51 protein-coding genes and 1 pseudogene (2 of these 52 only partly in view) are annotated in these 57,671 nt (G+C 46.1%); 18 read left to right on the forward strand and 34 right to left on the reverse strand.

Annotation, left to right across the window (positions count from 1 at the left end; translation table 11 throughout):
* From B9Y93_RS08400 to B9Y93_RS08410, 3 genes are all read right to left on the reverse strand, one after another.
* On the reverse strand, window positions 1-495 hold the 5' portion of the coding sequence (locus B9Y93_RS08400) for an extracellular solute-binding protein (RefSeq protein ID WP_085493829.1). Its footprint begins 1,167 nt before the window's first position; 495 of the gene's 1,662 nt are visible here — the first part of the coding sequence; its start codon is at window positions 493-495; its stop codon lies off the left edge, out of view.
* A gap of 121 nt (window positions 496-616) precedes the next feature.
* Window positions 617-1,513 (reverse strand): carbohydrate ABC transporter permease, encoded by an 897-nt coding sequence (locus tag B9Y93_RS08405; protein ID WP_085493830.1) that lies wholly within the window; start codon window positions 1,511-1,513, stop codon window positions 617-619.
* Between the two features lie 31 nt (window positions 1,514-1,544).
* Complete coding sequence (locus B9Y93_RS08410; RefSeq protein ID WP_085493831.1) at window positions 1,545-2,501, reverse strand: ABC transporter permease; 957 nt, start codon at window positions 2,499-2,501, stop codon at window positions 1,545-1,547.
* 382 nt (window positions 2,502-2,883) lie between these two features.
* Between B9Y93_RS08410 and deoD the strand changes: the two genes are divergently transcribed.
* Window positions 2,884-3,591 (forward strand): purine-nucleoside phosphorylase, encoded by a 708-nt coding sequence (gene deoD, locus B9Y93_RS08415; protein ID WP_085493832.1) that lies wholly within the window; start codon window positions 2,884-2,886, stop codon window positions 3,589-3,591.
* 111 nt (window positions 3,592-3,702) lie between these two features.
* Here deoD and B9Y93_RS08420 read toward each other — a convergent pair whose 3' ends face one another.
* Window positions 3,703-4,536, reverse strand: coding sequence for a VanW family protein (locus B9Y93_RS08420; RefSeq protein WP_085493833.1), 834 nt, complete (start codon window positions 4,534-4,536; stop codon window positions 3,703-3,705).
* 178 nt (window positions 4,537-4,714) lie between these two features.
* Here B9Y93_RS08420 and B9Y93_RS08425 point away from each other — a divergent pair, with 178 nt between their 5' ends.
* On the forward strand, window positions 4,715-6,898 hold the full coding sequence (locus B9Y93_RS08425) for a HelD family protein (RefSeq protein ID WP_085493834.1): 2,184 nt from the start codon (window positions 4,715-4,717) through the stop codon (window positions 6,896-6,898).
* Between the two features lie 70 nt (window positions 6,899-6,968).
* Here B9Y93_RS08425 and B9Y93_RS08430 read toward each other — a convergent pair whose 3' ends face one another.
* On the reverse strand, window positions 6,969-8,228 hold the full coding sequence (locus B9Y93_RS08430) for an ATP-binding protein (protein WP_085493835.1): 1,260 nt from the start codon (window positions 8,226-8,228) through the stop codon (window positions 6,969-6,971).
* A 224-nt stretch (window positions 8,229-8,452) separates the two neighbouring features.
* On the opposite strand from B9Y93_RS08430, the gene B9Y93_RS08435 reads away from it, so the two are divergent.
* A complete protein-coding gene (locus tag B9Y93_RS08435) occupies window positions 8,453-8,938 on the forward strand; it encodes a copper amine oxidase N-terminal domain-containing protein (RefSeq protein WP_085493836.1) in 486 nt (161 codons plus the stop codon).
* Window positions 8,939-9,265: 327 nt separating this feature from the next.
* On the opposite strand, the gene pruA is transcribed toward B9Y93_RS08435, so the two are convergent.
* Entirely contained in the window at window positions 9,266-10,810 is a 1,545-nt protein-coding gene (pruA, locus tag B9Y93_RS08440) for an L-glutamate gamma-semialdehyde dehydrogenase (RefSeq protein WP_085493837.1), read from the reverse strand.
* Between the two features lie 56 nt (window positions 10,811-10,866).
* Window positions 10,867-11,787 carry a proline dehydrogenase family protein gene (locus tag B9Y93_RS08445; protein ID WP_085493838.1) on the reverse strand — a complete coding sequence of 307 codons (921 nt, stop codon included), beginning with the start codon at window positions 11,785-11,787 and terminating at the stop codon, window positions 10,867-10,869.
* 231 nt (window positions 11,788-12,018) lie between these two features.
* Between B9Y93_RS08445 and B9Y93_RS08450 the strand changes: the two genes are divergently transcribed.
* Window positions 12,019-13,350, forward strand: coding sequence for a sigma 54-interacting transcriptional regulator (locus B9Y93_RS08450; RefSeq protein WP_085493839.1), 1,332 nt, complete (start codon window positions 12,019-12,021; stop codon window positions 13,348-13,350).
* Window positions 13,351-13,485: 135 nt separating this feature from the next.
* Here the strand turns inward: B9Y93_RS08450 and B9Y93_RS08455 are convergent, their stop codons facing one another.
* The 3 genes from B9Y93_RS08455 to B9Y93_RS08465 are packed head-to-tail and all read right to left on the reverse strand — an operon-like array spanning window position 13,486 to window position 15,654.
* Window positions 13,486-13,950 (reverse strand): GNAT family N-acetyltransferase, encoded by a 465-nt coding sequence (locus B9Y93_RS08455; protein ID WP_085493840.1) that lies wholly within the window; start codon window positions 13,948-13,950, stop codon window positions 13,486-13,488.
* Entirely contained in the window at window positions 13,947-14,393 is a 447-nt protein-coding gene (locus tag B9Y93_RS08460) for a hypothetical protein (protein WP_085493841.1), read from the reverse strand. Before B9Y93_RS08460 ends, B9Y93_RS08455 begins: the two co-directional genes overlap by 4 nt.
* Before the next feature lie 34 nt (window positions 14,394-14,427).
* Window positions 14,428-15,654 (reverse strand): PucR family transcriptional regulator, encoded by a 1,227-nt coding sequence (locus B9Y93_RS08465; protein WP_085493842.1) that lies wholly within the window; start codon window positions 15,652-15,654, stop codon window positions 14,428-14,430.
* A 279-nt stretch (window positions 15,655-15,933) separates the two neighbouring features.
* On the opposite strand from B9Y93_RS08465, the gene B9Y93_RS08470 reads away from it, so the two are divergent.
* Both B9Y93_RS08470 and B9Y93_RS08475 read left to right on the forward strand, forming a co-directional pair.
* Complete coding sequence (locus B9Y93_RS08470; protein WP_244903319.1) at window positions 15,934-16,155, forward strand: (4Fe-4S)-binding protein; 222 nt, start codon at window positions 15,934-15,936, stop codon at window positions 16,153-16,155.
* An 84-nt stretch (window positions 16,156-16,239) separates the two neighbouring features.
* The gene (locus B9Y93_RS08475; protein ID WP_088548287.1) at window positions 16,240-16,518 is read left to right on the forward strand and encodes a GNAT family N-acetyltransferase; all 279 of its coding nucleotides are present in this window, start codon (window positions 16,240-16,242) and stop codon (window positions 16,516-16,518) included.
* Window positions 16,519-16,605: 87 nt separating this feature from the next.
* Here B9Y93_RS08475 and B9Y93_RS08480 read toward each other — a convergent pair whose 3' ends face one another.
* The 3 genes from B9Y93_RS08480 to B9Y93_RS08490 form a co-directional block, all read right to left on the reverse strand.
* A complete protein-coding gene (locus tag B9Y93_RS08480; RefSeq protein WP_170936524.1) occupies window positions 16,606-17,238 on the reverse strand; it encodes a DUF4269 domain-containing protein in 633 nt (210 codons plus the stop codon).
* A 317-nt stretch (window positions 17,239-17,555) separates the two neighbouring features.
* A complete protein-coding gene (locus B9Y93_RS08485; RefSeq protein ID WP_085493846.1) occupies window positions 17,556-18,095 on the reverse strand; it encodes a hypothetical protein in 540 nt (179 codons plus the stop codon).
* A 160-nt stretch (window positions 18,096-18,255) separates the two neighbouring features.
* Window positions 18,256-19,596 (reverse strand): hemolysin family protein, encoded by a 1,341-nt coding sequence (locus B9Y93_RS08490; RefSeq protein WP_085493847.1) that lies wholly within the window; start codon window positions 19,594-19,596, stop codon window positions 18,256-18,258.
* 254 nt (window positions 19,597-19,850) lie between these two features.
* Between B9Y93_RS08490 and B9Y93_RS08495 the strand changes: the two genes are divergently transcribed.
* Together B9Y93_RS08495 and B9Y93_RS08505 are read left to right on the forward strand one after the other, a co-directional pair.
* Window positions 19,851-20,654 carry a DUF1836 domain-containing protein gene (locus B9Y93_RS08495; RefSeq protein ID WP_085493848.1) on the forward strand — a complete coding sequence of 268 codons (804 nt, stop codon included), beginning with the start codon at window positions 19,851-19,853 and terminating at the stop codon, window positions 20,652-20,654.
* Window positions 20,655-21,274: 620 nt separating this feature from the next.
* The gene (locus B9Y93_RS08505) at window positions 21,275-22,726 is read left to right on the forward strand and encodes an IS1182 family transposase (RefSeq protein WP_085493850.1); all 1,452 of its coding nucleotides are present in this window, start codon (window positions 21,275-21,277) and stop codon (window positions 22,724-22,726) included.
* A gap of 323 nt (window positions 22,727-23,049) precedes the next feature.
* Here the strand turns inward: B9Y93_RS08505 and B9Y93_RS08510 are convergent, their stop codons facing one another.
* Window positions 23,050-23,466, reverse strand: coding sequence for a hypothetical protein (locus B9Y93_RS08510; protein WP_085493851.1), 417 nt, complete (start codon window positions 23,464-23,466; stop codon window positions 23,050-23,052).
* 454 nt (window positions 23,467-23,920) lie between these two features.
* Here B9Y93_RS08510 and B9Y93_RS08515 point away from each other — a divergent pair, with 454 nt between their 5' ends.
* Window positions 23,921-25,276 (forward strand): IS4 family transposase, encoded by a 1,356-nt coding sequence (locus tag B9Y93_RS08515; RefSeq protein ID WP_085493852.1) that lies wholly within the window; start codon window positions 23,921-23,923, stop codon window positions 25,274-25,276.
* 242 nt (window positions 25,277-25,518) lie between these two features.
* On the opposite strand, the gene B9Y93_RS25115 is transcribed toward B9Y93_RS08515, so the two are convergent.
* From B9Y93_RS25115 to B9Y93_RS08545, 6 genes are all read right to left on the reverse strand, one after another.
* Window positions 25,519-25,821, reverse strand: coding sequence for a group II intron maturase-specific domain-containing protein (locus B9Y93_RS25115; RefSeq protein ID WP_085493853.1), 303 nt, complete (start codon window positions 25,819-25,821; stop codon window positions 25,519-25,521).
* A 203-nt stretch (window positions 25,822-26,024) separates the two neighbouring features.
* Complete coding sequence (locus B9Y93_RS08525) at window positions 26,025-26,858, reverse strand: alkaline phosphatase family protein (protein ID WP_085493854.1); 834 nt, start codon at window positions 26,856-26,858, stop codon at window positions 26,025-26,027.
* Window positions 26,859-26,969: 111 nt separating this feature from the next.
* Entirely contained in the window at window positions 26,970-28,154 is a 1,185-nt protein-coding gene (locus tag B9Y93_RS08530) for a NupC/NupG family nucleoside CNT transporter (RefSeq protein WP_085493855.1), read from the reverse strand.
* Between the two features lie 114 nt (window positions 28,155-28,268).
* Window positions 28,269-28,532: a YqkE family protein gene (locus B9Y93_RS08535; RefSeq protein WP_085493856.1), complete on the reverse strand. Its 264-nt coding sequence runs from the start codon at window positions 28,530-28,532 to the stop codon at window positions 28,269-28,271.
* An 85-nt stretch (window positions 28,533-28,617) separates the two neighbouring features.
* Entirely contained in the window at window positions 28,618-29,490 is an 873-nt protein-coding gene (locus B9Y93_RS08540) for a sugar phosphate isomerase/epimerase family protein (protein ID WP_085493857.1), read from the reverse strand.
* 12 nt (window positions 29,491-29,502) lie between these two features.
* Window positions 29,503-31,584: a hypothetical protein gene (locus B9Y93_RS08545; protein ID WP_085493858.1), complete on the reverse strand. Its 2,082-nt coding sequence runs from the start codon at window positions 31,582-31,584 to the stop codon at window positions 29,503-29,505.
* A 125-nt stretch (window positions 31,585-31,709) separates the two neighbouring features.
* Here B9Y93_RS08545 and B9Y93_RS08550 point away from each other — a divergent pair, with 125 nt between their 5' ends.
* Window positions 31,710-31,913: a DUF6199 family natural product biosynthesis protein gene (locus B9Y93_RS08550; RefSeq protein ID WP_085493859.1), complete on the forward strand. Its 204-nt coding sequence runs from the start codon at window positions 31,710-31,712 to the stop codon at window positions 31,911-31,913.
* A gap of 57 nt (window positions 31,914-31,970) precedes the next feature.
* Entirely contained in the window at window positions 31,971-32,657 is a 687-nt protein-coding gene (locus B9Y93_RS08555) for a succinylglutamate desuccinylase/aspartoacylase family protein (RefSeq protein WP_085493860.1), read from the forward strand.
* Between the two features lie 59 nt (window positions 32,658-32,716).
* On the opposite strand, the gene B9Y93_RS24540 is transcribed toward B9Y93_RS08555, so the two are convergent.
* The 7 genes and pseudogenes from B9Y93_RS24540 to B9Y93_RS08585 form a co-directional block, all read right to left on the reverse strand.
* Window positions 32,717-32,854, reverse strand: a complete 138-nt coding sequence (locus tag B9Y93_RS24540) for a hypothetical protein (RefSeq protein ID WP_169028202.1) — start codon at window positions 32,852-32,854, stop codon at window positions 32,717-32,719.
* 217 nt (window positions 32,855-33,071) lie between these two features.
* Entirely contained in the window at window positions 33,072-36,773 is a 3,702-nt protein-coding gene (locus B9Y93_RS08560) for a CBM96 family carbohydrate-binding protein (protein ID WP_085493861.1), read from the reverse strand.
* A gap of 550 nt (window positions 36,774-37,323) precedes the next feature.
* Window positions 37,324-38,472 (reverse strand): glycoside hydrolase family 18 protein, encoded by a 1,149-nt coding sequence (locus B9Y93_RS08565; RefSeq protein WP_085493862.1) that lies wholly within the window; start codon window positions 38,470-38,472, stop codon window positions 37,324-37,326.
* A gap of 4 nt (window positions 38,473-38,476) precedes the next feature.
* A complete protein-coding gene (locus tag B9Y93_RS08570; protein ID WP_085493863.1) occupies window positions 38,477-39,577 on the reverse strand; it encodes an acyltransferase in 1,101 nt (366 codons plus the stop codon).
* Between the two features lie 19 nt (window positions 39,578-39,596).
* Window positions 39,597-40,949, reverse strand: a complete 1,353-nt coding sequence (locus B9Y93_RS08575; RefSeq protein WP_085493864.1) for a glycosyltransferase family 2 protein — start codon at window positions 40,947-40,949, stop codon at window positions 39,597-39,599.
* A 499-nt stretch (window positions 40,950-41,448) separates the two neighbouring features.
* Window positions 41,449-42,041, reverse strand: a pseudogene (locus B9Y93_RS08580) (SDR family NAD(P)-dependent oxidoreductase); the annotation flags it as partial.
* 135 nt (window positions 42,042-42,176) lie between these two features.
* Window positions 42,177-42,737 carry a GNAT family N-acetyltransferase gene (locus B9Y93_RS08585; RefSeq protein ID WP_085493865.1) on the reverse strand — a complete coding sequence of 187 codons (561 nt, stop codon included), beginning with the start codon at window positions 42,735-42,737 and terminating at the stop codon, window positions 42,177-42,179.
* Window positions 42,738-42,945: 208 nt separating this feature from the next.
* Between B9Y93_RS08585 and B9Y93_RS08590 the strand changes: the two genes are divergently transcribed.
* From B9Y93_RS08590 to B9Y93_RS08600, 3 genes are all read left to right on the forward strand, one after another.
* The gene (locus B9Y93_RS08590) at window positions 42,946-43,527 is read left to right on the forward strand and encodes a TetR/AcrR family transcriptional regulator (RefSeq protein ID WP_085494033.1); all 582 of its coding nucleotides are present in this window, start codon (window positions 42,946-42,948) and stop codon (window positions 43,525-43,527) included.
* A gap of 63 nt (window positions 43,528-43,590) precedes the next feature.
* Window positions 43,591-43,947: a DMT family transporter gene (locus B9Y93_RS08595; RefSeq protein ID WP_085494034.1), complete on the forward strand. Its 357-nt coding sequence runs from the start codon at window positions 43,591-43,593 to the stop codon at window positions 43,945-43,947.
* Window positions 43,947-44,261, forward strand: coding sequence for a DMT family transporter (locus tag B9Y93_RS08600; RefSeq protein WP_085493866.1), 315 nt, complete (start codon window positions 43,947-43,949; stop codon window positions 44,259-44,261). Before B9Y93_RS08595 ends, B9Y93_RS08600 begins: the two co-directional genes overlap by 1 nt.
* A gap of 336 nt (window positions 44,262-44,597) precedes the next feature.
* Here B9Y93_RS08600 and B9Y93_RS08605 read toward each other — a convergent pair whose 3' ends face one another.
* Both B9Y93_RS08605 and B9Y93_RS08610 read right to left on the reverse strand, forming a co-directional pair.
* The gene (locus B9Y93_RS08605; RefSeq protein WP_085493867.1) at window positions 44,598-46,013 is read right to left on the reverse strand and encodes an RsmF rRNA methyltransferase first C-terminal domain-containing protein; all 1,416 of its coding nucleotides are present in this window, start codon (window positions 46,011-46,013) and stop codon (window positions 44,598-44,600) included.
* 92 nt (window positions 46,014-46,105) lie between these two features.
* Window positions 46,106-47,614 (reverse strand): cellulase family glycosylhydrolase, encoded by a 1,509-nt coding sequence (locus B9Y93_RS08610; protein WP_085493868.1) that lies wholly within the window; start codon window positions 47,612-47,614, stop codon window positions 46,106-46,108.
* Window positions 47,615-47,876: 262 nt separating this feature from the next.
* Here B9Y93_RS08610 and B9Y93_RS08615 point away from each other — a divergent pair, with 262 nt between their 5' ends.
* The 3 genes from B9Y93_RS08615 (at window position 47,877) to B9Y93_RS08625 (ending at window position 51,227) form a co-directional block, all read left to right on the forward strand.
* Window positions 47,877-48,500, forward strand: a complete 624-nt coding sequence (locus tag B9Y93_RS08615; RefSeq protein ID WP_085493869.1) for a TetR/AcrR family transcriptional regulator — start codon at window positions 47,877-47,879, stop codon at window positions 48,498-48,500.
* 185 nt (window positions 48,501-48,685) lie between these two features.
* Window positions 48,686-49,903 carry an MFS transporter gene (locus tag B9Y93_RS08620; protein WP_085493870.1) on the forward strand — a complete coding sequence of 406 codons (1,218 nt, stop codon included), beginning with the start codon at window positions 48,686-48,688 and terminating at the stop codon, window positions 49,901-49,903.
* Window positions 49,904-50,201: 298 nt separating this feature from the next.
* Window positions 50,202-51,227, forward strand: coding sequence for a hypothetical protein (locus B9Y93_RS08625; RefSeq protein WP_085493871.1), 1,026 nt, complete (start codon window positions 50,202-50,204; stop codon window positions 51,225-51,227).
* Between the two features lie 284 nt (window positions 51,228-51,511).
* On the opposite strand, the gene B9Y93_RS08630 is transcribed toward B9Y93_RS08625, so the two are convergent.
* The 5 genes from B9Y93_RS08630 to B9Y93_RS08650 all read right to left on the reverse strand — a co-directional run bounded on the left by B9Y93_RS08630 (window position 51,512) and on the right by B9Y93_RS08650 (window position 55,991).
* Window positions 51,512-51,874: a DUF4180 domain-containing protein gene (locus B9Y93_RS08630; protein ID WP_085493872.1), complete on the reverse strand. Its 363-nt coding sequence runs from the start codon at window positions 51,872-51,874 to the stop codon at window positions 51,512-51,514.
* 25 nt (window positions 51,875-51,899) lie between these two features.
* A complete protein-coding gene (locus tag B9Y93_RS08635; protein WP_085493873.1) occupies window positions 51,900-52,442 on the reverse strand; it encodes a GNAT family N-acetyltransferase in 543 nt (180 codons plus the stop codon).
* Window positions 52,443-52,463: 21 nt separating this feature from the next.
* A complete protein-coding gene (locus B9Y93_RS08640) occupies window positions 52,464-53,081 on the reverse strand; it encodes a TetR/AcrR family transcriptional regulator (RefSeq protein WP_085493874.1) in 618 nt (205 codons plus the stop codon).
* Between the two features lie 130 nt (window positions 53,082-53,211).
* A complete protein-coding gene (locus B9Y93_RS08645) occupies window positions 53,212-53,673 on the reverse strand; it encodes an NUDIX domain-containing protein (protein ID WP_244903320.1) in 462 nt (153 codons plus the stop codon).
* 248 nt (window positions 53,674-53,921) lie between these two features.
* The gene (locus B9Y93_RS08650) at window positions 53,922-55,991 is read right to left on the reverse strand and encodes a S8 family serine peptidase (protein WP_085493875.1); all 2,070 of its coding nucleotides are present in this window, start codon (window positions 55,989-55,991) and stop codon (window positions 53,922-53,924) included.
* Window positions 55,992-56,411: 420 nt separating this feature from the next.
* Between B9Y93_RS08650 and B9Y93_RS08655 the strand changes: the two genes are divergently transcribed.
* A protein-coding gene (locus tag B9Y93_RS08655; protein WP_085493876.1) for an NPCBM/NEW2 domain-containing protein crosses the window boundary here: on the forward strand, window positions 56,412-57,671 show its 5' portion. 930 nt of this gene lie beyond the right edge of the window; 1,260 of the gene's 2,190 nt are visible here — the first part of the coding sequence; it begins with the start codon at window positions 56,412-56,414; its stop codon lies beyond the right edge, outside the window.

The raw sequence follows: 57,671 nt of genomic DNA on the forward strand, positions 1-57,671 counted from the left end.
GCCATCTTCTGCACGAAGAATATTCGCTCCCTTGTCCCCGAGCCATTCTTTAAGGTTTGGATACTTGTCAAAATACTCATCAAGCGGAACCAGCATGCCAGCTTGACGCAAACGCTCCAGGTCAGATGCGCGATCGAGCCAGATGACATCCGGCAAATCATTCGTGGAGATCATCGTATTGAGCTTTTGTGCAGCGTTGCCGCCCGAGCTGATCGCCTTAATGTTTACTTTTTTATTGTCTTGAATCCACTTGGACCCTTCATCATCTCCCCATTGAGGCATCGTATACCAGTCATAATGACCGTAGAACGTGAACTCCAATGGCTCTTTTCCTAATTCATACTTGTCTGATGCTGTTGTTTCCGTTTCCGGCTTGCTGCTTGATCCCTCAGGTGCAGACTCTTTAGATGTGTTATTGCTTGAACAAGCGGCCAGGAAGGATACTGACATCAATACCGTGATAATGGTCAGCAGTAAAGATTTTTTAACTCTCATGTAGACAACCCCTCTCTGTTGTTGAAAAATTATATGGTTAAAGCGTATCGCTTTATACCCGTAATGGGTGGCAGGAAACACTGCTGAAGCGTTGCCTGCCAAATCGAGATGCAAGCCGTTCCTACTCTTTCAAGGAACCAACCAATACACCTTTTACGAAGAACTTCTGAACGAATGGATATACACAGATGATCGGCAGAGTTGCAACCATCATCGTCGCCATCGTCAATGAACGGCTCGTTACTGACTTCATCGAGCTCAAACGGCCTTGTGAAGCAGAGTCAAGGTTCGCCAGCTGCTCGGACATAATATTGGAGTCCAGAATCTGCTTCAAGATGGTTTGGATCGGGAGCAAATTCTCATTTGAAATATAAATTGCAGGTCCGAACCAATCGTTCCAGTGCGCGATCGCAGTGAACAAGGACAGTGTTGCAATAACAGGTCCGGATAACGGAATGACGATTCTAAAAAATGTGCTCCAGTTGCCGCAGCCATCAATCTTGGCAGATTCCTCAAGACCAGCCGGAAGTCCGCGGAAGAAGGTGCGGAAGATGATCATATTCCATACGCTTATCAACCCTGGGATAATAAATACCCAGAAAGTGTTTGTCAAGCCAAGGCCGCGAATAACCATAAATGTTGGAATGAGGCCTCCGCTAAAGTACATCGTAATGATACACATGATCATGTAGTATTTCTTACCCATCAATTCTTTCTTCGACATGCCGTATGCGAATACCGAAGTACATAAGATGGCTAATACTGTACCTACGACTGTTCTAAGCACGGAGATCATAAAGCCATTGATAATGCGTTGATCCTTAAACACGATCTCATAGTTCTCAATTGTAAATGCTCGCGGCCAGAATGTAATGCCGCCCATCGATGTATCTGCACCCACGTTGAATGAAATGACTAGCGCATTCCAGAATGGGTAAAAGGTTGCGAAACCTAATAGGATCAAGAATGAATAGATAAAGATATACATTACGCGATCCCCAGCTGAATATCGTTTCATCGGTCATACCCCTTTCTTCATGAAGTCTCGATTACCATAAGCTGTTGCCGGATTTGCGTGCGACAGCGTTCGCAAAGGTGAGAAGCATCACGCTGATAACCGCTTTAAATAATCCGACTGCTGTTGCGTAGGAGTATCGATAATTCTGGAGACCGACCCTATATACATAGGTATCAACGACATCCGACACCGGTCGAAGAATCGGGTTCTTAGCTAAGAGCAAGATATCTTCGAAGCCTGCATTCAACAGGTTGCCGATTGCCAGAATCATGAAGATTGTTACGACTGGCATAATCGAAGGCAAGGTAATCAGGAAGATCTGCTTGAATCGACTAGCGCCGTCCATCGAAGCTGCTTCATATAGATGCGGATCAATTCCCGCAATAGCTGCCAGATATACGATGGAGCCAAATCCGATCTCTTTCCATACATTCGTTGTCACGAGTATCGTCCAGAAGTATTCTGGAATGGACAAGAAGTTAACCGGTTGATCGATCAGGTTAAGCTTCTCAAGCAGGATGTTCACGCTGCCGCTCTCTGTGGAGAGAAGGGAGATGACGAATCCGGATACGATAACCCAAGACAAGAAGTGAGGCAGATAACTGATCGTCTGAATGATTCGCTTGAAGAACATGCGATTGACTTCATTCAGCATCAGTGCAAGCAGGATTGGCGCTGGGAAGCCGATACAGAACTTCAGCAACGCAATCACAATGGTGTTGCGCATAACATTGTAGAACTCAGGTGATGCGAAGAACGTTTCAAAATGCTTAAAACCGGCCCAAGGACTTGCGAAAAACCCTTTGAAAATGTCGAAGTCCTGAAAAGCCATGAGCACGCCGTACATCGGGATGTAGCTGAAGACAAAGATAAGCAACAAGGCTGGAATAACCATTAATTGAATATCGATTTGTTTGATAAAACGCTTCAGTCCACTGGCTTCTTTCCCTTTAGGATTCCACTCTTTTTTTACCGATACTTGTGCCATATCTATCCCCCTTAATCTTGAAGTAATAAGATGACGCGAAGGTCTAGAGGCCGCAACCTACACCATCCACTGTATGGCGCGGTTATGTAGGTGCTTGGCTGCTTGATCGTCTCTCTGTAACTTAATTTTATTTTGATAGCGTTTACAAGGATAGGTGCTTAAACAACGAAAAATGATACTATTCCACGCACTTAAAGAAAAATCGACATTTTCTAACATATATGTCATGTCTTTTTTTATTTTAAGCTGTCATAATTTGTATGTTAATCTTGTTTCTTTCTATTTTCTACTGCCCTTCTTATCGATCAGCTGTTTAAAAAAAGTCAAAAATCGTTTATGCTGATCATGAGTTTTATGTATGACATATAGATGGAGGTAACCAATGAGTGTACATATTGAAGCAAAACAAGGCCAAATTGCAGACAAGATTCTGCTTCCTGGCGATCCTCTGCGCGCTAAGCACATAGCAGAGAATTTCCTAGAGCAGGTGGAATGCTACAATCAGGTGCGTAATATGCTTGGCTATACAGGACTTTATAAAGGAGAGCGTATATCTGTTCAAGGAACGGGCATGGGTATCGCGTCCTTTTCGATCTATGCAACCGAGCTTATGAAGGACTATGAGGTTCAAACCCTCGTTCGCGTGGGCACATGCGGTGCTATCCAAGAGGATGTCAAGGTTCGCGATGTCTTGATTGCCCAGGCGGCAAGCACCGATTCATCCATCATCTCGCATGTCTTCCCTGGGATCGCCTTCACGCCGATTGCTGATCACGATCTGCTTCATGCGTCTTATGTGGCAGCGCAAGAACGCAGCATTCCTGTTCGCGTAGGCAATGTCTTCTCTACGGATTACTTCTATAATGAGCGTCCAGAGATGACGATGAAGCTCGGGCAATACGGAGTGCTCGCTGTAGAGATGGAGACGGCTGGACTGTATACGCTTGCTGCCAAGTACAAGCGCAAGGCGCTGTCCTTGCTTACGGTAAGCGATCATATCGTGACTGGAGAGGAGACAACTCCACAAGAGCGTCAAACGAGCTTTAACCAAATGATTGAGGTTGCTCTTGATACGATTGTGAAGTTCTAGCTAGTACCCTAAAAAGACTCTAATAAAAAGAAGACCACGGACAAGTGACCACAGGAATTCTATTCCTGAATGTGCACGAACGCATGGTCTTCTTCTTTTTCATTCCTAATATTAGTTCTGTGATTCCTTCTCACCCTGAAGCATCGGCTCATACATCATTAGCGCATGATTCTCCGCCACCTGCTCTTCCTGCAGCAATTCCCCATCCATCGAATAGGTCATCTGTATTAATTCGTTATGACGCATATACTTGCCCCATGCCTCTAGCGTAATGCGATGATTGCGCTCCATGATCTTGTATTGGTGGATTGGGCCTGATGTCGAGCGCCACTGTCCGTACAGATTGACATCATCCATATGAAGCACAAGCTGAAATGGCTCGTTGGTTGGATTCATTATCATAAGATCCAAGTAGTTGTAAGCACATGTAGCGCCGCTCCCGAACGGTTGATTGCGGCTGGCGTCTGGAAACACGTCATAGGAATGCCGATACCGCTCGATCACCTTCAATGGCGTATGCAGCGTAATCCAATAGATGAGGTTAGAGAGCTGACATAATCCTCCCCCTACCCCAAGCTGCATGGAACCGTAGAACAGGATCATTCCCTCTTGATAGCCTTTTCTGCGCGTGGGTTTACCAATTCTTCTCCAATAGGATAGAACTTCTTCTGGTTGAATAACGACGCCGTTCAAATGCTGTATAGCCAACTGAAGGTTATGCACCTTCGCCTCTTGAATGGACATATCCACATTGTGAAGCCTGCGATACAGCGGTGTATGATGCTCCGCGTGCAGGTACGGCAGCTTGTCTAATTGCTTAATGGATGCAAATTGCTCTCTCATTCTCCACCATTTGAACCTTCTACGGCATCGATAATAGAGCTTGCCAAGCCACAACCTCAGCTTGGATCTGGTAATCGGTTTATAACGCTTAGTTGCCTGCATATACATCCCCTCTATTTGATTAGTGGTCTGCCGCTTCCATGCTGCGAATACAAGGAAATAGAAATAAACAATGCAGCAGATTGCTATGGTTTGAGCCGTATGGTATAGTGAATTCCTGTTTCATTTTCCATATGCTTGCGATCATCGAGACTGCATGTAATCTTAGGAGGTAACTGAAATGACAGGAGAACGTTTTCAAAGTGCCTATCAAGAAGAAGAAGCCCGACTTGAAGAGACACTTCTAGAAATGAAGCAGCAGTTCGAGCACCTGCAAGCCATTCCGGTCTATCGCGGCTCAGACTTTACCGAGCAAGTGCTTGAAGACAATCGAGAGCTGCGAAGACAGCGATTGAAGCGAGCCGTCAAGGAGCCATACTTCGGCAGAATGGATATTCAAGAGGACACCAGCTCCGCTGCCGTGGCCCTCTATATTGGCAAGCAAGGCATCGATTCAGATGCAATGAGCATCGAAGAAGAAGGCTTCCCAAAGAATCATGTCCACTATCCGATGGTAATTGACTGGCGTGCTCCAGTGGCCAGCATGTTCTATTCCTTCACAGGTGGTGTAGAACCTGCCGCCTATGAAGCACCGGACGGCACCTACTCAGCAGAGGTCCATCTGAAGCGCAACCTTGTGATTCGCAATGAAGAGCTCCAGCGTGTCGTCGATACGTTTAATCGCGAGCAAGGCGAAGAGCATGTCACAGACGAATTTCTTGTCTACCGCCTCGGCGAGAATAAAGATAATCGATTGCGAGATATCGTCTCCACCATTCAAGCAGAACAAGATATTATTATTCGCTCCCATAAGAACAAGGCTCTCTTTATCCAAGGGGTCGCAGGCAGCGGCAAGACCACAGTCGCCCTTCACCGCTTAGCCTTCCTGCTCTATCAATATCAAGAGCAATTGAAAGCGGAACGCATGATCATTTTTGCCCCTAACCGGATGTTCCTTAACTATATTAGCGATGTGCTGCCAGAACTAGGCGTTGGGAATATTCAACAGCGCACATTTTCAGACTGGGCGCTTGAGCTTGCAAAGCTCGATGACAGCATCATCCTTACCTCTTCTTTGGAGGAGATTGAGCGCTGGTATGGCTCTCTAGACGCAAGGCCTGCAGACAGCAGCTCAAGTTCAGGCAGAATCAAGGGCTCCCTACAATGGAAGGAACGACTCGATCGATATGTTCAGCACTGGGTCGAAGAGGCCGTCCCTGAGCAAGACTTCATCCCGTGGGAAGGAGCAGCCCTGTCTCATGACATGATTGCTCATTGGTTCAATGAAGAATACCGTTCCTATGAGCCCGCCAAGCGCATACTGCGTGTTCAAGCGAGAATACAGCGCTGGCTTGAGATGGAGCTTAAAAAAGAAAGAAGCCGGACTCTGCTAAGCGAGAAAAAGAAAAAATCTTCGCAAAAGCTGAAAACATTTATGAAAAAATGGCCGAAATCCGAGGTCATAGAGTTGTATAAGGCCTTTCTGCAAGCAGATGAATACAGCGATCTCCTTCCAGCTAAGCTTCGAAAGAAGACCATTGCCGAACTGAAGAAAGCCGTCGTTCAGCAGGAGGACTTGGCTTCTCTTGTGTACCTCTATATCGGCCTGAATGGTGTAGAGTCCAACCAACGCTTCGACCATATTGTGATTGATGAAGCGCAGGATTTCTCGCCGCTGCAAATTGCGCTGTTGGATCAATTGACGAAGAACCACTCCTTCACGATCCTGGGTGATCTGTCACAAGGCATTCATGCCTATGCAGGCATAGAAGATTGGCAGGAAATGATGGAGCTCTTCTCAACGGACACGAGTTCCTATCATGCTTTGACACGAAGCTATCGCTCCACGATGGAGATTATCCATTTTGCCAATCAGATTCTAGAAAGAGGAATGAAGACCGCGCTGCTCGCAGAGCCTGTGTTCCGGAGTGGACACAAAGTCGCTGTCGTTCACCTGCAATCACGCCTTGAGGAGTGGCTGCAAGCAGAGATTGTCCGCCACCAATCGAGCGGGTACCAGACAACGGCCATCCTGACCCGTACGATGGAGGAAGCAATTGATTGGCATGAACGCCTGCTTGCGGCTGATATACCTGCTCATCTGATCCAAGGCAAGGAACAGCAATACGAAGGAGGAATCTCTGTGCTCCCTGTATACTTATCCAAGGGACTTGAGTTCGATTCAGTCATTCTCCTTCATGTCAATGAGTCTCACTATCATCTGAACCCATTGGAGGCGCGACTCCTTTATGTTGGCTGTACACGCGCGCTTCATCAGTTGACTCTGCTCGTAGACGGGGTACTCACACCGCTGATCGCAGAAGATTGCAGCGATTGGGCAGACCATCTCGCCCCAACGCTGTAGCCCATTCATGCTCTATTCATATAGACGCTAAACAGCTGAGATCTGCGGATCTCAGCTGTTTAGCGCTGCACTAGTCCTCCAGCACTCTTTTAAACTGAAGCACACAAGTTGTCCCTTCTCTTGGCCTGCTGTAATAGGAGATCTTGCCATTCATCGCACGTATCGAACTTACAACGACCATAAGACCTAAGCCGGTGCCCTTCTCCTTTGTCGTATAAAAAGGCATGCCAATTCGCTTGATCTCATATTCTGACATGCCAACCCCCGTATCTTGAATCTGAATATGTACGCCATCATTATCACACCATGTCGATACCCGAAGATAACCTCCCTCAGGCATGGACTCAATCGCATTCTTCATAATGTTCAGAAGACTCTGCTGAAATTTCTTCGTGTCTCCCTTAACATAGACAGGCTCTGACGTATAATGCTTAATTTGAAGCTCGACCTTGGATAGAACACAAAGCGGAGAAACCATCGAAATTAAAGAATCGATCGCTTCCTGAATATGTACTTGGTCATGATTCTTAACCGTCGGCTTAGCAAAGTTCAAATAATCCGTAATAATGGCGTTCGCCTGATCAATGCCTTCTAATGCAAAGCTGCGATACTTCTCCAACGCATCCTGAGAAAGATTATCATTGCGCATCAGTTGAAGAAATCCGTGCGCCGTCGTTAAGGGATTGCGAACCTCATGAGAGATCGAAGCGGCAAGCTGGCCGATGACCTGATACTTCTCTGCATCATAAAGCTCCTCTCGAAGCTTCTCTTGATTTTTGACATGATAGTAAATATAGCTTACAAGCATCGTAGAGAGGTAGGTCCCTATAACCATTAATCCTACCGGACTACCCTTAAGAGCGTCCCAGTCTTCATAACAGAGTAAAAAGACGAGCAGGTATACCGTGGTTAATGTAAACGCAAGCAAATTAATCTGTAAAAAAGTGCTTCGCTCAACCTGGGTCTTATGAAAAATAAGTCCCATGCCCAATAAGATCGTTGATGCAATCAGGGTTGGAGCAATATCATTGCCCACAATCACCGCGTTGCCAAAATTAAAGGCGATCCAAGTTGCAATGCCTGCAATGGTGCCCTCAAACAAGGAGGCGAGCACAATGCTGATTGGAATCAGATGTACGCAGTAAATAAATGGATCAATGGTTTCCAGTGTCAGATAGCTCAGCGATAAGAGTGCTAGTATGGCGACAAACAAAAGCTTGCGCCGATTGTTAGAAAACGTATACCTTGGGGTAATAATCAAAAAAAACAAACAGGCGCTCATCACATAAAGTATTCCCGTAACCTCGTGACCGATCATTGACAGTATCAACTAAAACATTCCTTCTCAAAGGTTCTCTGTACCATCACCACTTATTAACTACCATTTTATTCATTTTTCGACACAATCCAACAGCAATATCATACACTTTTCCTCAAGATTATCATATTTTCCCTATAGAGCCAATCTAAAAGTAAATTTTTACATGTGAAAAAATCATAAAAGATGAAACTAAATCGTCTTTTCTTTCGTCTTATTAATGAGGAGGGTTCATCATGATAAAAAAGTTATCCGCGATTGCAATCGCTAGTCTTATCGCTTCTTCAATGATATATCCTTATTCCGCACTAGCTAAAGATACAAGAGAAGCGAAAGCGCCTCAAGAACAGGCAGCAAGCTCTCAGGTTCGTGTTGAAACCGCTAACGGTTATATTACCGTTAATAATCATAAGATTATCGATGGAAAGACCTTCATCCCCATTTCCGAACTTGCCAAGGTACTGAAGGTTCAAGTCAAGTGGGAAGCAAGCACGCATACGGTGACTGTCGAGAACGATCAGGCAACGATGAAGTGGTATACCATTACGGACCGGATCAAGGTGAACAACAAGGATGTCACGATTACGGATCTCCCCAAAATCTTTGACAGCCGCACTTATGTCCCTCTTGTACTCCTCCGTCAGGTCTTTCAAATCCAATACTCCTGGGATAGCGCCACGAAAACAGTAACCATTGTTTCACCAGATGCAGACAAAGAATAATTCTGATCATCCGCGGCATCACACATCAAATATTTAGTGTGATTGATAGGTAATACAGTCTACAAGAAGATACATAATAGATCGAGATTCTATTTCGTCTCTATTGATATGCACAAGCAGCCGATTATAGAGCCTATCCTCGCCGCCTTTACAAATGACTAATCACGCATTCATTCATGCAGGGCCGCTGTATTCCATTACTAGATTAAAGAATTGGTTTTGTACACATTCATGCCCGCGAACATGTTCATAGGCCTAAAAAATCTGCACTCTACTGAAAGTAAAGTGCAGATTTTTGTTTGGGCTTTTCTATGGGAATGACGGCTATTACCACTTTTCTGATACAAGCTTCGCTTGCGTAAACAGCAAGAGATAATCTCTGCCGCCTGCTTTTGAATCCGTGCCTGACATATTGAATCCGCCAAACGGATGTACGCCAACCAAAGCTCCTGTGCATTTTCGGTTGAAGTACAAGTTTCCACAGTGCATATGATCTCTTGCATATTCCAAGTGCTCACGATTGCTGCTGAATACAGCACCTGTCAGCCCATACTCTGTATGATTGAAAATATCAATCGCTTCCTTATAGCTAGCCGCCTTGCAGACCGCAAGCACAGGTCCGAAGATCTCCTCCTGCATCATTCTTGCCTCAGGCGCCACATCGGCAAATACGGTAGGCTGAATATAATAGCCATCGCCCTCTGCAATGCTGCCTCCAACAACCAAGCGTCCTTCCCCTCGACCAATCTCGATATAGTCTAGAATCTTCTCATATGCCTGTTGATCAATAACTGGACCAATCGGCGCATTCGTTACAGCAGGACCAACCTTCAGTTGATTCGTCTTCTGAATGATTAGATCAAGCACTTCATCATATACATCCTGATGGATAATCGCTCGTGAGCCAGCGGAGCATTTTTGTCCTTGAAAGCCAAAGGCAGATTGAACAATCGCCGTTGCCGCATCATCGAGATTGGCTGATTGATCAACTACGATGCCATCCTTTCCGCCCATTTCGGCTATAAGGCGCTTCATCCATATCTGGCCTTCATTGGTCTTTGCCATGCGCTCATTAATGCGTAGTCCAACGTCACGTGAACCCGTAAAGGAAATAAATCGCGTTCTTGGATGATCGACCATAAGATCCCCAATCTCAGAGCCCGAGCCGGGTACAAAATTCAACACGCCTGCCGGCAGTCCAATCTCCTCCATAAGCTGAACAAATTTGGCGGCAATAACTGGAGAGGTTGAAGCTGGCTTAAGCACGACCGTATTACCTGATACAATCGCTGCCGACGTCATTCCTGCCATAATGGCGAATGGGAAATTCCAGGGTGGAATCACAACGCCAACGCCAAGTGGAATATAAGTCAATTGGTTATGCTCGCCAGGGTATGGCGTAAGCGGCTGCGGCGCTGCCAAGCGAAGCATCTCGCGGCCATAGAATTCTAGAAAGTCGATTGCTTCCGCAACGTCAGCATCGGCTTCCCCCCAATTCTTGCCGACTTCGTATACAAGCCAAGCACTGAATTCGAACTTGCGTCTGCGAATCTCGGCCGCTGCCTTGAACAGATAGCCTGCCCGTTCTTCTGGGCTTACGAGCTTCCAGTCAGCAAAGGCTGTGTCAGCCGCTGCAATTGCGGCTAGCGCCTGCTCCTTATCCGCCTGGGACATCTGTCCAACCAACTGCTCCTTATTGCCAGGATTAATGGAGCGGCCAAGCTTCGTCGTTTGAATCTTCTCGCCATTAATGACGAGCGGATAAGTGCGGCCCAGTTCTGCTTCTACGAGACGCAGGGCGTCCACCATTGCTTGCTTATTCGCTTCTGCGCTAAAGTCAGTAAAGGGTTCATTGCGGAATTCGATCAACATGAATCATGACCTCCTAAGACATTTATATGGTGTATAAACAGAGAGATTCTTAGCTGCTAGGACTTGAACATGGATTTTAGTACAAACCAGACATTTGCAGGGCGCTCAGCCAAGCGGCGCATAAAATATCCATACCAATCATCCCCATATGGAACATATACGCGCATCGTATACCCTTCATTCGCAAGTTCCTGCTGGGCTTGTGTCCGAATGCCGTACAGCATCTGAAACTCGAATTGGCTGTTTGGAATCTGCTGTTCTTGCACAAACCTCTTCACGTGAGCAATGATATTGTCGTCATGGGTAGCTACCGCTGCATAGCAGCCATTCTTCAGATGCTCTTCAATCATCACCATAAAATTCTTGTCTACATCCGCTTTATCTGGATAAGCCACCTCACTGGACTCCTTGTAGGCGCCCTTAACCAGGCGAAGATTCGGCTTGTACGTTGCCAGATCGGCGATATCATCGAGACTTTTATACAGATAGGCCTGAATGACAAGCCCTACCGTCTCCCCGTATTCCTCTCTAAGGGTCTTAAAGATGCGCAAAGACACCTCATTATGAGCGTAGTCTTCCATATCAATGCGGACGAATTGAGCATTCTTCCTTGCTATGTCGAGAATCATGCGCATATGCTTCAAGCACAGCTCTTCCGAAATATCAAGACCAAGCTGAGTCATCTTTAATGATAAGTGGGAGCGCACCCCACTCTCTGCAATCGCTTCCAAAGTGCGAATGCAATAATCAGCAGCATCGGCTGCTTCCTTCTCTGTGCTGATAAACTCTCCAAGATGATCAAGTGTCGCTACAATGCCTCTGCTGTTCAACTCGCGAATGGCCTGAATGGCATCCGCTATCTGAACACCTGCTACAAATCGCTTCGCGCCAAACTTTAATCCATAGCGCTTGGCTGTTCGATTCGCCATACGATTTTTGGACAGATATAGAAATGCGTTGCGCATCATGGTCTCCATATCGTTCTGCCCCCTCCAAGTGACATTAAAGTGTTTAATTTTTGAACATTTCATGATCTTAATGATTAATTATAATCACATATGGTTGATATTGTAAATACATTTTCATGAAATATTTGCTAATCATTTGGAAACAGATGATGAATCGCATAGAATTTCATTGCAACCGAAGGAAGCTTTTGACATAATAACGTACAAGCCTATTAGAACACGAAAACCGAGGGTAGACCTATGAATGTGGAAATCAACAGCTGGACAGATCAGCAGCTTCGCGCAGTGCTGCTGCAATTGCTTGAGACGATTCATGACGCAGTAACCATTGTTGACACCGATGGGATTGTACAGCATTGGAATCGTATCGCAGAGAGCACTTACGGCATCGCGAAAGAGCAAATCATCGGCAGAAGAATCGGAGATTTTTTTCAAAGGGAATCGATTATGCTCTTTCAAGTCATGGAGAGCGGACTAGAAGTGAAGCAGGTGTATCATGAACCTCGACCAGGCACACATGTCATTATTGATGCCAGTCCCATTCGCGATGCAAGCGGGACGCTAGTCGGCGCCATATCGATTGAGCACAACGTCACACAGTATGTGAAAATGAGTGCAGAGATGTACAGCAAGCAAGAGGTTGAGGAGCTCTCTTCCGTAAGCTTCCCCTTCAAGCCAGAGGAGCTCACAGCGGCCAAACTGTGCGTTCAGAAGGAGCAGCCGCTTCTACTGTCAGGAGAAGAAGGCGTAGGCAGACGAGCCATTGCGAAATGGATTCATGGAGAACTGGAGTTAAAGGGGGCTTTCGTCACCATTAGCTGCGGAACGATTCCCGAGGGATTATTGGAAGCAGAGCTATTCGGGTATCATGGCGAGGAGATCCGCATCGGCAAGCTTGATCAAGCCAAAGAAGGGCTACTTTATCTAAAAGACATTCATCTGATGCCGCCTTTCATTCAGCATAAGCTTAACGACGCAATCCAAGAACGCGCCTATCGTCGGCTTGGCGGAGGAGCAGAGGTCCCGCTGCAGTGTGCCCTTGTATGTGCTGTCCCAACTGCACCCATTACAAAGAGTCTAATGGAAGAAGGGACATTGCTTGAATCCTTGTATTATGCCATGTTTGAGCAGCAGATTCCTTGCCTTGCAGAACGCAAGCAGGATCTTCCTGAGCTAAGTCGCATGTTCGTCGAAGAAGCTGCCGTTAAGCTAGATATCGAGCCTCCTGCACTGACCCGTGATGCCATAGCAGCAATTCTAGCCTTTGATTGGCCAGGCAATGTCCCCCAATTGAAGCATGCGATGGAGCATGCCTGCTTTGTGGCTCACACGAATCATCGCTCCTTGGTGACTGCGATGGAGCTTCCTGACTATGCAAGATTAACGACACTCGCTGAGCTGACGGAAGCCGAACTTCCCTTAAGCATTCATTCCGAGGAAATGGAGCGAAGCCGAATTATGGAGGCGCTAAAACGAACGAACGGCAATAAAGCTCGGGCTGCCAAGCTCTTAAGCATCTCTAGAGGTGCGCTGTATTACAAGCTCAAATCCTATGGACTTGATGAGCAATAAGGACATCCGCACAGCTTTACGTGTTTGAATGAAGAAATCAATAACACACCTAATGCTTATGCTATTCTCTCTATTAGCGCCATTTATGCCATGGAAAAAAAGAAGACAACAGGCAGAACCCCTGTTGTCTTTTTGCTATTGCTCCGCTTTCAATTCCATTTTCAAAACAACACGATCCCGGCATGGTATGCCGTCTTCTACTAGCGGCTCCGCATAGTGCTTCGTAAAGTAATCTTGATCGATATGATTCATTCGAAACCCCGCCTTTTGATACAAGTACAATTGGCCTACGCTTGAATTGCCTGTACCAACAACTAGATAGGATGCATCGCTCGCTGAAGCCTCGCGCAGGGCGTGCTTAAGCAGCGATTGGCCGAATCCCTTGCCCTGATGCTGCTCATCAATCGCCAGATTCATAAGCTCAATACCCCCATCCTGCAAAGGCTTAAGCACGTAGACCCCAATAATGACACCATCCTGCTCCAGCACCCACGTTCTAGCATCTGATCCATAAGCTTCAATCATGGCCTCGCTTGGATCAGCAAGCAGCATAAGCTGAAGCGGAGCTTGCTCATCGATATGCAATCGTCTTATAATCATTTCTTTCTCCTCATTCCCACTCGTTTAAGAATATACTCAATAGCGGCGAACATTAGCGACGCAGCCATGCCAAATGGACTCAAACGCACGCCTAACATCCAACTATCGAGCAATCCGACGCTGCCCGTAACCCCCATCAAGATGAATGTCACAAGTACAGAACCTGCCGTTCCAGCAGCGCCATATAAAAGAATCGTAAGCAGCAGAAGCCAGCCTGTGGGGACGTTATGATCATGAAGCTTCGTTTTCACATAATCAATACCATATGAGAATACGAGTCCAAACATTATTACTGCAAGACCCGTATATACAATCACCATAAGTATGACCTGCTGGAAGCTGAACCAGCCGTTCCCCTGCAGCAATCCTCCAATGACAAGCGCAAAGAGCACAATCATGAGCAGCGCTGCAATCAGTTTGCGCAACAAGCCAAGCTTCTTCATCCTCAACACTCCTTACACATCGGATGCTGCCATTCTACTTCATCTTATTAAGCTTCAATTCCAAATAAAGCGTGACCTTCTCATCCATTTTGTTCAGGTCCATCTGCCCGATCTCCATAATGCGCTTTAATCGATAGGTTAATGTATTCGTGTGCACATGCAGCGCCTCAGCTGCCTTTTTCACATTGCTGTCATACTTTAAGAAGACCTCTAGCGTGGTCAACAGATCACTGCCATGCTCAAGATCATATCGCCTAAGCAGCGTAATGCTTAAATGCTCTACCTTCGTCTTTTCTTTTTCCGTGACCATGGCGGGCAGGAAGCGATAGAAGCCAAGATCTCTATAATTCTGAATCTCGTCGACTTCATCAGGGAAAGCTTCCTTTATCTGCAGCACAACCAGCGCTTCATGGTAGCTTAGCTCTGTTGAAGTATACTGGCGATAATACGATCCGCATCCTACATGGATGGCGGCATGGAAGCGCTGAACGAGCCGGTCCATAAAATGGCTGCGTTCTTCTTCATATTGTGCAATGGTCTGTCTCACGCTTCTCGTCCCTGCAATCATAATCAGCCGATTCTGATGGATGACATACAGAGGGACTCGAATCTGTTCGACGGTCCGAACCACATAAAGGATCTGCTGGTACTGCTTTTCACTTATTTCAGCATCAAACTCAACGATGATTACTTGATAGGAATCCGGCAGCTGAATGCCATATTGATGTGCCTTCTCCTTAATCGTCATATCGCTATGCTCTTGTCCGCTCAATAAGCTCCAGCACAGCTCATAATGCTGCTGTTCTTGCTTGCGTCTATCATTTTGCATCTCTAGTATCTTGATGCGCGCAGCTTGCGCCGCTCTTTTAAGTTGAAGCTGGGCGATATCATCGGCAAGCTGATGATCGTCAAGCACCCATATAAATCCAATGACATCCTGGTGATTGCGAATCGCGATAACGATGCGGCTCTTCAATCCTAGGGCTTGAATCGTCGGAATTCGAACCGCTTCTGTACTGGCCATGATTTGCTGAATAATGCCTTCCTGCCAAAGTGCGCTTATAACATATTCCGGGACTCGTCGTCCAATAATCGTCGCTATCCGCGCTTGATCGGTATCAGCCACATGAGAGCTGTAGGCCATAAGCTTATGGCTGACATCCTCGATAGTCGCAGGACATTGCAGCACCTCGCTAATCGTATCTACGATGGACTCAATGCTATCAAATTGACGGTCAAACGGATTAATGCCAAGATTCATTGATTGTTCCCCTTATATCCATAATATACCTACTACGCCAGTACAGATGCTGCATCCTTCATGCAACTTCTCCCTTCCTGATAGTAGTAGAAATACGTAAAAAAGTACAGTCACGATTTATAGATGTCATGCCATAATACCTATCATAGACAAACATAACCCCAACGGCTATATTATATATAGTTTCTATGCTTAAGTGAAAACGGTTCAGCGTCCATGCTGCTGGGCATATTAACATCACGATTGGATGCTGTATCCATGTGGAAAGGTGTGTCTTGTGTGAGCAACAAAGTCTACCGAGGGAAAGAAATTGAAGTCTACTTCGATTCAGAAAAATGTATCCATTCAGGGGTTTGTGTAAAAGGGATGCCCCAAGTCTTTGATCTCAATAAAAGACCCTGGGTCAATACCGAAGGTGCATCTGCGAACGAGATCGCAGCTCATATTGATAGCTGCCCCAGCGGCGCACTAAGCTACAAGCGCCTCTCGCAAGAATCGTAACGAGTTCGACCGCGCGCAGCAATGTCCAGTTCAAGACCGGAGTCTGTCAAGCTGCAAGCACCTAATCAAGGAGGAGGTAGAAGGATGTTCCAAGTAAGCCATAACCAAGAAGGCCATCAATTCTACATGGAGCAAGACGGGATATTGATTGCTGAGATGACATACAGCATTACGCGCGAAACGCTGTATATTATTGATCATACTTTTGTGAATGAGAACTATAGAGGTCAAGGTCTAGCTGAACAGCTAATGTCTGCTGTTGTTCAATTTGCTAGAGATCACCAGATCAAGTTGATACCGTTATGTCCCTTTGCTAAAAAACAATTTGAAACAAAACCAGAATACGTGGATGTACGTTATTAATAAGTATTCAGGCAAGGCAAGCATGAACAAGTGATGCTTGCCTTGATCCTTTATTCAACAACAGACCCTAAAGTCAGCTTCTTTTCTTTATGCCATATTGGAGCTGCTAGTTGTAGATATAAGCTCCGCTAATCTCTCATCACTATCGTTCTCAAGTTGAAGCAGCGCCTCGTAAGGATCTCCTTCCAAGCTTAGCAGCTTCGCAAAGGCAGGCTCAGTCTTATATCCCACTTGTTTTAATCGTCGAATCCGATCTGCCAGCTCCCTCCCCCCAAGTCGAAGAAGCTTGGCTTCAATGAGCATATGGCGATATCCATTCTGTCTTCTAACAGGAACAGGCTGACTGAAGATCTCGATTACAAACGGCGGTTCGTAAAAACGAATGCACGCATAAGGGATACCTGCTTGGAAGCCCTGATGGATGTCTGCTTCCTTGTGCTCCTTAACCCAGCTGGCCATGCTTCGAACAAAATCATCAAGATCGTGGACCTCGCACAAGATATCCAAATCGCTGTCGGCGATGGACAGATGAATGGGGATCGTTCCAACGAGGACGGGATCATATTTCTGCAGCCGCTCCATTACCCCGCATCTTCGCAGCGCAGCATAAGCTGATCGCTGCAGCTTGCTTCCTTGCTCTAGATAGCCGATGCTGTCAAAGCTGTCAGGCAGCATGATGCTCCTGCTTCCCGCTGTCGTCTCGCATATCGATTCCTGCACTTGGCTGCCTCCTAACAATAAAGGATAACCTCGACAATCGCATGGTAAGGATAATAGCCCTAGCATACCATGGCTATGCTGCACGTGCCAGTTATCCGACCTTCGCATCGCCATATCTTCAGATATGCAGGCAAGGTACATTCATCTAAGAATGAGTCTGCATTACAGGACAGAGTCAGAGCGGCAAGGCTTACCACGGCTTTATCACGACCTGTCAGAACAGAACCCTGTTTGCTTAGCAGGATTGAACGTTGCAAGATATCTCTTGCTCGTTACAATAATGGAATTATATCCCATTATATAGACAGAATCAATCCTCACATCTGCCACCCTGGCCAATTATGCTCCCCTGCCTCAATATACGTTTCGATGTAGCATCCAGCGTGCTCCCTGAGGCGCAGCGCTCCACTAGAGCTCCTCATTCTGCGATCGCATCTGAAATCTTGCCAAGGCTTAAAATCATAGGGAATATAGTGGAACATCGGTACATATTCCTTCTTCATTTCCACATACTCCACCAGACTATTTTCAAGCTGCAGCGTATTTGAATACACGGAATTCTCTTCACCCGTTTCTTCATGATTGAGCACCTTCTCGTGCACAGGCAGCAATTCGTAAGTCCCAGCTAAGACCTCTCTTATGTAAAGATGATCGGGAAGCTTTGCATGCAGGCTTATCTTCACCCCGGCAAAATACCCCTCCTTGCAGCGAACACCATAACTGCATCGTTCCTGATCCTGAAGCAGCATCAAAGGGTGTTGATAAGGGGCCCGCTTGCACCAGCTCTCCATCTCTGCCTTGGTCTCATAATACCTGCCTGCCAGATAGAACCTTTCCAGCTTGACAACTTGCTTCATCTCATGACCTCCCTAGGTGAGCGCTCCACGCAAAAAAAGGGCAGCAAGCTGCAATTAGCAGCTGCTGCCCGATGCTTTCGGAGCAATTCGCACTTTATGATGTTAAAAGAGTATCATAGCTGCACAAGCTGTGCAATGCCCTTTATCGATAGGATCGTCCTTACGCATGAAGCTCGCTTACCTCATAAGCAACCGGCTCCTCAATCTTCTTCATCTCAATCTTGCGGATACGATGGCGTTCCTTCTCCAGAACGATGAATTCAATATTGTCCACCGTAATTTTAACGCCCCGCTTCACATCCGGATAACGATCATACAGCCATCCTGCGATCGTGTCAAAGTCTTCGCTCTCATAATTCGTGCCGAAGATGTCATTAATCTCAGATAGAAGCACTTTACCGTCTACACGGTAGTGATCATCGTCAATCATCTCGATCTCTGCCTTTTCCTCAGCATCGAATTCATCACGAATCTCGCCAACGATCTCTTCCAGAATATCCTCAATCGTAATCATACCCGAGGTTCCACCGTACTCATCAACAAGAACCGCCATATGAACGCGGTCAAGCTGCATCTTGCGAAGCAAGCTCTTTACCGGCATCGCTTCAGATACAGTAAGAACGGGCTGCACAAGCTGCACAAGCTCTGCTTGGCGAATTTCATTATATTGAAGAAACATTTGTTTCGTATTGACCATTCCAATGACATTGTCCTTATCCCCGCGAATGACGGGATAACGTGTATATTGCTCCTGCTTCATCACGATCATATTCTCTTCAATCGTGGAATCCGCATCCAAGCAGATCATGTCTGTTCTCGGTACCATGATCTCTTTTGCCAGCAATTCGTCAAAGGTAAAGATATTGCTCATGTAGCCGTATTCTGTGTTGTTAATCTTACCGCTCTCAAAACTCTCGTTCAAAATAATCTGAAGTTCTTCTTCCGTATGCGCTTCCTCATGCTCACTAACGGGCTTGAAGCCAAACAAGCGAACAAGAGCATTTGCAGATCCATTCAACAACCAAATAAACGGGTACATGATGCGATAAAACCAAATAATCGGCTTGGAAAAGGCTAATGTAACCTGCTCCGCCTTTTGAATCGCGAGCGTTTTCGGTGCAAGCTCACCCACAACAACGTGCAAGAACGTCATAAAGATGAAGGCGACGGCAACGGAAATCACTTTATTCATCGATTCCGGGATGGCGAAGTACTCGAACAAAGGATGCAGGACTCGCTCCACCGTAGGCTCACCCAGCCAGCCTAAGCCGAGGGCTGTGATCGTGATACCCAGCTGACAGGCGGACAAGTATCCGTCAAGGTTCGTGATTACTTTTTTGGCCGATAAGGAATTGGCCTTCCCTTCTGCAACCAACTGATCAATACGGCTGGAGCGGATCTTTACGATCGCAAACTCCGTCGCAACGAAGAATGCCGTAAGCAAGATCAGAATTGCAACAAGAATAAAATTCAATGTTAAGTTACCCGAGGGGTCGTCCATTGTACTATAATTCTCTCCTTTTTTTCCTTGAGGATACACGAAAAGCATATTTCAAGGTCATTTGAACTTATTATATGAGCTTATAACCGGTTCTTCAACGTTTGAATCTGTTCAAATTCTGCCTAAAAGCCGATTTTTTGACCGTTTGCCTGAGAAGAAGCGTCTTTCTAATTCCCTTATCTTCTTTGACTTTGATTTGGTTCTGATTCTATGATAAATAGGACTGATCCATTCGAACAGAAGGAGGTTTAGGCATGGAGCCGTTTACATTTACGCGCAAGCAAATGTCTCAGCTGCTGTTGTCCATTGCTTCTTATTGCGAGAAGCGCCAAGCGGCCGCCCCCGCATCCCATCCATCCTTGAATTGGCTGCATGAAGCATGGCAGCGAGATCAACAGCCTTCTTCATCGGACAGCTCCTTATCATGCGCGATGCCTAACCGCCTCCAGATGATGATAGAAAAGTATATCCGCAGCGGGATGTGGACAGAAGGCCTCTCCTTAAATGAGATTGTCGCATTAGGCAATCAAGTGGAGTATACGAATTTCTCTATCACCTCCGTTCAGAACTGGGTGAAGCGTGAGATTCGAAGCCTGGTTGGCCCGCCTCGCTTAGGCAAGAAATACGATCTGCAGCAAGCAGCGATCATCCTAATTGTTGAGGATTTGCGGGCCGCACTGTCCTTTGAGGAGATTCGGCAGATGTTCACTTCCTTGCGCATTCACGCTCAGGAGCCTGTGCCCATCATTAAGCCGCTGCGATTGTATCAGCTGTACAGTACATTATATGAAGCATTAGATCAGGATAACGACCAAATTCTCGATGTTCGGCTATTTGATCCTTTGAAGCTGCACCATGATGGACAGCTTGAATCAGTCATTCGCCTCAAGACCGAAGAATTTCTGGTTGAGGAGCTTCCACAGGAGCGCGAGTACCACTTTCTGCTAAGGGATGCGCTTATTATTGCACTGACCTCACTGCAAACGATCTTCTTTCAAAGCCTGGCAAAGCGCTATTTGCAGCATATGCTGCATCAGCATTCAGAGGCAAAGGGATAAATTAATTGCTGTTACCAGCTTCATGTTTAATAATCTGCTGAAGAAGGCAGTAATAAACCAAAATAAAGACATAGCTGTGCAGGAGTAACCTCCATGACACGACTATGTCTTTATTTTTTACGTCATTTTCACTTAAGTATCGGCGGCCTAATCGAACGAGAAGCTTACTTTTGGGATAGCCTCTTTCGATGGTGAGGGCAGATTGATCCTTCACTCCTTGCAAATGCTGTGTAAAATCCACCTTAAGCTCTTCAATTATATGCTGTTTAACCACGCCACCTGCTGCGTCTGCAGGGTCAGTTCCATCAAGATTGAATTTGCAAACGTCTGGTACACCCCAATCGGTTCAACCACTTTATTAGCTCTGCATGTGTGAATAAAGATTCGGCCGTTGGAAATCCGATATAATCTGAAGCTGCATGTACATCTCGAACGGAATGATAAATACCAAAATAATAATAGCAGGCTGCTGCAAGGATGAAAGACAGGGCAATAAAAATGAGGTCACTGAAAAAGTCCATTCTTACGAAAAAAGGTACAGTCCTTCAATTGAACATGAAGGAGACTGTACCTTTTTTGCCGAATAATTAAAGGCATCACGAAAAAGTGGGTGAGAGCAGATGATTCGTCAACAACAAACCTTGGTTCTGAGTCCTTATGCGGCATTGTATGACATCGTCGTGCCGAAGGACAATATGCTCCGTCAAATCAACGAACTGGTGGACTTCACCTTCATATATGAGGAACTAGAAGGGAAATATTGCTTGGACAATGGACGTAACGCCATTGATCCCATTCGCATGTTTAAATATCTACTGCTGAAAGCCATCTTTGAACTATCTGATGTAGACATTGTCGAGCGCTCTAAGTATGACCTGTCGTTCAAATATTTCCTGGGCATGGCGCCGGAGGATCCGGTTATTGAACCGAGTTCCTTGACGAAATTTCGCAAGCTGCGCTTAAAAGACATCGACCTGTTGGATATGCTTATCGGGAAGACGGTAGCCCTCGCCATCGAGCAGAATATCCTGAAGAGCAACTCCATTATCGTTGACGCTACGCATTCGAAAGCGCACTACAACCAGAAGTCTCCGCAAGAAATTCTGCAAGATCGTGCGCGGAAATTACGAAAGGCCGTTTATAGCATGGATGAATCGGCCAAAGCTAAGATGCCAGCAAAGAACACGAACAACGTACTCGAAGACGAAATCGAGTACTGCCAAAAACTCGTCGCCTTCATCGAAAACGAATCCGGAATCGCACAAGTGCCGAAAATTCTGGAGCCGCTCAACCTGCTGAAGGAGACGGTGGAAGATGACGTCGAGCAACTTCGCCTGGCGGCGGACCCGGATGCGCGTGTGGGACATAAGAGCGCAGATTCCGCTTTCTTTGGATATAAAACACATCTAGCCATGACAGAGGAACGTATTATTACTGCGGCTGTCATTACAACGGGCGAGAAAAATGATGGCAAACAGTTGCAGACGCTCATCGAAAAAAGCAAAGCAGCCGGCATGCAGGTCAGTACTGTCATTGGCGATACCGCATATTCGGAAAAGGATAATATTTCGTATACGAAGAGTAAAGAGATTGAACTCGTAGCAAGGCTCAATCCGCTCATCACGCAAGGCAGCCGAAAGAAGGAAGACGAATTTCTGTTCAATAAAGATGCCGGCATGTACGTATGCCCAGCGGGTCACATGGCGATCCGAAAGGCTCGACAGGGTAAAAAAGGTATCGGTGAAAACCAAACGAACACCTATTATTTTGATGTAGAGCGATGCAAGCGTTGTCCGCTCAAGGAAGGCTGTTACAAAGAAGGCGCCAAAAGCAAGACATATTCCATGACCATTAAATCCAATGAACATTTGGAACAGATGGCCTTTCAAGATACGGAATACTTCAAGGAGAAATCCAAGGAGCGCTACAAAATTGAAGCCAAGAACAGCGAACTTAAACATGGACACGGGTATGATGTCGCCACATCCTCGGGTCTGCTTGGCATGGAAATGCAAGGTGCAATGACAATATTCGCTGTAAATCTTAAGCGAATATTGAAACTGATAGATTGAAAAAACACGGCGAGTAGACCCATTTAGAGCCCCAAAAAAAAGACATCCGCCCCCTAAAAAATGAAGGTAGATGTCTTTTTTCGACTTGTGCGAGACGCCCTTAGAAAAAACGCAAGTTTTTCAGTGGCCTCGTCTATTCCGAGGGCTCTTATTCGTCTTCAACGTATTCAAATAGTGCATCCAATTGATCGCAAACCTAGCACCTAATAAATCTTAGTTAGAGTTGCTGGCGACTGGTTATTTAATTTCATTTTGATTACTGCTAATGAGAGCGGTTCTGTGAGGGGTAATAGAGTTAATTTGGTTTGTAAGTATCTAGCTGCCTAATTAATAAATCCTCCCCATTTACCAGTCCATGAATAATTAAATGTTCCACTGCGAGAAGAGCTGTCAAGATTTTTTACTGCTATAATATAAGAATCAGAGGCAAGAAGATTAGTAAATTTACCAGATGTTTTTGTATCAGTTAACGTCACTTTACCAGCAGATTTTCCAGTACTCCCGTTAATCAAACTCACTTGTATATTCCATCCTCTTGCAACGTTGGTACCGTGTATGCTAAATTCAACCGTTCCTTTTGAATCAACATCTAAATACCTTCCTACGTTATAAGAATTACCACCAGAAGAACCAGCTTTGGTTAAATTAAAGGTTGATGATGATACTTCAGCAAATACAGGCACCGCAAAACAAATCATCATGAAAACTGAAAGTAACGACATAATTATTTTCTTCTTCATAGCTATTCCTCCCAAGATTGTTTTTATTCTTGCTTCAATTTCTTACTACAGGGATGCTTCCCCATATGGCTCTTTCTATGGATAAACTATCCAAATAATCATAATTAACATACCATTATTTAACTTTGACGTCTATATGTTTTGTAGTTAGATTTCAAATAACTTTACCTTCCAATACCTCGGCCATCGTCTGCACTGCGGGACAAGCGCAAGACACTTCACTGACGATGCAATAGCAGCTGTGTACACATTTCTGTTTAATAAATCAACTGGAAGCCTTGAGCTAATATCTATTTAATTTAATAACTCAACTTTCGCACCTAAAAAATGGATTAAACCCTTGAGCGCGTAAGGAGAATTCAGTAATTTTACTCAGATTGACAAAAAAACACCTCGCTTGTTTGGTATCATGGAAGTGTCGAGCTTCATGCCAACAAGAAAGGTGCGTAACCCTATGTTACAACAACATTCCCTGTCTGACCAGTCTCGCTTTTCCAAACTTTTTGCCAGTCTTCACATTGGAAAATCGTTGCGGCAAGCGGGCATTTCCAAATCTTTCGGTCTTTCCAGTCTAGTCATTTTTCATATCGTGTTCTCTTTGGTTTTCGAAGGGAAGAACTGGTTTCGCCTTCTGGAAAGCGACCACGGAGCAGATCTTCCCGGCAAGGACGTCATCTATCGGTTCTTGAACCAAGCTTCTTTTGCGTGGCGGCGCTTTTTGCAGGCTTTAAGTCTTCGTGTCGTACGCCATTTTGAAACGCTCATTTCGTCACAACGCGTAAGGGTGTTCATTATCGACGATTCGGTTTTGAGCCGAAACCGAAGCAAAAAAGCAGAGTTGTTAGCACGAGTTTTTGACCATTCCACGGGCAAATTCACCAAGGGCTACACCATGCTAACCCTAGGTTGGTCGGACGGCTTTAGCTTTGCTCCGCTGGATTTTGTCATGCTGTCTTCCTCCAAAATCACCAATCGGTTATGCGAAATGTCCGGGGCTCTCTCTAAGCGCAGTCATGGGTACAAACGCCGGCTGGAGGCTTTTTTCCGGAAGCCAGATGCGGTTGTTGCTATGCTAAAACAGGCGCTTCGTGCAGGATTTACCGCCGACTACGTCCTTATTGACAGCTGGTTTACACAAGCTCCACTTCTTCACGAGCTCGCAGCTCAGGGGCTTCCTGTCATTGGTATGGTGAAAGAGATGAAGCAGCGTTATCTCGTGCAAGGCAAGCGAATGACACTGCGTGAGGTGTTTCAAAGCCTTCCTGCCTCGATGACAAAAGTCATCAAAGGCTCCGTCATCGTGCAAACCGCTTGTGGGCTACCCGTGAAGCTTGTTTTTGTCCGCAACCGGAATAAGAAACGGGAATGGCTTGCCATTTTAAGTACCGATGTGACGCTGGATGCCGCTGAGATTGTACGGATCTACGGCATGCGCTGGAGCATAGAAACCTTTTTCAAGGTCACCAAAAGTTATTTAAAACTGGGAACCGAATTTCAAGGCCGATCTTTCGATGGGGTAATTAGTCACACCACGATTGTATTCAGCCGCTATTTGGCGATGGAATACGAACGGCGTCAGTCGAGTGATGACCGGACACTAGGAGGACTTTTCTTCCTTTTTGCTGACGAAGTCCGGGATCTGGACTACCAAACCGCACTTCAGCAGCTCATGAGTTTGTTTCTCGAAATGTCCCAGGCAAATACGAAGAAGAACAAAACGGCTATTTTTTGTCAACTACAGGAATGGTGGATCTCCGGTTTGCCCAGTTATATCAAGGATTTGTTTGGAGATTTGAGCTGCGAAAGTTGAGTAATATATAAAACCTTTTTTCAATGGTTGAAACAACCAAACTATAAAATGGAAGATGATATGGCAATAGGAATTTCAAATAAATTAACAATTTCAAGAGACCATACAATGCTTGTCTATTCCAGATTAGAAAATTATGGAGGAGGTACTGAGTGGTATCCATTAGAAGATACCTATAGAGCTCCATACATAGATGCGGGTGGTCATAGTATTAAGTTTAAGTTAGTAAAGAGGTTCTCTACCTATGTTCTCGACTTCTTCCACCCTTTCCAGATGTACATGCGGAGTCTCCTTCGCAACCATCCATTCCAGCTTTGCAGGATCCGTTTTATGTCAGCTACGTAGAAGTAGCCAATCCAGACCCTATCGTAGACTTTCACCTTCTCCATCTCCTGGTCAAATTCGTTCAGATAGATGTTTGCTAATAGCAGCGACAAAGATCCTCCTTGCGGTGAACCTTCTTCCGTTTTGCAATGAACTCCGTTTTCCATGACCCCACTTTTCAGATACTTCTTGATCAGGTCGGTTACTCGCTTGTCGTGCATTTCTTGCCCTTGGCTAACAGTTCCTACTTCCAAGCCTGTAGCGGACTTTCACCGCCATGTTATCGCTCATGCCGGGCGCACTTAAAAAAGATGACTCCTGTCCAATACAGGAATCATCTATGTCCTTGACAAGGGGTCCAGATTAAACAGCTGAATGCTCTTGTTATATATCCAACTTATTTCATTATCCGATGCTCTTCTCTTCAAGAAGAAGGAACGGTCTGGAACAGCTGCTCAGGAACATGAGCATCCCATGCTTCCGGCTGCTTGACTCCTAAGGCCGCCAAGACTACCGCTGCTGTGTCTTTGAAGGTTACTCCATCAATATCAGCGTGAGGATTGACGATTGAGCCTGCCGCTCCCCAGAACACCGTGCGATCAAGCGGATGATCCGAGCCATGATTGAAAGGATCTGTCCCTCCGCCTCCGTGATCCGTAACAAATAAGATCAAGCTGTCCTCCAGCCATCCACGTTCTCGGATAACCTCAAGCACACGGCCGATCTGCTTATCAGCGTTCTCAATGCTTCGAAGCTGTTCATCGGTATTGTATCCATGACGGTGTCCACCACCATCAGGGCCATCTAAGGCCAAGTAAAAGATGTGCACATCCGGAACTTCTCTTAGATATTCACAAGCCTTAATCGTTAATTCCTCATCATCGGCAACCACTTTATGTATATCGATGGCTTCTTCCACTAAGCCGAAATTAATCGGTTCCCAGCAGGTAAATGAAGCAAAGGTCCACTCTGGATGCTCATCTCTTGCTGCTTTGAAGAAGGACGGGTACGGTGAATCCAATGAGAAGCGTTCAACAGCAGCACGATTGTTGTCATAACCATGCTTATCTGGGGTTACGCCATGCAGCATTGATCCCCAGCACTGTGCACTAATCGTAGGCATTTCTGTTTGTGCACGATAGGTAATCGCCCCTTGTTCCGCAATTATTCTAGGGATATGCACCGCCTCTGAACGCTGCAGAAAATTACCTGCACCATCCATTCCTAATACAAATACGCGGGATACTGACTTGTCCATTCCTAGCCACACTCCTTATCTGAAAGATCTGTTCCTCCCATCTTAGAAGTAGGACCAAAAAATAAGAATGGACAATTGTAACGTATATATGACTTTTCGTTTGCCTCACTGCTAGAGAATCACGCCAACGATTACCGCTGACAAAATAGAAGCGAGCGTAGAGCCATAGAGCAGCTTCAAACCAAACTGCGCCACGTCCTCCCCACGCTTCTCATTCAAGGCTTTGACAGCGCCTGTAATAATCCCAATCGAGCTGAAGTTGGCAAAGCTCACTAAGAATACAGACACCATCCCAACGGTGCGCTCAGACAATCCAACTGCAATATCCTTGAAGCTCAGCATCGCCACAAATTCGTTGGTCACAAGCTTCGTAGCCATAATGCCGCCTGCTTGCACCGCTTCTACCCATGGAATCCCCATTACATAAGCAATTGGCGCGAAGATATACCCCAAGATCTCCTGAAACGTAATCCCGAAGATGATGCCGAACAGCCCATTAATCATCTCCATGAGAGCGATAAATCCGATCAGCATCGCACCAACAATAATCGCCACCTTAAAGCCATCCATGACGCTTTCACTAATCATCTGAAAGAAGGATTCTCTTGCACCAAGTTCCTCAACGACCGTAACATCTTCCTCCGGTGGCAGCTTGTACGGATTGATTAGATTAGCAATAATGAGCGCGGAGAAGATATTGAGGATAATCGCCACTACCACGTACTGCGGGGACAGCATCGTCATATAAGCACCAACGATTGCGGCGCTGACGGCACTCATGGCTGATGTGCACAGCGTGTATAAACGGCGCTTCGTAATCACATCAAGCTGCTTCTTGGTCGTCAGGAACACCTCGGATTGGCCTAGAATAGCAGCCGATACGGCCACATAGTTCTCAAGCTTCCCCATTCCATTAAGCTTGCTCAGCACAATGCCGATTCCCTTAATAATAAGGGGCAGGATCTTCACATAATTCAAGATCCCAATCAATACAGAGATAAAGACAATCGGAAGCAGCACATCAAGGAAGAAGGTCGACATCCCTTCATTTTCAAGCCCGCCAAATACAAAGTCCACGCCGGTAATGCCATACTCCATCAGCTTAGCAAAGGTATCGGCAATCACCCGGATGATCATAATGCCTGCGCTCGTATTCAGAATAAGAAGCGCTAATAGAATTTGCACGACCAGCATGGCCGTGATGGATTTATATCGAATATCCTTTCGATTGTTGCTTACCGCATAACCCAATACGAACACAAGCAGCAGTCCGAGCAGCGCAAACACATATTTCATCCTTACATCCTCCATCCATTATCAACACAAACAGGGATACCGTTAAATAACAGTATCCCTTGATGGAGTAAAAAATATGTTATGCTGCCTACTGATTCATACCCGTTGACTGGCTTACTTGAACTTGCGCCAATCCGTTTTATCGTTGGCAAGCAAGTACTCAAAATCATTCTCAAGACGCTTTTTCTCCGCCTTGCGCGCCTCTTCCTTCTGCTTAAGCTCTGTGGCTTTGCGTTCTGCTTCCAAAGACTTAAGCTCATCCGCCTGTGTCTTCAACTTCGTCAAGACATCGCTGCTGAGCAGATCCTTCAGTGTCGCAGCCTTCGGCTGTGCAGTTGGATCATTCGCCTGAGGCGCCTGTCTTCTATGCTTCGCCATGGTAGTCACCTCTCTTTTTTCCTTCCCCAATTATAGCAGATCTTCGCAATCAAGCAGAAGGATCAAGATACGTGCATAGCTTGGACTAGGCTTCATCCCACAAGCGTCTAAGGTTATCCATGCCAATACGGGAAGCTTCCTTGCATTCTTCCATTCCTTCAAACTCAATAGTGATGCAGCCATCGTAGCCGGAGTCCTTGATCAGCTTGATAATCTTGCGAACAGGAATATCACCATGACCTAGAATCGCACCGCGAAGATAGTTGCCATTCGTCGTGCGGAACCAGTCGCCTCCGCCTGGATTCTCATCATATGGACGGAAGTAGAAGTCCTTGAAGTGAACAAGAGAGGCATAAGGAAGATTCTTCATCACGCCTACGATTGGATCCTCGTCCGCACACATAAAGTTCCCGATATCGAGCGTTGTTTTAAAGTTTGGACGATTCACCGCATGAAGCACACGCTGCACACGATCGCTCGCCTGAACGCTGAATCCATGGTTTTCGATCGTTGTCATAATGCCCTTTGTGGCTGCATAATCTGCAATCAATTGGCTGCCTCTTACGATGAGCGGCAAGCTTTCTTCCATCCACTGAATCGTCATCTTCTCTTGCGGCAGCGTAAACGCTGTCACATCATGGCGCATATGCTTCATGCCGAGACGCTCAATCAGATCCACATGCTCCTTCAAGCGAGCCACTTCCTCTTGGAAGGCTTCCTCTGTCTCCTGCACGAAATTAGCCGGCATGGAGTAGTTAGACAGCTCAATGCCTGCTTCCTTCGCCTTTTCCCGAACGGCATCCGCAAGCTCAAGATTGTCGACCAGCGTGTACCCGTAAGGAACAATCTCCATATGTTCTCCGCCATTGTCTGCAATCCATTGAATCGCGTCAAGGATCGTCATTTCTCCAGACTTAAGCGCATTCAATAAGCTGTACGAGCTCAAACCTATCTTCATTGTGCTTCACCTCTACCCGTTGTTGTCTGTGATGGTCAGCCAAACTGCATCCTGCGCAGGAATGTTAAGGGTAACACGAATTTGGTGATGTTGGTCCACATCACATCGATACTCTGTACCCTGTTGATCCCTGACAATAGCTATTTGACTAATACCAGTATAATATATTGGGAGCTCCACTGTCTGTACCATTTCTGTATTTGTTGGGTTATGGATAACAGCCAATCCCTTAATAAGCAAACGAGGATTCACATGCAGGAGGCCATCATAGCCTCTTCCATCCGGCCTTCTAAGATGAATCACATCCGATTCAAGGATATCACGATACTGCTTATAGAAGTCTACCCAGCGCTTTACAACCCGCTTCGTTTCTTCCGTATCGTAGACACGGAAGCCGCGGTACATCGCTTGAACACCAGCCGTAAAATTGTTCCTTAAATGCGCATCATACGCACCCAAGTGTTCACTTAACGGCTCTAGGGTCGAATCGGGTCCTCCGCCTTGATAGGAAGTAAGCGGCACGAACATCCAGCCCATGCTTGGCGTCTTCTCCCATGTGCCATCGTATATATTTTGCCGGGATAGAATAATTTGACGCTCTCTAGGCAGCGCCCAGTTCACTTCTCTGTAGCCCATTCCAGCCTTATTGGAGCCCATAAGAAAATACCAATCCGGCACATTCAGATAGATGCCTTTTGCTCTGCACCATTTATAAAAATCCGTAATTCGCTTCCACTGTCTCCACTGCGAATCCTCTCTTCCTTCATGGCCGGGATGAGCGGTTGAATCACAAATGTCCCCTGGATACGAGCCATCATGCTCAAGAACGTCAAAGCCCGTCTCTTCAAAGAAATGCTGGAGCTTCCGAAAATACTCCTGTCCCCACTTACTTTCTAGACACGGTGAATGAATATAGTACGCGCCATGCGGATTCACGACATCATGCTCTTTGCTAATCGAGCGTGAGGCAAGCAGCGAATAGCCACCAAGCGCAATTCCTTTTGCATGGGCGTAATCCGCAAGTTCACGCATCAAGGTGAGATATGCAGGATCTTCATTCTCCATATCCAAGCCGCTGCCAAAGGATAAGATCACCATTTCAAAGCCGACCTCGGCGCACTGATCAATTGCAGCCTTCACAACCTGCGGCTCGATGCTCTTCACATGAAGCGTGATAGGATTCTCCTGCACCCATGGCGCCATCAAGCGGTACATCTTTCGCTGAGCCAGCCCCTTGCGTTCACGATCCATGCTGTCATGAATCAACTCAAAGGTGCGGAAGGTCTCAAACCGTTCTCCGCTCTCAATCACGGCGTTAGGTCCTATTGGAGGCCTGCTGATCAGCATCGCAGGTGTAAGCCGATCATAATTGACTTGCGTCAGATATTGTGGATCTGTGACCCAATGCGTGGTGCAGTTCGCTTTTCGCTGCGCCATTCCTTGAAAGGCGTAATCGCTCTCAACATGAAGATTCGGGTATTCCCAGCGCTCAGGGGTCTCTACCGGCGAATCCCACTCTACGACAGCGAGGCACTCGCTAATGAAAGCGTTCAGTCGAATGTTTCCGTAACCTTGATTGTGGATCTCGACCCACTTGCTTATCAGTGGTATGCCATCATACATTTCATAATGAACCGTTACAGTGAGCCCTTGGAGCACTTCCAGCTTGCTTCTGAACAAGAGCTGTAGAGACACTCCCGAAGCGATCCAAGGCTGCTCTTTCGAGAAGAAGCCAGCTTGGGAAGGAAAGCGAGGCTTTACAATACCGATATCATAACCTGTACATTGAAATGCATCCGGATGTGTCGTAAGCTCCTCCACCCATTCCTGTGTCAAATAAGCATAGTCTGGCTGACCTACTAATCCTCCGACAGCATGCTCTTGGCCATTCAAGGTAAGGATTGCTTCTGGCTTTACTCCCCGAATAATCGTTTCTCCTGTCATTAGATTATCAAAGGCCACTGTAGCCGCATTTGGCTCAACCCTCCACGTACGTGAGATTAATCCATTGGACACCGTGATTTCCTTCTGCTGTGATGAAATGTTGACCTCTGCTGGATACCCCTCCGGTGCAATAAGCCAATCCTTTTTCATCTGCTTTCCTCCCATCAATAAAACTAACTTGCAGGTTACGGCTTGCTTATGAGCTGAATAAGAAGCAACTTCGGTTCCGCATGCGTACTATGTATCAATTCATCATGTCAAGTGAGGTGCTTCCAATGAACGGACTATTTGGCATCTTGTTTCTCTTGCTGGGTGTCTTCGGGCTGGTTACGCCGCGCTTAGCTTGGTACATTAGCATGGGCTGGCGCGTAGAGGATCAAGAACCTAGCCATGCTGCCTTAATGCTTCAGCGTGTTACAGGTGTGTTCGCCGCCGTGATCGGACTCGTGCTGCTGCTTCTCAGTTTCTCAACTGTATAGCCGATAGCCGAGCTATTCTGTCATCTGACAGCAACATCATCATAGGGAGGATCATGGATGCGAATAACGAAGCACAGCCTTGCAGGCAATACCCCTTACTCCACCCCATATTATGTGGTCGAGAGTAAACGTCCTGGACCGGTTGTGATGATAACCGCAGGCGTCCACGGCAATGAAGTCGGCAGCATACTAGCTGCTAAAAAACTGATTGAACAGCTTCAAAATCATGAGGTCAGCATTCGCTCAGGAACACTCGTCCTTGTCCCTGTAGTTAACCAGCAGGCATACCGCAAAAGAATACGAGGCAAGCCAGATCTCAATCGAACCTTCCCGACAAAAGCAGGGGGGACAGCAGCTCATCCGCTATCCCAAGCCCTGCTTCGCCTTGCAAAGCGATATAAGCCCTCATGGGTATTTGACCTTCATGAAGCCAATGGCTACTCCAATGTGAACAAGCGCGTGCTGGGACAATCATTGCTTACGCATAAACAAAGCCAAGCCATGCGTGCCGTCCAACAGGTCAAGCGGCACTTGAATCGCTCGATAGAGGGCCGCACTCGCAAATTCACGATCATTAAGCGGCACAAGCAGGGAAGCTTTCGAACAGCTGCAGCAAAGCTGCTGCGCTGTAGAGCGGTTACCGTTGAGACCTCATGGGAAATGCCCTTAACGACTCGTATCCAGTATCAGCGGCGAATCGTTGCTTGCTTTATGAGAAAAGCAGGTATTCAAATTACAGAATAATGGAGCAGTTGAGGCTGTGACTTAAGAAGACACAGCCTCACTCCTTAGTTGTTCACCTGTCATCGTTCCGTTATCCGATCATCATCATCCTGCTCCCACTTGCGTGAATACGCTTTGTTTGTAATCCAAAACGTAGGCCATGCAATCAGCACGACAATGACTGCTGATGCGATCCAAATCCAAGTTGGGACCCCCACAGGCAGAACCTCCTTCATCTCTTAAGTCCAGATTGTAAAATTAACCATTTACAATCTTTCCCTATCATAGTACACCCCTTTATCCCTAGCAATGCACAAATCCATGAACACTACATTCGAATACATTCGTCATGAGACAAGAGCAGTTCTGCCATCAAGAGAGGCTAGAAGCTGCCAGACTTTATCAGCCAACAGCTTCAGCTCCTTCTGATTAGTCCTACTCTATAATAAGTACCGGGCGCTTAGCTGGATCTGGGTCTTCCTTCGAACCGTATATCATCCAGCCGAGCGAGCCGTAATTTTGAAGTTGATTCAGTTGAATGGACCATGTACGCTCACCCTGCAGGGCACTTCGCACTGCATCGGTTACGTCAACCATAATCTCGCTGCCAGCAGCAGACACAAGATAAGTTGCCACGATATCAGCTGCCGCTGGTTTATTGCTCCAAGTCATCGTCTCTTCTGTCCAATTATCGTTCTCCACTTCATAGATCGCACCTGTCGTATGGTCCATTCCAATGCTCTTCGGAACGAGCCTTAGGTGTGCACGATGAATCTCGCTTGGAAGCGAGGCAAGATCAAATTGCAGGTACGATACACGGTTGTAGCCTGAGTTGCTGTCATTTTTGACAACGAGATCGGAAGAGGTGCCGTAATTCGTATTGGCGTAGGAGCCGTTGCGCACATAGACGTCCTGTGCAGGAAGGAGAGAATAGGACTCTTTTTCAAGCAGCAGCACAGGATGGTACTGCACATTCTCATGCTCCCTTGAAGCATAAGTCACATCTCCCTTTTGCCCTTGGTTTGTAGGCGCGGTTATTCTTAAGGATAATAATCCATCTGCTGACAACACCTCGTATACTGCGCTTGTCACATCAATCTCCACCGAAGCATATGCAGGCGGAGCAGTCCATGCTGCGATGGCCTCCTCTGCCGCAGGTTGATTGTTCCAAGTCATTGTCGTCTCGCCCCATTGGGGATGCCGAATAAGCTCGGCCTGCTGCATAATCCCGCTCTGGCCAACACCGACTGGCACGAGTCGAAGCTTCGCAGACAGCAGCGTACCCTCGAAGTCCGAGATATCAAAGGTAAGAAAGCTTCTGCGATGATAGCCTGTACCATCGTTTTTAACAACCAATCCGCCATCACTTCCGTAATTGGCATTCGCATAAGAGCCATTACGAACATAGGTATCCGCTATCGGAGAAAAGGCTTTGATATTGGCAAGTGTGACGGCCTGCTCATTGGAGCGCGCACTATCGCCTGCTGCATTGCTCGCAATGACTGTAAAGTAATACGTGGAGCGGTTGGATAGTCCTGTAATCGTATAGCGGTTCTCTCCCCCGCTCACGCTTGTGACCGGAACGACTTGTGTATATTGCCCTGCCTGCGTGCCATACTCAATGCGATATCCGGTTGCTCTGCTGGCCGCACTCCAAGTCAAGGTTACACTTCCATCTCCTGCTGCTGCATCGATAATGGAAGGAGACGCTGGAACGGTACCACTTTGTCCCTTGCTGAGCTTGATATGGAACGTCTTTCCAATCGCTCCAGCTGTGTCGATCTCGACAATCGTTGTCGGAGCAAATTGCTTAATGGTTACCCCTTCTTCAATAGCTATTGCCCCTTGAGTCGGTTGATGGAGCTCCACTACAATCGAACCGCCATTGACATGCGTCGGATCAGCGACGGCAAGCTCTACACTCGATGCCTCTTCTTGCACCGTGATGGAAGATTTCTTGCTGCTCGTTAGATAAGGCTTTTCATCGAGTTCAAGGGTCTTCACACTATCGGTCCAGAAGTTCGCTCCGACAACCTGCATCTCTGTATCCTGCACCGCATGCACAGCACTGGACTGCTCCAGCACCTTGTGCGACGGATGAAGTGCATAATCCTCCGTCTCTGCCGTTGATGCTCCTGGAAGCAATACATATTCATACTTGGCCCCTGCAGGGTCTACACCAGCAGGGATCGCAAGGCTCAGATAATGAGCCGTTAGCGTATCCGTTGAACCGTCCACATTGAGATCGTTCCAAGAGCCTGTCCTTGTCTCCCGAAGTCCTGTTATCGTTTGTTCATTTGGGAAGACATAGCCGATATTCGAATCTGCATCACCACCCGACAGATGTGCCCAGCGAACGTTGTTCATGACCTCATTCCAGCCAGCAGCAGCCGGCTTAACAGCGCCATTCACCACAAGCGCATTCGAGCCGCTGTCATTAAGCTTACGGTTCTCCACGATGGTTTCAACGCTTCTACCGCCTGTATCGGAGATGTCTGAACCGATCGCAATCACTTTATCCCCAAACAAAAACCATGACTTTTTGCCTGCTAGCGGCGAGCCCGTATTGCTCGACATGCTGAACTGCATGCCTGCTGTACCCGCTGAGCCGTCTGTATAAGAGCCTCCTGCCCAATTCGAGGTATTGTATTTGAAGGAGCTAAGTGTTCCGGTTGATCCATCCGTTGTTGTCCCTGGCAAGCGAACAGCATCGACAGTAGGCCAGTAAGCGCCTGAGTATTGGGTTTGATCGCCATTGTACAAATACAGTGCTCCCGCTCCCTGCCACCAAGGCTTCTTATTCTCTCCATTGCCATATTCCATGGCGGAGATGCGTGTTGAAAACATCGCGACAGCGACCGCAAAGTCAGGCCGCAGATGCAATGCTCTCTCCATTCCTCCGAATACATGTGTATCAATGAGAGGCTCTGCCGGCGTTACCGCTTGATCTTCCAACAGCTGTTTCACATTCATCGCATGAAAGATCGTTAATCCTTCTGTATACGAATTAAACGTCGTATCAGCCAACATTTGTCCTTTCGTTATCGCTCGCACACGGCCTGCATCTGGTTCCGCAAGCCCATTGGCAAGCAGGGCCATAGAAGCTAGGATGCTTCTTCCTGCCTGATGATCCTGTGAATTCTGGCGAGATACAGCACGTCCGCGCACATTGTCCATCATCGCCCCTTTATAGAAGAACGGCTGATAGGCTTCCTCCACCCAACGCATGACGTTGGCCATATTCGGATCTGTAATGCTCCAGCTCGAATCGCCAAGCAAATAGATCAGCTTAGCCATATCCGCTATTAGTACAGCGCCATAGCTTCCTGTATAAGCGACAACATCATGCTGAATGAAGGATCCGTCCTCGTAGAAGCCATCACCATCTTTGACATAGAGAAGCACTTGGCTGATCGCATCTCTCCCTTGCTCAAGCTTCAACGAAGACTTGGCAATAATGCCGCGCAGGGATACGATCAATGCCTTATCAAGACGATTGGCACCAGTCTCTGTTAATGAAGGATAATTCGTACGATAAGTTGGGTCAGGAACGAAGCGGTCCAATACCTTGACATAATTGGCGATCTGATTGCTGGACAATTGATCATGGACAAGGATCATCGTATCCGACAGATTCATGGGTGCCCCGATCTCCCAATGCCACCAGTTGCCCGTCTCACTCTTCGTCTCGTTGTACTTATTGGCATACATCCAATCCAACGCTTGAAGGATATCGCTAACTAACTGAGCATTGCCTTGTAAGGCAGAACCCGTTGTTGCATAAGCAATCGCCATCTCACGCAAGCGAACATAGTTCGCGGATATCGTTGCGGGATCGCTCCAAGCGGACAAGTCACTCCACAAATAGCTTCGTGTTCCGCTCTTAACCATCGTCGACCAGTGATTATTCACATTCGTGTCCAGCTGCTGAAGGCTTGCGGACACGACAGGATCATTCAGATCGATATCGCTGCCCCCAGTGAGATAGGCGGACCATCTCTCCTGTAATGGCGTGAACGCGTCTGCCGCTTCAGCAGCAGGTGCATAAGATGCAAAAAATAACGGATATACGATGAGCAGCGACAGCAGACTGTGAAGAACGCGGCGTGAATTCAAATGTTCAAACAAATCATTCATGATTTCCCCTCCAGTTTTGTATGCGCTTACAATTTGAGGTTGCTGTACTCTTTCTCATGCTCGTACCCCTTGCCACTACCTCGTTTTTGCTAAAACCGATGTCCCCTTGTTCAATATGATTGGTCACATCCCCCCTCTATTAGAATCTGCTTGTAATAGACAAAATAGATCATGAGATGAGCAGATGAGGTCTTTAAGATGGATAATAGAATAGAACGGAAATGAAATAAAAAGAATGATCAACGAATGGAATCGATGAAGTGGCTAGAAGCAGCCAGGATTCAGCCCAGGAATATTGGAATGGCAAAAAAGCGAGCGGCGTTCGAAGTTCGGATGCGCGTTAGCTTAAAAATTGTCGATTGAAGGAACAGAAGCAAAAAAGAAGTGCTCCTTTACTTGAAGATTTGCGCTTCCCAGCCTTTTTTCCTGCTTGATCCTACAATTGTCCAGATATTCACAACATTTGTACCACCTGCATGCATAAAAAAGCAAACCACACAAATTTAGTGCGGTTTGCTTTTAGACCCAACGCATAACCAAGGAATGGTGTTTATTCTGCTTCTTGATCTCCGATAATCTGCTTGGATAGATATGAGATGATGCCATCCTCCGCATCCTTATGGTATTCCCATACCATGACGCCGCCAAGCTCATGATTGCGAATATAATCCACCTTCGCCTTAAGCGCTTCTTTGTCCTCATAGCTGATAAACATATTGCCGTCATAGAGGAAGGCTGCCTTGGCTTTATCATCAAAGTAACGCTTGAATCCTTTTTTGTTCAAATACTTGGCTTCAATCTCCTTGTAAGTGAGATCCACCTTATCAATATCGACTGGCTTGCCTGGAGAGAACGGATTGCCATCCTTCATCTTCACATCTTTCCAAGCATACGAATAAGATGGGACGCCCAGCAGAATCTTCTTGCTCTCTACACCGTGCTTAAGGAAGCCCTGAATGACTTGATCCACGCTGTGCTCCGAATGATTATGCTTATCAATATACAAATTAGCATTATACCCTGTCATAGGCGACCATTTGCCTGTAAGATCATATGACATGACATTCACATAATCCGCATACTTCATCACTTCATCCAGTTCGACGAGATCAAAGTACCAATCTTGCGCGCCAGCTGCAAACGTCAGCAGATAGCCTCTATTTTGATGCGGAAGCATATTCAGTTTCTCCCGAAGCTCTCTCATAAGACTGGTGAAGTTCTTCGTATCTTCTGGGCGCGACTTCTGCGTTCCCCACGCATCATGCGCAGGATATTCCCAATCAATATCTACGCCGTCAAGATCCAATTCCTTAACCGTGTTCATGATATTCTCGGTAAACAGATAGCGATTGCCGTCCAATGTCGCATCGGAGAAGCCGTCTACCCCGTATCCCCCGACCGCAAGCACAAACTTCGTGCGCTTGTTCGCTTCCGTCATCTTCTTGATATTTGCACGGATGAGCTCATCGGTTCCCTTGTCTTTGTCAAACACGATATCCGTTCCGTCAATCTTGGCAAAGGCTAAGAGCGCAATATCCACATTCTTCTCATCGAGCTTCACATCGTCCGGATCGCGCCACGCCTCGACATAGACTGCGGTAACCGGACGCTCCTCCGCACTTGCAATTTGATAATAATATAATCCCATGCCGCCAATCAGAAACAATACAATCAGCTTCGTATATAGACTTATTTTCATCGTTCTACCCTCTTCCGCCAAATAGAATACGTGTCATGACCTTGCTCAACTGCAGCACCTTCACCGAAATATAACTCACAATCAAAACGGCAAAGATATTGATCAACAAATGCAAAGACGTATCCCAGAAGGCGCCCTGCGTGCTAATCCGCTGAGCAACGATAATTTCGACGAGAAGATGGATCAGATAGATGCTGAAGCTCGCTTTGGATACAGACCCGATCATCTTCTTCACTTTGTAATTGATCGCAGATTGGAAGTGAGGTTCCTTCTCCTGGAAGTATAGGAACAATCCGATCGCCATGAAGAAGGTTGTAAGCGAGTAGTTGCCGTAGAACATCTCATCGAGCACACCATCCTGCATGGACACAAAATATGTCGCAATGGGTGTGAGGAAGAATGAGATGATCCCTAGATTGAAAAAGAGATTGCGTGCTTTCAATGATATTTCATAATTATACAAGTAATAGCCTAGCACAAAGTAGCCTAAGTACCCTGTGAAAAATGGAATGTTCAGAATGGGCATATAAAAATAGTTCCCAGTCAACTGGAATACGGTATCCGTCACAAACCGATAACCAATGCTAACGATAAACCACATGATTAAAAAGTATCGAATATCCTTTTCCTCACATGCCTTTACCATTTTCGATACGAGAGGTACCGTCATGTAGATTGCAATAATCGCATACAAAAACCATAGATGCACATAGTTACGATCCACAAGCAGGTTATAGCCAAATACCTTCAGAAACTCTAATACACCGATATTGCTCTTAAGTACAACATATTGGTTATATAAAGCGTAGATCAATGACCAGCTGACCAATGGAATGACCAACGGCAAGACGCGCTTAAGATAGAATTCTCGGTACGAAGTAATCTTCACTCGTAGAATCATGGCTCCGCTAATCATAAAGAAGACAGGAACCGCAAATCTTGCGATGGAGTTCAAAATGTTGTTAACCCACCAAGATGCCGAATCAAAATCATTTGTACGGGTCAATAGATCCGCTGTGATATGAAGAATAACGACGGCAACAATAGAGAGCACACGTAATAAATCGATGTAAATGATGCGATTGTTTTTGAAGATGCTGTTCATTATGGCCTCCAGTATGACTTTATTGTGAGCTTGCAGCCGTTTGCTGACTGATCGAAGCGGTTCCCTTCCGTTCTATGAATCCCCAGCTCTCATCGGTATCGAAATACTTGAATGTCCCTACAATGTTGATATACAGCAATATATTTCGATAAGTGAGCAGCTCATATTGGCTGAACAAGAACAGCCTTAACCTATCGATAAGGGAGTAGCGGCTTCCGTATTTCTGCGTCAAATAAATCGCAAGGATAATTTGAAGAGCATTTATGAGGAGTGTAATGATGAGTAATATCATGACACGCAAGAGGTTGTCACCACTGATCAGTGCATTTGCAACGTAGAAAATCATAGTGAAGGCGGTTAGCGTTCCTAAAATAAAGCCATCGATGGCAAAGAAGAGGCTGATTCCTACGCTGAACTGCTGCGATAGCTTGGACCAATACAGCAAAATGCAATCCACAAACGCTTTTTGCCAGCGGATCCGCTGTTTATAGAAATTTTTCAAATTCTCTGGGCATTCGGTGTAGCATACGGCTTCAGGAGCATATACAAGCTTCTGCTTCAGCTTGTTCTCTCGAATGTACTTGTGAATCTTAAGCGTAATGTCGATGTCTTCGCCAACCGTTGAACGGAAGCCTCCTGTTTTGTACATAATATCCCGCTTAAAGGCTCCAAACGCTCCCGAGATTACCACAATGGAATTGAAGAAGGATTGGGTTAGTTTGCGTACATAAAAACCATGCATATAATTTAGAATTTGGCTTTTGACAAGACCAGGTCCTTTGAATTTCTCAATGACACGACCCTCCTCATCCCGCTCTGCACCTTGTACAATCTTCACTGTCCCGCCAAGCGCAATAATCTTGTCATCATGGAAGTATTGGCTGACATATTTAAGTGAATTGCGCTCCAGCATGCTGTCGGCATCCAAGGTCACCACGATATCGCCGACTGCATAATCAATACCAGCGTTCAAAGAGTCTGCCTTGCCTCCGTTGACCTTATCGATAACAAAAAAGTGAGGATGAACCTTTGACTGGTACAGCTGCTTAACGGTCTTGTACTGCAGGGAGTTGGCCGGGGTTCTAGAGATCGGCTCAAGCTCTAACAGCTCTTGTAGACGCTCCAGCGTATTGTCTTTGGAACCGTCATTGATGAACATAATCTCATGCTGCTGATAGTTAACCTCCAGCATCGCTTGAATACAGTTCTCAATCGTGCGTTCCTCATTGTAGGCAGGTACCAGGACCGAGGTCGTATGTTCTGCCAAATCTTCTTGCAGCGGTTTAACTTTGCTGGCTAATAAAGGCACGATGGTGTACAGGATCTGGAAGATGAAGTACACGCCAGTCGTTAAATACAGAAAAATATACATGTTTTCTCTCCTTTCTCTCTCTACATGTGAAAACACTCCTGGTACTACTAGGTATAGGCCTGATGTCATTCTTCAAGATGTCAAAGTCACCTATGAGGAATGAAGAGGTTCGCTTCATCATGAGGATGAACAACGAGGTACAGTATTCGCACCTTCTTTCATGGTTGGGATGATTTAGGAAAAAAACTCTATGATTAAATTATCTTACATTCTATAAATTAGTAAAATGCCCAGTCATTATAAGTAACCGATTACATCTTTCATTTTCTTCTTTTTTCTCTCTTTTCCATTATATTTCTCTCATATCACAATTTATTACATCCTATGACATAATTATGAAGATGTTGTGAAGATCTGTAGTTCGTGAAGAAAATTACCGAATTCTCATATAAATCAAGAGCCTCCCCCGAAATAATCGGAAGAGGCTCCTGATAGATTATAGTTAAACGATCTAAATTTATTCATATTTTATACAGTTAATATGCAATTATGGAAAACATTACTTCGCCGCATATCCACCGTCGATAGGCAACTCTACCCCTGTGATATAGGAGACTCATCCGAAGCTAAGAACAGTACGGCATTTGCAATGTCTTCTGCAAGACCTAGCCGAGGCAGCGGTGTTTGGGAGAGAAACCACTGTCTCATGTCAGGATCTTCCATCGACTTGATGCTCATCGGTGTCTTGATATAGCCCGGATGAATCGAGTTCGCTCGTATATTATGCTTGGCAAAATCAACGGCGGTTGCTTTGGTCAGCATTCGAACAGCGCCCTTGCTCGCGGTATAAGCTCCGGCACCGCTTCCTCCAGTCAGACCAGCAATGGAGGAGATGTTGACAATGGACCCTCCACCGCTATTGATCATGTGGGGGATAACTGCTTTTTGACCCAAAAAGACCCCTGTTAAATTAATCGACATGACTTTATTCCATAGCTCAAGAGAAGCTTCTAGGAATGGAACCTCACTAGAGATCCCCGCATTATTGACTAGAATATCTATCTTGCCATACTCGTTTATCGCTGCATCGACAACGCTTGTCCAATCTTCCTCAGAAGCAACATCATGGCAAAGCCCAATAGCAGACCCGCCGTTATCTACGAAATCGGTTTATCGACCAAAAGAAAGCTGGTTTTTGTCTATGACGTAACTTGTAAATGTTATGATAAAAAAGACTGCTATCCTTGATAGCAGTCTTTCACCTGAAAAAGCGCGTTTATTCCATTATTAAGATACAGGCTTAACCATATGGTCATAGTCATCATTCGCGATGGTCAGCACCAAGCCATCTGCGTGATATCCTTGGGCTTCATACAGCCTTCTCGCTTTTTCATTTGCTACATCGACCAGCAATGCTGCCCGCTGCAGCCCTCTCTTCACGGCCTCCTGTTCAAATGCGGCCATAAGATGCTTCGCGATACCTCGGCCTCGATACTTGGCGTCAACGGCCAGCGAATCCAGGTAGAACTCACCGCGCTGAGATTCCTTGATCAGTTGGACAGGATGCCCATGCACCTTGGATAATCGCTCCTCAAGCGGTGCATCCAACATATGAACCTCCGAGCCGTCGTAAAAGAGAGCAAAGCCCGCCACCTCATGGTGCTCTTCCCATACGATGCAGTGGGTGTAGCTAAGGCGGTTGCCTGCCGCCTTAAAATATTCAGCCAGCACTTTCTTCGTATATTCCACATCGTCCGTGCCGGACAAATCATGAGCAATATTACCAATGGCTTCTAGCATTAAAGGGATCACAGCATGGCTATCCTCAGGTCGTGCTGTACGTATCATTATGTTTCCTCCTGGCCGTGATGAACACGCAATCCTATGTTTAAATTTGCATCTGACGCTAATACCTGTCGAATGATGCCCATCTATTCATCCTATCATATTTGTTTGCTTTTTAAGAAAATGTCACACGTTTGTTGACAATTGTTTGCTATTTAGATAAAATGAATGACAATCAGTCATTTTGTTGTTGAGCAAAGGAGGGATTACCATCGAAGACAAGAAGGAACGAATCGTCCGCGCAGCAATTGATGTACTGTGCAGCAAAGGGCTTGAGAAGACCAAAGTGTCTGACATTGTTAAGGGAGCAGGGATTGCGCAAGGCACCTTCTATCTATATTTCCCTTCCAAGCTTGCCGTCATGCCATCCATCGCAGAAGTTATGGTTCATAAAATACTCGATGCCCTTCATCAGTCCGTTAATCTAAACGCATCGATCGAAGTTCAGCTTCGCTCTTTTATTGGAACCGTGTTTACGCTTCATCAAGAGAATCGCGAGCAGCTTGCTCTGTTATATGCTGGGTTAGCCTCAAGTGAATACTTAAAAGAATGGGAAGCCATCTATGCCCCTTATTATCGTTGGGTCACCGAAATGCTGAACACTGCCCAGTCTGCTGGTCATATACGCGACTCTCTGAATACAGGCCGAACAGCAAGGCTTGTTATTGGTGCGATAGAATCAGCAGCCGAGCAAGTATTTTTGTTCGATCAAGCGGATGAAGGAGAAATTGAAGCACAAGCAGAGGAAGTATACGCCTTTGTTGCTCATGCGCTTGGGATTAAGGTCCTGTAGATGGAGGACCTGTTTTTTCGGCCCAAAATGACTGAATGTCATTCATAATAGTTAGGAGTGAAAATCATGAATCGTTCTTGGTTGTACGTCGTACTCACCTGCTTGTTCGAGCTGCTGTGGGTATATGGCTTCAATGTGGCCAACAGCTGGTGGCACTGGGTCATTATTGTAGGCATTATTGCTGTCGACTTTCATTTCTTGGCAAAGGCTTGTGAGAACCTGCCAACGGGTACGGTCTATGCCATCTTCGCAGGGGCGGGTACTGTTGGCACCGCATTGATGGATGTATGGTTGTTCAATGAAAGCCTAAGTGCTGCAAAAATGGGGTTTATGATCATTCTCATCGCAGGTGTGATTGGCCTTAAATTGGCGGATCAAGCCGCAGAAGCTAGACAAAAAGAGCAAGGAGCTGCATCATAATGGGTTGGTTATTTGTATTTATTGCTGCTATCTGTGAGATGGTCGGTGTTGTCGGGCTCAAAAAATACTCTCAGAACAAATCATTAAAGAACGGGACTGTCTTCTTAGGCGGATTCGGCGTATCCTTTGCTATGCTTTATACCTCGTTTCATTATCTTCAAGTCAGCGTCGCTTATGCTGTATGGGTGGGGATTGGCACCGCAGGAGCCGTTCTGATCAATATGTTTTTCTTTGGGGAAGGGAAAAGCACAGCACGAATTATCAGTCTCTTGGCCATCATTATTGGCGTGACGGGACTCAAAGCGTTATCATGATGAACGCGCTCCCTTCTTCTTATCACAACCAGCAAGTTCAAACTGACGCCTTAACTAGAGGCGATTATACAAGAATAAGGCGGTCTCTCTCACCTGTAGAGGTTTGAGGGGACCGCCTTGTTGTGTTAACCAGACGCATTCCATGAATGGCAGGAAGCAATTGGCTTAAATGAATTCCTAGCTACCATCTAGAATCTGATCGCTGTTGTTTGAACACTTTAAGATAAGCTCTAGCTGTACACGTTAAAATGTTTAAACAAAGGCGAGCCTCACTGTCTAGATCCCTCATTCAGCCTACAATCTATATGCTTTTGGTCCCATTGGATCGTTCAATAATCACTCGTGTTTGTATTCGCCAATCGGTGTCTGCACGAAGTTGGAATAGATGCCTGTCCATCGGAGCCCTTTGGGGTAATGATTTTTGAGTTGATTCTGCGTTGCTTTCCCCCAGCCGAGCGAGAAGCCATTCACCGTAACCAGCGTCCACCCCTTAGGCCCATCAACGTGAAGGGTCTCCCCCTTCAGATAAGCAAGCACTTCGGGTGATTCCACATCCAAGTTCCACTGCTGTCTTGCTTGATCATTAGTCAAAGTCAAGGCAAGCGCATGAGAAGGCTCAAAGCGATTCTTCTTGAGTGTGCCTAAGTGCCAGCCTGGACGAACAACTTTTAATCGGCGAAGCGACAGCATATCGCTAGGCAGCAGATAGAGCTGATCGCCAAACAAGGTGAAGTCTCCCATAGGCGTATCCGTCAAGGACGCTTTGGCAAAGCTCATATAGTCCTGCAGCAGCTTCTTGTCCACATGATCTCGCGATGCATCAAGCTTGCCCTGCTCGCTGCCATCAACCTTGCGCAGGACCGCAATATAATGGCCTTCGCCCTGCAAGCGATGAGGCCATAGCCGGTAGGTTGCCTCGATAGAAGGAGATGCATCCTTTACCCAATCTTCGCGTCCTCTGGAGAAGCCCTCGTACGCGGCCACATGCTCAATGTCAAAGTTCGCATGCTGCTTCACAAAAGCATCGATCACCCCTTCGTTCTCCTCAGGAGAGAAGGTGCAAGTCGAGTATACCATTCGTCCGCCTGGCTTTAGCATCTTGGCTGCTTCCTCAATGATGTCCATTTGCCGTGCGGCGCAGAAGGCAACATGCTCAAGGCTCCATTCCGAACGCGCATCCACATCCTTGCGGAACATGCCTTCACCTGAGCATGGGGCATCGACAAGAATGACGTCGAAGAATGAAGGGAATTTCTTCGCTAGTCGATCGGGCGTCTCATTCGTGACGACCGCATTTCTTACACCCATCCGCTCCAGATTCTGAGATAGAATCTTTGCTCTGGCTGGATGGATCTCATTGGCTACGAGCAGCCCTGCTTGATTCATCTTCTGAGCCAAATGCGTGGTCTTGCCGCCAGGAGCGGCGCAAAGATCCAGCACCTTCTCGCCGGGCTTCGGATCAACAAGCTCACCTACCCCCATAGCGCTCGGCTCTTGAATGTAATACAGGCCGGCATCATGATAAGGGTGCTTGCCTGGACGATCCTCATGGGAATAATAGAAGCCGTCTTGCACCCAAGGGATCGGATGTATAGTGAAGGGTTGAGTTTGAATAAATTCATCTCTCGTCAGCTTCAAGCGATTGATGCGCAATCCCTGCGCTTTATCCTGCTCATAGCTCCGCAAGAAAGGCTCTGCTTCCTCTTGAAGGAGCTCTCTCATTTTAACAACAAAATCATTCGGTAACTTCATAGGCATAACCTCGCTTATGTCTAGATTGCTTTTAACATTTTAACGAGGCCATAGGCCGAAATCAAGTGGGTATATCTAGAGCAGCTGCCCTCTCATGAACGAGTTCGAACAACGAGCTCTCTACGGCCTGTGCAGCAGGCTGGAATACTCAGAAATCCCGCTTCCGATCCGTCTATCACTTGCAGGCTGCAGCCTGTGCCATGTGGCGTTAATTCTATAGTGCTCTGCTCCATTTTGTCCATATGCGGCAAATATACGAGCGTTGGCTGCTCATTTGGCTGCTCCTCCCAAGTCATGCGGAATCCGCATGCTTCGGCATCATATTGATAATGCAGCAGCACTCCTGCTACTGCATGAGGCAGACCGCGCTTGATGCCTTCAAAGGATGGATACTGATCCACAGCTGCGTCATCATAGGACCAGTAGGTATCGCTGCACAAGAGGCGCTCAAACGTCTCTTTAACATGCAGTGCTGCTTCCTGCGTATCCATAGAGCCGTAATAAGCCCCCCATTCGCCTACTAGCATTGGCATGCTGAGCCGCTGTCTCGTGTGTTCATGGTGATCAAACAACAGGCTCACTCGCGCCTTGCTGCCAGCGCTCGCATGGGAGGTATCCGTAACAAGATCATAGCCATGAGGCGCATATGCCTGTTGAGGATCGCGCTTGCCATTTGCGGATAAAATCGGCTCTATTCCGCTATGTACGCCCATATTGGCGAAGAGATTCGTTTCAAGGAACAGGATGCCTGAATCGTCCACCTCACGAATTGCATGTGCCACCCGCCCATACATATTCATCAATTGATGTGCTTCAAATGCTTGCTGTCCCGGCTCAAGCGCATGTAAAAATGCCTTGAAGCTGTCCTTATCTTCTAACATCCTGAACAGTTCCAGCTTCTCTTCCGACTGGGACCAAGCTGCTGCGAACTTATCTGCTATAAGCCCAGCATTGCTCTTACTACCAGCGCTCTTTGCAACTAGACTATTCATCTGCGCCATTAAAGGCTCAAGCAGCTGCTGAACCGAAGACCCCATGAATGGCTCGTTCATGAGATCGTAGCCAATCACATTCGGCTCGCTTCCAAGCTCCTCCGCCACTTTGCGCCAAGCGGCAGCGTAATGATCCTGAAGGCCGATGCCATCCGTGGCCTTGGAATTATTCCAAAAATGGTCAAATGCACGCTGAACAGCCTCATTATGCAGATAAGCATCACTCCACAGCGGATAAGGTTCATAAGCCAATCCGTCAGTCAATGTCGCCCATGCTGGGGCCCCATCGCCAAAGCTTGCACTGAACAAGTCCTGATGCATATCGAGAAAGACATAAAGTCCCGCTTCTTGTGCCCATTGAATAACTTGACGCAATCGTCTTAGATATTGCAAATCATATTGACCCGGGTTAGGCTCCACTCCATCCCAGATCACACCAAGCCGAACCACATTAAAGCCCCAACTGTACAGTTTATGGAACACAGAGAGATCCCACTCCCCTATATAGCCACGTGATGCATCCTTACACACCATATTAATTCCGTGGAGCAGCACATGACGATCATGACAATCGATAAAGCGACCTTCCTTAACCTGGATAGCAGACATGACGAAGCCTCCTTTTCGAGCTTTGAGCTATAACAAGCGAGACACAATGTTCGATGTATACGAAAAAAGCATTTTGCAGCCTTACTTTTTTGTACTGACTAGTCAGTTTAATGATAATCAAGTTTATTCTTCCCTGTCAAGCACACAGGAAAAACAACCCTTTATAAGCTGCCTCTTGCATCTGAAAGCTTGATTTGATAAGATACTGAACGAACGTTCAGTATAAGGCGTGCAAGATGAATATTAGAAGGAGTGGACACATGTGAACAAGAAACAGCTGCAGAGCGAGCAAACCAAAAAAAAGATTGCCCATGCAGCAAGAAATCTGTTCGTTCAAAAAGGGTACAAAGCCACTTCCATTGAAGATATCGTTGAAGCGACTGGGAGCAGCAAAGGGAACATCTACTATCATTTTAAGAGCAAAGAAGGCTTATTTTTGTATCTCATTGAGGAATGGGACTATGACTGGGATCAAAAGTGGCGCGAGAAAGAGTCACTGTATCCGACCACCATTGATAAGTTCTTTGGATTTGCTGAGCAGATGGTGCTGGAGGATCTTAATCATCCGTTGACGAAGTCAGCAGACGAATTCTTCAAGAGTGAAGAACAGACAAGCGAGATGGAGGAGCGCATCACAGACATGGTGCAGCGGCATCTTCAATTTAATCAGCAGCTGATTCAAGAAGGAATTGATGCGGGACAATTCCACGCTCAGGATACCAATAGCCTTGCTGTTATTTTGGAGGGCCTGATGTTTGGGCTAAGCCATATGTCCCGCAAATCCTCGCTTCAGGAAGCATTGGCATTGTATCATGATGCGATCAAGGTATTCTTGTATGGCATTGCTGCGAATCGGCCTGAGGATCAATCGAATAACGAAGAGTAAGAGAATGAAAGCTTTGAAGGGTATCAATCAACCTGAGAAAAGCTGCCGCGTTCAGCCTTATCCAAGTAGGATGGGGTGAACGGCTGTTGTCATACAAAACGAACGTTCAGTATTAATTATTTTTTTATGAATGAATTATCACATAACACCACATCTTAAAAAAGAATATGGGTAAGGAGCATCTTATGTCACTACTACTACGTAATCGAGCTGCTATTCTGCTGCTCATGCTAAACATCTTTCTTGTCTTTACAGGCATTGGTCTTGTTATTCCGATCATGCCTACGTACATGACGGAGCTTCACATCAGCGGAAAAATGGTTGGTCTGCTGGTTGCGGCGTTCTCGTTCACCCAGCTACTGTTCTCCCCATTTGCAGGGAGATTGTCCGATTCGCTTGGACGGAAGAAAACCATCGTTGCAGGGATGATCTTGTTTGCATTATCCGAATGGTTGTTCGGTTCAGTTAACTCACCCGTCTTCCTCTTTGCGGCGCGCATGATTGGAGGATTAAGCGCAGCCCTGATGATGCCTTCCGTTATGGCCTATGCTGCAGACGTAACAACAAATGAAGAAAGAGCCAAAGGAATGGGCTTCATCAATGCAGCCATAACGACAGGCTTTATCATTGGTCCTGGAATCGGAGGATATCTTGCAGAGTTTGGGATTCGCGTTCCTTTCTATGCGGCTGCTATTGCAGCAGGAGCATCAGCACTTATTACAGCATTTATTCTTCCTGAATCGCTTACGGCTGAGAAGCGCGAGCAGATCAAAGCCTCTGCCACCAAGCAGGATAACTTGTTCAAGCAGCTAATGCTGTCTTATAAGGAGCCTTATTTCATCAGCTTGGTTATCGTCTTGGTCACTTCCTTCGGCCTTGCCAACTATGAGACCGTATTTGGCCTGTTCGTCGATCACAAGTTCGGGTTCACACCGAAGGACATTGCCTTTATTATTACATTTGGCTCCATCTCTGGGGCTGTCGTTCAAGTAACAATCTTTGGCTGGATTCTTAATCGCTTTGGAGAAAGACGTGTCATCTCCGTTTGTCTGCTCATTGCTGGATTGTTCGTGCTCATGACACTCTTCGTGCATACGTACTTCTTGATTGTTGTTGTCACTTTTATCGTATTTCTATCGATTGATATCCTGCGACCTGCAATTGGTACGCAGCTGTCTAAGATGGCTCAGGACCAGCAAGGCTATGTGGCAGGTCTCAACTCTGCTTATACGAGCTTAGGCAATATTGCTGGCCCCATCGTAGCGGGAGCGTTGTTTGATGTCGATATCAATTACCCTTATGTGATGGCAGCTATTGTTCTCGTTCTCTGCTTCTTGTTGTCCTTAAGAGCAAAGAAAGTACTGCAGCATCATGCAGGAGACAAGATTACAAGCCATTCTTAAGTCAACATCCATAACAGGTCCAGTAACGCATGATAAGAGGCTGCTGCCCTAGAAGTGGTCTTAGGATATAGAACGATTTTTCTTGCATGTCAAGCAGGATCTCATCATCCACTCTGTGGAGACTGAGGTCCTGTTTTTACTTTGAATGTCAGTTTTTGAGATCGAGTCTACTCTTGAACAAAGAACGCTGCATTTAGTCCGCAGCTTATTCAACTTCAATCTGTTTGACCTTGCGTATATGTCCCCTTCCGTGCTCATATTGTAAAAAATCGACATGAATATGAAAAGGAGTGATCTCTTGAATACAGGCGAGGCACGACGTATTGTAAAGGAATGGATTCACGCCTATGCTCATCATTGCGAATACTATCTAGGCGCTTATTACAGCGGCTCTACTCTCGCACTGTCTGATGAAGATCCGCTTCCTCCTCATTCCGATATAGACATTATGCTCGTCATAGATGCAAGCGAGCCTCACGAGAAGCTTGGAAAGTTTCGATATCAAGGCTTGCTTATGGAGGTTACGATCCTCACCTGGACTGAGTTGGAATCTGTTGATGACGTGCTTGTCTCCTATCATCTTGCGAGCAGCTTGCGGGTGAACACAATTATAGACGATCCTACTGGAAAAATTGGGAGGCTGCAGATTGAGGTTGCCAATCGATTTCCTAGACGGGAGTGGGTAGAACTTCGATGCCAGAGGGTGAGAGCGCGCATTGAAGCAGGCCTTCAGCATTTTGATCCTGTACGCCCATTCCATGAACAGGTAACCGCATGGTTGTTTCCTACCGGAATCATGTGCCATCTTATCTTAGTCGCGGATAAACAGAATCCGACCGTTCGCAAGCGCTATCTTGCGGCAAGAGAGGTGCTGCAAGCTTATAGGCTTCAAGACTTCTATCCGAAGCTGCTGGCACCCTTAGGGTGTGCACATATGTCCCCTTCTCAGATCAAACGATATGTGGATCGCCTAGAGCCGCTCTTTGATGCGGCAGCCGAAGCATCGGATACTCCATTTATGTTCAGTTCCGATATTACCCCTGAGGCGCGGACGATTGCGATTGAAGGCAGCCGCTTATTGATTGATCAAGGCAATCATCATGAGGCGATATTCTGGATTGTCGCCACTTATGCCCGCTGTCATACCATCCTTGCTGTAGACGAGCCAGCTATTCATCAGCGCTTGCTACCAGATTTTGAGGAAATGATGCGTGACCTTGGGATCACTTCTTATGAGGATTTAACAGAACGTGCGAAGGAAGGCTTGCGAATGCTGCCAGAGGTATGGGGTATTGCTGAGCAGATTATAGAGGCGAATTACTAAATATGAAAAACACTCTTCATAAAGAGCTTGGGATATAGGAATCGATGGGAAAAAGCCCATGCTTATCGCCTGCGCACTTCATCCATCCATTGGAGAGGTAACCTCTTGCTGCTAAGATTTTAATCTAAAAAGGGTGTTCGAGTCATCTCCTGCAGCGACTTGAACACCCTGGTTGATGCAGTATGAAGGCCTTGATTCATGCACTTGCTTCTAACCTCTCGCATTCATAGATGCCATCTTATTGTAATTCTAACGTATCACCACAATTGTTCGCTTATGCTCACCTATGTTCGTTTTATTGCAGCGATGGCTTCTTCCTCTGTGGCAGTAAAGAAAAACTGAGTGCCTTGATTGCATTCATAAATAAAGTCCCGCAGGCTCTTGCTCTCTATCTGGCTGTAATCGCCTACAATGGCGAGCTTCATCTGATAATTTGTATATTTTTGCAGGATCTCGCCTGCAAGCTTCGTGCTAAGCTCAAAGAAATCAGGAACAATATGCTCCTGTTTCCACACAAGCGCGTCACAGCCTTGATATTTGGCATTTGCAAGGGCATCTAATGCATCCTGTACATGGTGAATCACGATCGCATCGCTTTCTAGGATCGCAATGGAATAACCTTCTTCTGTGTGAACTCTCATTTGCATACGGATCTGCTCCTCTCATCACTTATCATGCGATAGCTGCACGATATTCTTCCTGCAGCATTCCCATATGAATAATATCATGCCACTGCCCCTCTCTGTAAATCGATTGACGTGAGATTCCCTCTTGCTTGAACCCGAGCTTAAGGTATAAGCGAATCGCTCTATCATTAAATGAAAAGACACGCAAAGCCATTCGATGCAGATTGCATTCTAAGAAGGCATAATGGAGCAGCAACTGAAGCGCTTCTGTACCATACCCTTTTCCCCAATATGCTTTGTTTCCAAGCTCCAAAATGCATTCGCCGTTGCGGTTCTTATCATCCATATGAACGATGGCCGTTATTCCAATCGCTTCATGATTCTCCTTATCCACGATCATATAATTTTTCGATGTGTTTGATCCTAGTATAACCTGAGTGACGAACTGCCTCGTATCCTCTAGAGACACAAGCTCCAGATGAGGGCTAGTCGTCTGCATGACCACCATGTCATTTCGCCACTGATGGTACAGCTCCACGTCTGCTTCCGTCATTTTTCGAAGATAGATTCTAGAAGACTCAAACAACATGCTTTACCTCCCCAATTGATTTTAGGCAGTCACAGGACACAATAGTGCTTTCATCGCCGCAATAAGTGCTTCCACCTGTTCCTGTGCTTTGATCGTATTCGCGCCATGCTGCGATGAATTCAATAATATTCCATCCATGAAAGATAGGAAGCTGTGCGCGATTGTATCCGTTGGCAGGATCGGATAGAACTCGCCTGTTGACCTGCCTGCCTCGATAAACGCCGTCAGCACCGCAATGATGCGCTCATATCTTTGCAAAATATAGGAGCTGCTTGCTGATCCTGCAGTGTCTTGGACGGCGAGAAAAAACTCGGAGTTCGCACGAACGAGCGTCCCCTCCCTGCTGCTCAGCTTCATGCGCTGCTCATCGATCCATTGCAGCAGCTGCTCCCAAGAGGAGTTTGTCTTCGTTTGCTCAAAGAATTGCAGATCCTGCTGATCTTCTGCTCTTAACAGCTCTACGTACACATGCTCAATGCTTGTGAAGTAGGCATATAATGCGCCCCTTGAGACCTTTGCCTCCTCAATAATATCCTGCATGGTGGCAAGCGAATACCCTTTGCGAATGAACACTCTCCTTGCTGCTTGCAATAGAGCCCGCTTCTTCTTCTCTTTGTATTCCTCACTAACGATGGGCAATCATTACTCACCTCAACAATAACGACACAATTGTCGTTTTAGTTATTGTCATTATAAACGACAATAATGTCGTTTTCAAGATTTGACGAAAAGTTAATCACGAAATCCATCGAATTTACCGGCTCTCTTATCATGAAGATGCTGAATGCTTGCGACTGATAATACTTTCAATCGCAGGAAGTGTAAAGCAAGCGAGATTGCTTGGAAGCTCATTAAGACTGAACCATTTTAGATCTCCGATTGCTCCACCCTCCTCCATGTTCTTTGCTTCTCCGCCAACCACCGTTGTCTCATAAATGACAGATACCCAGTGCTCCTCATTCTCTGGACGAATGGTTTCTGCTGTGCACAAAAGCCCCTTCACCGCAATCTCAAGATTCACCTCTTCTTTGATCTCACGTATGACACAATGCTCAAGCTGCTCATATGGATCTACCTTACCGCCTGGAATGCTCCACATCCCTTTTTCTGGATTTCTATTTCGAAGCACTAATAGGATCTGATCATGATCATTTGTAATAACTGCCCCAACGCCCAAACGCGGGTGCCCTGTCTCTCTTTTCGAATGTTCCATCAACTCTATGCTGCTCATATCTGCATCCTCCACCCTACATACAGTAAAAAATATATTTGTATAACAAAGAAATATTAATCCCTGATTGCGAACGGCGACCAATGAGGTTCCATTAAGCCATTACTTGATATTTTATCGATCTTTATTGGTGAAATCTACTATCTTCTGCTGCAATCCATTTATATGACGTTGCAGTAGATAAAAGCGCCATTAACAGACGAATCTGTAACGGCGCTTCTATAATTAACCTTTGTTCAATTAAAGGGTTACTTTTTCAGCCATAAGGCTGGCACGATAGAGGGCTCCCAACCCACCATAGATGTATGAGCTTGCAGACATTTGTACGTTGCTCCTCCGTAAGTTACTTCATCCCCAATCTTATAGGATACACCTGGTGCCCATGAAGTAGGAGATGGCTGTGAAGAATCCGTCGTTACCGTTACAGCGTTGCTTGCTGCAGACCGATTACCAGCTGCATCAACCGCTTTAACAGTGAATGTATAGGTTGAACTAGCGGTCAAGCCTGTAATCGTAGCCGTTGTATTCGTGACTGTGGCTGCTAACGAGCTTCCATTATAGACTTCATAAGCGGTTACACCCACATTATCAGTAGAAGCATTCCAGCTGAGCGTCACACTGGTGCTCGTTTTGGCCGTGGACATCACATTGCTAGGCGCACTTGGAGCTTGTGTATCTCCTCCACCGCTGCTGTCGTTAATTTGTAACGTGGTTTGGGCTGAGCTAGGGCTATATCCTGAAAGGGTCGTTTCGGCAAGTATTTGGTAAGTTCCAAGCGGAGTTTGTGCATTAGAGGTTATCGTCCAAGAAGCGACACCTAAGCTGTTTGTCGTAGCCGTGTTGGTAAGGGTGGTACCGTTGGGACGGGTCAGCTTGAAGTTAACCGTGGCTCCTTGGAGCGCATTGCCCTGCGTGTCAGTAACGCTGGAGGTGATGTTAATATTTTCTCCACGTTGATACACGGTCTTGTCCGTTTGCAGGGTCGTATTTGTTTCTTTGATCGGCTGAGGTACATTGCCTCCTGCTGCTATTACAGCGGCGTACGCATCAACAATGCCATACCCATATTGATTCATATTGCCAGCAGGCTGCGCTGTATTTCTTAGAATATTTCTGGCCTCAGAGGGCGTTAGATTTGGATTAACGGATCTCATTAGACCTAGTACGCCAGCTACATGAGGAGTTGCCATCGAAGTTCCTGACATGGTTACATATTGACCATTCGGGTACGTACTATAAATGTTCGATCCAGGAGCCATCAGTTCAAGGCCTGATCCATAATTGGAGAAGCTTGAACGTGTTCGGCTTGACGTAACAGAACCAACTGCGATGGAACTGCTGTAAGCCGCTGGATATGAGATGCTTGAAAGTCCGTCATTTCCAGTTGCCGCTACCACGATTGTCCCTAAGCTTACTGCTGTTTGAATCGCCTCTTCGATCCCACGATCATAACCACCGCCACCAAGCGACATGTTGATAACGTCAGCACTTACATTAGCAGCGTGAAGAATGCCTTGCTGTATGCCATACATCGTTCCAGTACCGTTATTGTTAAGCACTTTAACAGGAATTAAGGTTGCGTTCTGCATAACACCTGATACGGATCCATAACTGGCAATCGTACCTGCGACATGTGTACCATGGCCATGCCCGTCCATTGTGGTGCCACCTGCAAAACTGCGACCTAAGCTCGTGTTCACCAGATTGCTTAAGCTAGGATGATTGCTGTCAATTCCAGTATCAAGCACTCCAATCCTCACGGAGCTTGTCCCCGTCGTCACTCCCCAAGCTTGCGAAACTTTAATCATGTCATAATGCCAACGTTGATTGTTGTGAATGGCTTGGGCAGAAGGGTCTTGTACGGTTGCTGTTTCAAGCGCATACATTTTGCGATTTTCGGAGATATATCGTACGTTGAGTCCGAGACGGTCTAATGTACTTTTCAATGCTTTTTTGGCGGCATCGATTGATTCATAGTCCTCTACAGCGTACTCAATCAGATATACCAGTCCCATTTTTTCTACCGCCGTAGCCCTTACATTGCTGTCTAGCGGCTGTGCAGAGAAAGTGCCTACCTCCTGACCAAACAAGGAGTCAGCAACTACAAAACCATTCTTCGAGAGCGAGACCGACTTCATCAAAGCATCATCCGTGCTTTGAATCGACTTCAAGCTGGGTGATTCTTCGATCGATACAACGAGCTGACCTTCGATGTAATCTGACGAATTACTCTGGTCAGGGTTGGCAAACGATACTCCTGTAAACAATGTTGCGATGAAAAGAATGACGACCAACATAGAGCTTGTAAACTTCTTCATAATCAAACCCTCTTTCATGGAAAAATAGGTGCCGATTGTGTTGGTTTCATGTTTACTTCATGATGAACGTCACACCAAGTGTGAAAGCGCATTCGAGAAAAGTAGATTTACCACACCACCTTCTTTCCATTGTTTTCTCCTCATTGCTCCCTCCCTTCTTTAATATCATTAAATAATTGGGATATAAGAGTATTTATGTATTCTTTTCCCAATTAAATGTATTCTATCATTATTTTTAAGAAAAAGTAAATTACTATTTTAGTAGTAACGAACAGAAAGGCAATATACAGACTCCAACATATGTATAGACAACTACAGTTTAACAGTAAATTTATATTATTTATGGAAGAATAAAGATGCTAATGAAGCAATAGAGATAAACGGTGTTATTTTCAAATTCATTTATCGTAGGAGGATGTAATGAGAACAATGAAGAGATTCCTTCAGGTTTTATCTCTAATGGCAGTAACAGCAGTTGTGGTAACTGTCTCGCCATCTGGGACACTCGTCCAAACTTCAGAAGCAGCCATTACACAGCAAAGCAATCTTGTTGTTCAGCGAAGCTTTGAAGTAACAGCCCTTGGAGACATATGGGCGGAAGGCGAACGAGAGCGTAGATTGATAAATGCTCGAAAAATATTTCAGCCAACAGGTTTATATGCACAACCCAATGAACAACTTGAGATTGAAGTCTCAGGTAACAAACCAATTACAGCGGTTATTGGGACACATCGTCATGATAACGAGTGGGCGATTAGTTATCCATTACAACCCGGTACAAACACCATTTCCTCGCCCAATGGCGGTCTGTTGTCTTTTGACAACAGCAACAATGAGGGTAGCATTCATGTAAATGTAGTAAGTGGGGGCAGTCCTGTTCCATTCTTTGTATTAGGCAAGCATACAAAAGCGGATTGGCAGGCCATGATGAGTGCTTATCCTCATGCACCTTCTGTTGTTCTCCAATCAGAAAGAGCCCTCTTAGTCTTCACATATGCTTCTGCTCAAAACCATATTTTGAATCAAGACCCCGTTCCTGTTTTACAGACTTATGATACGTTTATTGGAGCACAGGATAACATTTCTGGACAATCAAATTCTGATCCTGATTCTCGACATCGGTTAGATAAGCATCTGATTGGCGTTATTGAACAGCCAAACTACACAGGTGGGGCATATGCATATGCGAGTTGGGATGGGGCAATTATGCCTACAAGCACTGGAGCTAATGCGGATGCTTTAGACCTTACAAGAATGGGTTGGGGGCAGTATCACGAGGCAGGCCATTTGAGACAACAAGCCCCTTGGACTTGGGGTGAGATGACTGAGGTGACAGTAAATATATATTCTCTAGCTGCCAAGAAGGCTCTTAAACCTACTGAGCCTGCAAGGTCACAAGGCGAGTACTTAGCTGCTTTCACGTTTGTAGATCAGCCAACCAAAAATTTTTCAGACTCTAATTCAAAATTAGAAATGTTGTGGCAGCTTAATCTTGCTTTTGGGGATAACTTCTACCCAGCCTTACACCGCTTATATCGTGAGATGGCAAATAATGATCTGCCGACTACAGATGATCAGAAAAAACAAGCATTTATTTTAAACACTTCAAAAGTCGCTCAATATGACTTGACGCCTTTCTTTGATAAATGGGGTTTACCTGCAACAAATGAAACAAAAAAC

The organism is Paenibacillus aquistagni, from assembly GCF_900177815.1.
In the GTDB taxonomy this organism is placed as follows: domain Bacteria; phylum Bacillota; class Bacilli; order Paenibacillales; family Paenibacillaceae; genus Paenibacillus_B; species Paenibacillus_B aquistagni.

What these genes read in the sequence shown, in the direction of transcription:
- B9Y93_RS08405 (WP_085493830.1), bottom strand. Translation starts at nt 1,513, where the DNA reads ATGAAACGATATTCAGCTGGGGATCGCGTAATGTATATCTTTATCTAT.
- B9Y93_RS08410 (WP_085493831.1), bottom strand. Translation starts at nt 2,501, where the DNA reads ATGGCACAAGTATCGGTAAAAAAAGAGTGGAATCCTAAAGGGAAAGAA.
- deoD (WP_085493832.1), top strand. Translation starts at nt 2,884, where the DNA reads ATGAGTGTACATATTGAAGCAAAACAAGGCCAAATTGCAGACAAGATT.
- B9Y93_RS08420 (WP_085493833.1), bottom strand. Translation starts at nt 4,536, where the DNA reads ATGCAGGCAACTAAGCGTTATAAACCGATTACCAGATCCAAGCTGAGG.
- B9Y93_RS08425 (WP_085493834.1), top strand. Translation starts at nt 4,715, where the DNA reads ATGACAGGAGAACGTTTTCAAAGTGCCTATCAAGAAGAAGAAGCCCGA.
- B9Y93_RS08435 (WP_085493836.1), top strand. Translation starts at nt 8,453, where the DNA reads ATGATAAAAAAGTTATCCGCGATTGCAATCGCTAGTCTTATCGCTTCT.
- pruA (WP_085493837.1), bottom strand. Translation starts at nt 10,810, where the DNA reads ATGTTGATCGAATTCCGCAATGAACCCTTTACTGACTTTAGCGCAGAA.
- B9Y93_RS08445 (WP_085493838.1), bottom strand. Translation starts at nt 11,787, where the DNA reads ATGGAGACCATGATGCGCAACGCATTTCTATATCTGTCCAAAAATCGT.
- B9Y93_RS08450 (WP_085493839.1), top strand. Translation starts at nt 12,019, where the DNA reads ATGAATGTGGAAATCAACAGCTGGACAGATCAGCAGCTTCGCGCAGTG.
- B9Y93_RS08455 (WP_085493840.1), bottom strand. Translation starts at nt 13,950, where the DNA reads ATGATTATAAGACGATTGCATATCGATGAGCAAGCTCCGCTTCAGCTT.
- B9Y93_RS08460 (WP_085493841.1), bottom strand. Translation starts at nt 14,393, where the DNA reads ATGAAGAAGCTTGGCTTGTTGCGCAAACTGATTGCAGCGCTGCTCATG.
- B9Y93_RS08465 (WP_085493842.1), bottom strand. Translation starts at nt 15,654, where the DNA reads ATGAATCTTGGCATTAATCCGTTTGACCGTCAATTTGATAGCATTGAG.
- B9Y93_RS08475 (WP_088548287.1), top strand. Translation starts at nt 16,240, where the DNA reads ATGTTCCAAGTAAGCCATAACCAAGAAGGCCATCAATTCTACATGGAG.
- B9Y93_RS08485 (WP_085493846.1), bottom strand. Translation starts at nt 18,095, where the DNA reads ATGAAGCAAGTTGTCAAGCTGGAAAGGTTCTATCTGGCAGGCAGGTAT.
- B9Y93_RS08490 (WP_085493847.1), bottom strand. Translation starts at nt 19,596, where the DNA reads ATGGACGACCCCTCGGGTAACTTAACATTGAATTTTATTCTTGTTGCA.
- B9Y93_RS08495 (WP_085493848.1), top strand. Translation starts at nt 19,851, where the DNA reads ATGGAGCCGTTTACATTTACGCGCAAGCAAATGTCTCAGCTGCTGTTG.
- B9Y93_RS08505 (WP_085493850.1), top strand. Translation starts at nt 21,275, where the DNA reads ATGATTCGTCAACAACAAACCTTGGTTCTGAGTCCTTATGCGGCATTG.
- B9Y93_RS08510 (WP_085493851.1), bottom strand. Translation starts at nt 23,466, where the DNA reads ATGAAGAAGAAAATAATTATGTCGTTACTTTCAGTTTTCATGATGATT.
- B9Y93_RS08515 (WP_085493852.1), top strand. Translation starts at nt 23,921, where the DNA reads ATGTTACAACAACATTCCCTGTCTGACCAGTCTCGCTTTTCCAAACTT.
- B9Y93_RS25115 (WP_085493853.1), bottom strand. Translation starts at nt 25,821, where the DNA reads ATGCACGACAAGCGAGTAACCGACCTGATCAAGAAGTATCTGAAAAGT.
- B9Y93_RS08525 (WP_085493854.1), bottom strand. Translation starts at nt 26,858, where the DNA reads ATGGACAAGTCAGTATCCCGCGTATTTGTATTAGGAATGGATGGTGCA.
- B9Y93_RS08530 (WP_085493855.1), bottom strand. Translation starts at nt 28,154, where the DNA reads ATGAAATATGTGTTTGCGCTGCTCGGACTGCTGCTTGTGTTCGTATTG.
- B9Y93_RS08535 (WP_085493856.1), bottom strand. Translation starts at nt 28,532, where the DNA reads ATGGCGAAGCATAGAAGACAGGCGCCTCAGGCGAATGATCCAACTGCA.
- B9Y93_RS08540 (WP_085493857.1), bottom strand. Translation starts at nt 29,490, where the DNA reads ATGAAGATAGGTTTGAGCTCGTACAGCTTATTGAATGCGCTTAAGTCT.
- B9Y93_RS08545 (WP_085493858.1), bottom strand. Translation starts at nt 31,584, where the DNA reads ATGAAAAAGGATTGGCTTATTGCACCGGAGGGGTATCCAGCAGAGGTC.
- B9Y93_RS08550 (WP_085493859.1), top strand. Translation starts at nt 31,710, where the DNA reads ATGAACGGACTATTTGGCATCTTGTTTCTCTTGCTGGGTGTCTTCGGG.
- B9Y93_RS08555 (WP_085493860.1), top strand. Translation starts at nt 31,971, where the DNA reads ATGCGAATAACGAAGCACAGCCTTGCAGGCAATACCCCTTACTCCACC.
- B9Y93_RS08560 (WP_085493861.1), bottom strand. Translation starts at nt 36,773, where the DNA reads ATGAATGATTTGTTTGAACATTTGAATTCACGCCGCGTTCTTCACAGT.
- B9Y93_RS08565 (WP_085493862.1), bottom strand. Translation starts at nt 38,472, where the DNA reads ATGAAAATAAGTCTATATACGAAGCTGATTGTATTGTTTCTGATTGGC.
- B9Y93_RS08570 (WP_085493863.1), bottom strand. Translation starts at nt 39,577, where the DNA reads ATGAACAGCATCTTCAAAAACAATCGCATCATTTACATCGATTTATTA.
- B9Y93_RS08575 (WP_085493864.1), bottom strand. Translation starts at nt 40,949, where the DNA reads ATGTATATTTTTCTGTATTTAACGACTGGCGTGTACTTCATCTTCCAG.
- B9Y93_RS08585 (WP_085493865.1), bottom strand. Translation starts at nt 42,737, where the DNA reads ATGATACGTACAGCACGACCTGAGGATAGCCATGCTGTGATCCCTTTA.
- B9Y93_RS08600 (WP_085493866.1), top strand. Translation starts at nt 43,947, where the DNA reads ATGGGTTGGTTATTTGTATTTATTGCTGCTATCTGTGAGATGGTCGGT.
- B9Y93_RS08605 (WP_085493867.1), bottom strand. Translation starts at nt 46,013, where the DNA reads ATGAAGTTACCGAATGATTTTGTTGTTAAAATGAGAGAGCTCCTTCAA.
- B9Y93_RS08610 (WP_085493868.1), bottom strand. Translation starts at nt 47,614, where the DNA reads ATGTCTGCTATCCAGGTTAAGGAAGGTCGCTTTATCGATTGTCATGAT.
- B9Y93_RS08620 (WP_085493870.1), top strand. Translation starts at nt 48,686, where the DNA reads ATGTCACTACTACTACGTAATCGAGCTGCTATTCTGCTGCTCATGCTA.
- B9Y93_RS08630 (WP_085493872.1), bottom strand. Translation starts at nt 51,874, where the DNA reads ATGCAAATGAGAGTTCACACAGAAGAAGGTTATTCCATTGCGATCCTA.
- B9Y93_RS08635 (WP_085493873.1), bottom strand. Translation starts at nt 52,442, where the DNA reads ATGTTGTTTGAGTCTTCTAGAATCTATCTTCGAAAAATGACGGAAGCA.
- B9Y93_RS08645 (WP_244903320.1), bottom strand. Translation starts at nt 53,673, where the DNA reads ATGAGCAGCATAGAGTTGATGGAACATTCGAAAAGAGAGACAGGGCAC.
- B9Y93_RS08650 (WP_085493875.1), bottom strand. Translation starts at nt 55,991, where the DNA reads ATGAAGAAGTTTACAAGCTCTATGTTGGTCGTCATTCTTTTCATCGCA.